The 46,518-nt window shown below is 72.0% G+C and carries 40 protein-coding genes, 1 rRNA gene and 1 pseudogene; 33 read left to right on the top strand and 9 right to left on the bottom strand.

All coding sequences use genetic code 11. The annotated features are described in order from the left end of the window. Positions 1 to 210: 210 nt before the first annotated feature. From rrf to ACZ6KY_RS39060, 3 genes and pseudogenes are all read left to right on the top strand, one after another. Positions 211 to 327: ribosomal RNA gene (gene rrf, locus ACZ6KY_RS39070) — 5S ribosomal RNA — on the top strand. Between the two features lie 124 nt (positions 328 to 451). Then, positions 452 to 1,882: pseudogene (locus tag ACZ6KY_RS39065) on the top strand (hypothetical protein); the annotation flags it as partial. 141 nt (positions 1,883 to 2,023) lie between these two features. Continuing rightward, positions 2,024 to 2,968 (top strand): tetratricopeptide repeat protein, encoded by a 945-nt coding sequence (locus ACZ6KY_RS39060; protein ID WP_469315015.1) that lies wholly within the window; start codon positions 2,024 to 2,026, stop codon positions 2,966 to 2,968. An 88-nt stretch (positions 2,969 to 3,056) separates the two neighbouring features. Here the strand turns inward: ACZ6KY_RS39060 and ACZ6KY_RS39055 are convergent, their stop codons facing one another. After that, a complete protein-coding gene (locus ACZ6KY_RS39055) occupies positions 3,057 to 4,349 on the bottom strand; it encodes a DUF1015 domain-containing protein (RefSeq protein WP_469315009.1) in 1,293 nt (430 codons plus the stop codon). Positions 4,350 to 4,421: 72 nt separating this feature from the next. On the opposite strand from ACZ6KY_RS39055, the gene ACZ6KY_RS39050 reads away from it, so the two are divergent. The 4 genes from ACZ6KY_RS39050 to ACZ6KY_RS39035 all read left to right on the top strand — a co-directional run bounded on the left by ACZ6KY_RS39050 (position 4,422) and on the right by ACZ6KY_RS39035 (position 8,599). Further along, positions 4,422 to 5,450 (top strand): HAD hydrolase-like protein, encoded by a 1,029-nt coding sequence (locus tag ACZ6KY_RS39050; protein ID WP_469315008.1) that lies wholly within the window; start codon positions 4,422 to 4,424, stop codon positions 5,448 to 5,450. A gap of 61 nt (positions 5,451 to 5,511) precedes the next feature. Beyond that, entirely contained in the window at positions 5,512 to 6,555 is a 1,044-nt protein-coding gene (locus ACZ6KY_RS39045) for a FecCD family ABC transporter permease (protein WP_469315007.1), read from the top strand. 11 nt (positions 6,556 to 6,566) lie between these two features. Further along, positions 6,567 to 7,643: a FecCD family ABC transporter permease gene (locus tag ACZ6KY_RS39040; protein ID WP_469315014.1), complete on the top strand. Its 1,077-nt coding sequence runs from the start codon at positions 6,567 to 6,569 to the stop codon at positions 7,641 to 7,643. Beyond that, the gene (locus ACZ6KY_RS39035; protein WP_469315006.1) at positions 7,640 to 8,599 is read left to right on the top strand and encodes an ABC transporter ATP-binding protein; all 960 of its coding nucleotides are present in this window, start codon (positions 7,640 to 7,642) and stop codon (positions 8,597 to 8,599) included. Before ACZ6KY_RS39040 ends, ACZ6KY_RS39035 begins: the two co-directional genes overlap by 4 nt. On the opposite strand, the gene ACZ6KY_RS39030 is transcribed toward ACZ6KY_RS39035, so the two are convergent. After that, complete coding sequence (locus ACZ6KY_RS39030) at positions 8,583 to 8,930, bottom strand: SCP2 sterol-binding domain-containing protein (RefSeq protein WP_469315005.1); 348 nt, start codon at positions 8,928 to 8,930, stop codon at positions 8,583 to 8,585. The genes ACZ6KY_RS39035 and ACZ6KY_RS39030 overlap by 17 nt on opposite strands. A gap of 42 nt (positions 8,931 to 8,972) precedes the next feature. On the opposite strand from ACZ6KY_RS39030, the gene ACZ6KY_RS39025 reads away from it, so the two are divergent. The 6 genes from ACZ6KY_RS39025 to ACZ6KY_RS39000 all read left to right on the top strand — a co-directional run bounded on the left by ACZ6KY_RS39025 (position 8,973) and on the right by ACZ6KY_RS39000 (position 15,702). After that, positions 8,973 to 9,290 carry a hypothetical protein gene (locus tag ACZ6KY_RS39025; protein ID WP_469315004.1) on the top strand — a complete coding sequence of 106 codons (318 nt, stop codon included), beginning with the start codon at positions 8,973 to 8,975 and terminating at the stop codon, positions 9,288 to 9,290. Positions 9,291 to 9,345: 55 nt separating this feature from the next. Next, positions 9,346 to 10,161, top strand: a complete 816-nt coding sequence (locus ACZ6KY_RS39020) for a TlyA family RNA methyltransferase (protein ID WP_469315003.1) — start codon at positions 9,346 to 9,348, stop codon at positions 10,159 to 10,161. Then, positions 10,158 to 11,063, top strand: a complete 906-nt coding sequence (locus ACZ6KY_RS39015) for an NAD kinase (RefSeq protein WP_469315002.1) — start codon at positions 10,158 to 10,160, stop codon at positions 11,061 to 11,063. Before ACZ6KY_RS39020 ends, ACZ6KY_RS39015 begins: the two co-directional genes overlap by 4 nt. A gap of 139 nt (positions 11,064 to 11,202) precedes the next feature. Then, the gene (recN, locus tag ACZ6KY_RS39010; RefSeq protein WP_469315001.1) at positions 11,203 to 12,945 is read left to right on the top strand and encodes a DNA repair protein RecN; all 1,743 of its coding nucleotides are present in this window, start codon (positions 11,203 to 11,205) and stop codon (positions 12,943 to 12,945) included. A 287-nt stretch (positions 12,946 to 13,232) separates the two neighbouring features. Next, positions 13,233 to 14,003 carry a hypothetical protein gene (locus tag ACZ6KY_RS39005; RefSeq protein WP_469315000.1) on the top strand — a complete coding sequence of 257 codons (771 nt, stop codon included), beginning with the start codon at positions 13,233 to 13,235 and terminating at the stop codon, positions 14,001 to 14,003. 562 nt (positions 14,004 to 14,565) lie between these two features. Then, positions 14,566 to 15,702, top strand: a complete 1,137-nt coding sequence (locus tag ACZ6KY_RS39000) for a glycosyltransferase family 4 protein (RefSeq protein ID WP_469314999.1) — start codon at positions 14,566 to 14,568, stop codon at positions 15,700 to 15,702. Between the two features lie 10 nt (positions 15,703 to 15,712). Here ACZ6KY_RS39000 and ACZ6KY_RS38995 read toward each other — a convergent pair whose 3' ends face one another. From ACZ6KY_RS38995 to ACZ6KY_RS38985, 3 genes are all read right to left on the bottom strand, one after another. Continuing rightward, positions 15,713 to 17,341 (bottom strand): PucR family transcriptional regulator, encoded by a 1,629-nt coding sequence (locus ACZ6KY_RS38995; RefSeq protein ID WP_469314998.1) that lies wholly within the window; start codon positions 17,339 to 17,341, stop codon positions 15,713 to 15,715. Between the two features lie 86 nt (positions 17,342 to 17,427). Next, positions 17,428 to 18,822 carry an FAD-binding oxidoreductase gene (locus ACZ6KY_RS38990; RefSeq protein WP_469314997.1) on the bottom strand — a complete coding sequence of 465 codons (1,395 nt, stop codon included), beginning with the start codon at positions 18,820 to 18,822 and terminating at the stop codon, positions 17,428 to 17,430. Between the two features lie 108 nt (positions 18,823 to 18,930). Then, positions 18,931 to 20,733: a glycoside hydrolase family 15 protein gene (locus ACZ6KY_RS38985; protein WP_469315013.1), complete on the bottom strand. Its 1,803-nt coding sequence runs from the start codon at positions 20,731 to 20,733 to the stop codon at positions 18,931 to 18,933. Positions 20,734 to 21,273: 540 nt separating this feature from the next. On the opposite strand from ACZ6KY_RS38985, the gene ACZ6KY_RS38980 reads away from it, so the two are divergent. The 15 genes from ACZ6KY_RS38980 (at position 21,274) to ACZ6KY_RS38910 (ending at position 38,869) form a co-directional block, all read left to right on the top strand. Then, positions 21,274 to 22,941 (top strand): CTP synthase, encoded by a 1,668-nt coding sequence (locus ACZ6KY_RS38980; RefSeq protein ID WP_469315012.1) that lies wholly within the window; start codon positions 21,274 to 21,276, stop codon positions 22,939 to 22,941. Positions 22,942 to 23,059: 118 nt separating this feature from the next. Continuing rightward, positions 23,060 to 23,686, top strand: coding sequence for an NUDIX domain-containing protein (locus ACZ6KY_RS38975; protein ID WP_469314996.1), 627 nt, complete (start codon positions 23,060 to 23,062; stop codon positions 23,684 to 23,686). A gap of 250 nt (positions 23,687 to 23,936) precedes the next feature. Continuing rightward, entirely contained in the window at positions 23,937 to 26,018 is a 2,082-nt protein-coding gene (locus ACZ6KY_RS38970; RefSeq protein WP_469314995.1) for a tetratricopeptide repeat protein, read from the top strand. 162 nt (positions 26,019 to 26,180) lie between these two features. Continuing rightward, on the top strand, positions 26,181 to 27,305 hold the full coding sequence (ald, locus tag ACZ6KY_RS38965; protein ID WP_469314994.1) for an alanine dehydrogenase: 1,125 nt from the start codon (positions 26,181 to 26,183) through the stop codon (positions 27,303 to 27,305). Between the two features lie 424 nt (positions 27,306 to 27,729). Beyond that, positions 27,730 to 28,857 carry a ParA family protein gene (locus tag ACZ6KY_RS38960; protein ID WP_365876908.1) on the top strand — a complete coding sequence of 376 codons (1,128 nt, stop codon included), beginning with the start codon at positions 27,730 to 27,732 and terminating at the stop codon, positions 28,855 to 28,857. Continuing rightward, positions 28,842 to 29,417 carry a hypothetical protein gene (locus ACZ6KY_RS38955; RefSeq protein WP_469314993.1) on the top strand — a complete coding sequence of 192 codons (576 nt, stop codon included), beginning with the start codon at positions 28,842 to 28,844 and terminating at the stop codon, positions 29,415 to 29,417. Before ACZ6KY_RS38960 ends, ACZ6KY_RS38955 begins: the two co-directional genes overlap by 16 nt. 585 nt (positions 29,418 to 30,002) lie before the next feature. Then, positions 30,003 to 31,025, top strand: a complete 1,023-nt coding sequence (locus ACZ6KY_RS38950) for a segregation and condensation protein A (RefSeq protein ID WP_469315011.1) — start codon at positions 30,003 to 30,005, stop codon at positions 31,023 to 31,025. Then, the gene (scpB, locus tag ACZ6KY_RS38945) at positions 31,022 to 31,678 is read left to right on the top strand and encodes an SMC-Scp complex subunit ScpB (protein WP_469314992.1); all 657 of its coding nucleotides are present in this window, start codon (positions 31,022 to 31,024) and stop codon (positions 31,676 to 31,678) included. The genes ACZ6KY_RS38950 and scpB overlap by 4 nt, the downstream gene beginning before the upstream one ends. Next, positions 31,678 to 32,871, top strand: a complete 1,194-nt coding sequence (locus ACZ6KY_RS38940; RefSeq protein ID WP_469314991.1) for a pseudouridine synthase — start codon at positions 31,678 to 31,680, stop codon at positions 32,869 to 32,871. Before scpB ends, ACZ6KY_RS38940 begins: the two co-directional genes overlap by 1 nt. A gap of 179 nt (positions 32,872 to 33,050) precedes the next feature. Beyond that, positions 33,051 to 34,019 carry a sigma-70 family RNA polymerase sigma factor gene (locus tag ACZ6KY_RS38935; protein WP_469314990.1) on the top strand — a complete coding sequence of 323 codons (969 nt, stop codon included), beginning with the start codon at positions 33,051 to 33,053 and terminating at the stop codon, positions 34,017 to 34,019. After that, positions 34,016 to 34,606, top strand: a complete 591-nt coding sequence (locus ACZ6KY_RS38930; RefSeq protein WP_469314989.1) for a TIGR03086 family metal-binding protein — start codon at positions 34,016 to 34,018, stop codon at positions 34,604 to 34,606. The genes ACZ6KY_RS38935 and ACZ6KY_RS38930 overlap by 4 nt, the downstream gene beginning before the upstream one ends. A gap of 24 nt (positions 34,607 to 34,630) precedes the next feature. Beyond that, the gene (locus tag ACZ6KY_RS38925; protein ID WP_469314988.1) at positions 34,631 to 36,103 is read left to right on the top strand and encodes an MFS transporter; all 1,473 of its coding nucleotides are present in this window, start codon (positions 34,631 to 34,633) and stop codon (positions 36,101 to 36,103) included. A 166-nt stretch (positions 36,104 to 36,269) separates the two neighbouring features. Then, on the top strand, positions 36,270 to 37,013 hold the full coding sequence (locus ACZ6KY_RS38920; RefSeq protein ID WP_469314987.1) for an NUDIX hydrolase: 744 nt from the start codon (positions 36,270 to 36,272) through the stop codon (positions 37,011 to 37,013). 11 nt (positions 37,014 to 37,024) lie between these two features. Continuing rightward, positions 37,025 to 38,047 carry an ADP-ribosylglycohydrolase family protein gene (locus ACZ6KY_RS38915; protein WP_469314986.1) on the top strand — a complete coding sequence of 341 codons (1,023 nt, stop codon included), beginning with the start codon at positions 37,025 to 37,027 and terminating at the stop codon, positions 38,045 to 38,047. 3 nt (positions 38,048 to 38,050) lie between these two features. Beyond that, entirely contained in the window at positions 38,051 to 38,869 is an 819-nt protein-coding gene (locus ACZ6KY_RS38910) for a nucleotidyltransferase domain-containing protein (RefSeq protein WP_469314985.1), read from the top strand. Here the strand turns inward: ACZ6KY_RS38910 and ACZ6KY_RS38905 are convergent. From ACZ6KY_RS38905 to ACZ6KY_RS38890, 4 genes are all read right to left on the bottom strand, one after another. Next, a complete protein-coding gene (locus ACZ6KY_RS38905; RefSeq protein WP_469315010.1) occupies positions 38,837 to 39,490 on the bottom strand; it encodes a nucleotidyltransferase domain-containing protein in 654 nt (217 codons plus the stop codon). The two genes, ACZ6KY_RS38910 and ACZ6KY_RS38905, sit on opposite strands and share 33 nt — an antisense overlap. 189 nt (positions 39,491 to 39,679) lie before the next feature. Then, positions 39,680 to 40,090 (bottom strand): QcrA and Rieske domain-containing protein, encoded by a 411-nt coding sequence (locus ACZ6KY_RS38900; protein ID WP_469314984.1) that lies wholly within the window; start codon positions 40,088 to 40,090, stop codon positions 39,680 to 39,682. Further along, positions 40,087 to 40,671 (bottom strand): DUF6529 family protein, encoded by a 585-nt coding sequence (locus tag ACZ6KY_RS38895; protein ID WP_469314983.1) that lies wholly within the window; start codon positions 40,669 to 40,671, stop codon positions 40,087 to 40,089. Before ACZ6KY_RS38895 ends, ACZ6KY_RS38900 begins: the two co-directional genes overlap by 4 nt. Before the next feature lie 28 nt (positions 40,672 to 40,699). Then, positions 40,700 to 41,389 carry a hypothetical protein gene (locus ACZ6KY_RS38890; protein ID WP_469314982.1) on the bottom strand — a complete coding sequence of 230 codons (690 nt, stop codon included), beginning with the start codon at positions 41,387 to 41,389 and terminating at the stop codon, positions 40,700 to 40,702. 311 nt (positions 41,390 to 41,700) lie between these two features. On the opposite strand from ACZ6KY_RS38890, the gene aroH reads away from it, so the two are divergent. The 5 genes from aroH to der all read left to right on the top strand — a co-directional run bounded on the left by aroH (position 41,701) and on the right by der (position 46,377). Continuing rightward, positions 41,701 to 42,063 carry a chorismate mutase gene (gene aroH / locus ACZ6KY_RS38885; protein WP_355853575.1) on the top strand — a complete coding sequence of 121 codons (363 nt, stop codon included), beginning with the start codon at positions 41,701 to 41,703 and terminating at the stop codon, positions 42,061 to 42,063. Continuing rightward, positions 42,060 to 43,145 carry a prephenate dehydrogenase gene (locus ACZ6KY_RS38880; protein ID WP_469314981.1) on the top strand — a complete coding sequence of 362 codons (1,086 nt, stop codon included), beginning with the start codon at positions 42,060 to 42,062 and terminating at the stop codon, positions 43,143 to 43,145. Before aroH ends, ACZ6KY_RS38880 begins: the two co-directional genes overlap by 4 nt. Before the next feature lie 309 nt (positions 43,146 to 43,454). Then, the gene (cmk, locus tag ACZ6KY_RS38875; RefSeq protein WP_469314980.1) at positions 43,455 to 44,150 is read left to right on the top strand and encodes a (d)CMP kinase; all 696 of its coding nucleotides are present in this window, start codon (positions 43,455 to 43,457) and stop codon (positions 44,148 to 44,150) included. Then, positions 44,108 to 44,821, top strand: coding sequence for a lysophospholipid acyltransferase family protein (locus tag ACZ6KY_RS38870; protein WP_469314979.1), 714 nt, complete (start codon positions 44,108 to 44,110; stop codon positions 44,819 to 44,821). Before cmk ends, ACZ6KY_RS38870 begins: the two co-directional genes overlap by 43 nt. 77 nt (positions 44,822 to 44,898) lie before the next feature. Continuing rightward, positions 44,899 to 46,377: a ribosome biogenesis GTPase Der gene (gene der, locus ACZ6KY_RS38865; protein WP_469314978.1), complete on the top strand. Its 1,479-nt coding sequence runs from the start codon at positions 44,899 to 44,901 to the stop codon at positions 46,375 to 46,377. The last annotated feature ends 141 nt before the right edge of the window (positions 46,378 to 46,518 follow it).

Genomic DNA, 46,518 nt, shown 5'->3' with positions numbered 1-46,518 from the left:
GGTTGATAGGCCAGATCTGGAAGGCGGGCAACCGCTGGAGGTGACTGGTACTAATAGGCCGAGGGCTTGTCCTCAGTTGCTCGCGTCCACTGTGTAGTTCCCAGACAACGAACGGTTGTGCTGGCTGAACAGTTCCACTTACTTAATTGAAAAGTGTGCTTGTTCGCTGCCCGTTCGAGACCTCGTTCATGACGGGGTGTCTGACAGGGTTTCGGTGGTCATAGCGTGAGGGAAACGCCCGGTTACATTCCGAACCCGGAAGCTAAGCCTCGCAGCGCCGATGGTACTGCAGGGGGGACCCTGTGGGAGAGTAGGACGCCGCCGAACAATCTTTGGAGGACCCCTGGTCCCAGCGACTCGCTGGAACCAGGGGTCCTTTTGTTTTTTCCGAAGCGCGCCGAGTACCCGGCTGCGCGAGAATGACTTGCGGTACCGATGACAGGAGTCACCCATGTCCACCAACTCTCCCGACGAGCGACCGGAGCGCGACCAGCGCCGTCGTGACAGTGGTGACCGCGGTGACTACCGCGGGGGCCCGCGCCGGGACAACGACCGCGGCGGCTTCCGCCGCGACGACAACCGTGGCGGCAGCGGCAGCGGCAGCGCCGGCGCAGGCGCAGGCAGCGGTGGCTACCGTGGCCGTGACGACCGCCGTGAGGGCGATCGGGGCGGCAGGCCCCCGTTCCGTCGTGACGACCGTCCGACCAGTGGTCCGCGCCGCGATGACCGTGCGAGCGGTCCGCGTCGCGAGGGTGACCGCCCTGCCTTCAACCGCGACGACCGGCCCAGCAGCCCGCGCCGCGATGACGACCGCGGCGGTTTCCGCCGTGACGACAACCGTGGTGGCGGCAGTGGCGGTGGCTTCCGTCGCGATGACCGTGGTGGCAGCGGCAGTGGTGGCGGTGGCGGTTTCCGTCGCGACGACAACCGTGGTGGCGGCAGCGGTGGCGGCTTCCGTCGCGATGACCGTGGTGGCAGTGGCAGTGGCAGTGGCAGTGGTGGTGGTGGTGGCTTCCGTCGGGACGACCGTGGCGGCAGCGGTGGCGGCTTCCGCCGTGACGACAACCGTGGTGGCGGCAGCGGTGGCGGCTTCCGTCGCGATGACCGTGGTGGCAGTGGCAGTGGCAGTGGCAGTGGCAGTGGTGGTGGTGGTGGCTTCCGTCGGGACGACCGTGGCGGCAGCGGTGGCGGCTTCCGCCGCGATGACCGTGGTGGCAGCGGTGGCGGTGGCGGTTTCCGTCGCGACGACAACCGTGGTGGCGGCAGCGGTGGCGGCTTCCGTCGCGATGACCGTGGCGGCACGGGCACCGGCAGTGGTGGTGGCTTCCGTCGGGACGACCGTGGTGACTTCCGCCGTGATGACCGGCGTGATGACCGCCGTGACGACCGTGGCCCCCGTCGCGACGCGGACCGTCCGCCCTTCCGTCGGGACGAGCGGCCCAGCAGCCCGCGCCGCGACGATGACCGCGGCGGATTCCGCCGCGACGACCGTCGTGACGAGCGCCCGAGCAGCCCGCGTCGTGATGACAACCGCGGTGGCGGCGACTTCCGCCGCGACGAGCGGCCCAGCACCCCGCGCCGCGACGATGACCGCGGCGGATTCCGTCGCGACGACCGTCGTGACGAGCGCCCGAGCAGCCCGCGTCGTGATGACGACCGCGGTGGTTTCCGTCGCGACGACAACCGCGCCGGTGGCGACTTCCGTCGCGACGAGCGCAGGGACAGCGACCGTCCGCCCTTCCGCCGGGACGACCGGCCCAGCACCCCGCGCCGCGATGACGACCGCGGCGGATTCCGTCGGGACGACCGGCGTGATGACCGCCGTGACGACAGCCGGGGCGGCGGCTTCCGTGGCCGTGACGACCGGGGACGCGACGACCGTGGTCGTGGTGGACCGCGCGGCGACGACCGGGGCGGCCGTCCCGGTGGCTTCCGCGGCCGCGACGACCGTGGGGGCGACGACCGGCGCGGTGGCGGCCGTTTCCGCGACGAGCGGGAGCGGGACCGTGAGCCGATCAAGCGGCTGCCGATCCCGGACGACGTCACGGGCGAGGAGATCGACAAGGACGTACGGCAGGAGCTCCAGAGCCTGCCCAAGGGCCTCGCCGAGGATGTCTCCCGCAACCTGGTGATGGTTGCCCGGCTCATCGACGAGGATCCCGAGGGCGCCTACGCCTACTCGAGGATCGCCCTGCGGCTGGCGTCGCGTGTCGCCGCCGTGCGCGAGGCGGCCGGGTTCGCCGCGTACGCGAACCAGAAGTACAGCGAGGCGCTCGCCGAGTTCCGCGCCGCGCGCCGGATGACCGGCAGCGTCGAGCTGTGGCCCGTGATGGCGGACTGCGAGCGCGGTCTCGGTCGGCCCGAGAAGGCGCTGGAGATGGCCGGGGCGCCCGAGGTGCAGAAGCTGGACAAGGCGAGCCAGGTCGAGATGCGGCTCGTGGCGGCCGGTGCCCGGCGCGACATGGATCAGCTGGAAGCCGCCATCGTCACGCTTCAGAGCCCGGAGCTCGCCTCGAACTCCGTCCAGCCCTGGACCGCGCGACTGCGGTACGCCTACGCCGACGCGCTTCTCGCCGCCGGGCGTGAGGGCGAGGCACGCGAGTGGTTCGCCAAGACCGTCGAGTCCGACAAGGACGGCAGCACGGACGCCTCCGACCGGCTCGCCGAGCTGGACGGCGTCGAGTTCGTCGACGCGCTCGTCGAGGACGACGACGAGGCCGAGAGCGGCCAGGTGACCGCGTCCAACGCCGGGACAGAGGTCCGCGTCGAGGACGAGCACCAGGACGACGACGAGGATGAGGACGACGAGGACGACGACGAGATCGAGTCCGTGACCACGGACGGGATCTCGGACGACGTCGACGACCTCGACGACGACGAGGACGACGACGAGGACGACCGCGAGGACGACGACCTCGACGACGAGGACGACCGCGAGGACGACGCTCCTCACCGTCCTCAGAGCTGACGCCGGGTACTGCGGCGTAAACACGTGGGCGGCGGGACACCGGAAGGTGTACCGCCGCCCACGTGGCGTTTCCGGGGCCCGCGGCCTTTCAGGGAGCCAGCGCCCGCAGGACCAGTCCCGACGCCGGCTTCGGGCCGAAGGACGTCGACTTGCGCGGCATCGTGACCCCCTGGCGGGCGAGATCGCGTACGACCTCCTCGTGGACCGGGTGCATCAGGACGGCCGTGCCTCCGTCGTGTTCCGCCTTCTCGACCGTGGCACTCGCGTCGTGGATGTACGCGATGTGCGCGGGGGAGTCCTCCGGGATGCCCCACACGTGGTCGAGGAGCACGGCGTGCAGGACCGTGGCGTCCAGCGTGCGCCAGGCCTCCGGGCGGTCGGCCGGGACCGTACGGGCGAGGAGGTCCGGCGACGGGCGGTCGACGAGGTGGAAGGTGCCGTCGCCCGCGAGGAGGAAGGCGTTTCCCCCGGCGGCCGCCGAGGAGAGGGCCTCCAGGGCCTCGCCGAGGGACACGTCGAGGTGGCGTACGCGGAAGGAGTCCCCGAGGGCGGCCAGCGCCTCGGCGACCGGCAGGCGGTGCAGCAGGCGGTGGATGGCCCGGACGCGCAGCGGGTAGCGGGCGGTGTCCACCAGGAGGACCAGACCGTAGTCCCAGGGGCTCGGCGAGGGATGCTCCGCGCGTAGACGCAGATACGTCGCCCAGCGGTGATGGCCGTCGGCGATCAGGGCCTGGTGCCGGCCGAGATCTGTCCGGATCTCGGAGAGCCCCGCCGGATCCGTGACCGCCCACAGACGGTGGCTGATGCCGTCCTCCGTGGTGGTGGACAGCAGCGGCGGCCGGGTGGCGGTCCGCTCGATCACGGCGGCCGTGCCGTATCCGGATCCGTTGCCGCGATACGTCAGCAGCAGGGGTTCGAGGTTGGCGGACGTGGCGCGCATCAGCGCAGCGCGGTCCGCGATGACGTGCGGCATCACGTCCTCGTGCGGGAGGACGACGCCGTCGGCCGGCTCGGACAGCCGCAGGCTGCCGATCACGCCCCGTTGCAGCAGGTCGCCGTCGCGCTGCTCGTACACGTACAGGCCCGGCACGGGATCGGCGGCCAGAACGCCCTCCGACAGCCAGTCGCGCAGCGTGTCGGCGGCCTGCCTGTTGCGGGCGGCGGGGGTGCCGTCCTGCGGGAGGATCAGCCGGACGATGTTGTACGGGTCGGCCGATTCGAGTTCGAGCAGTCCGTCGGGCCGGACGATCACGTCGTACGGCGGGGATGTCACGGCGGCCAGGCTGCCGACCCGGTCGGGGTCGTAGCGCAGGCCTCGGAACGGGATGAGTTCGAGGCCGCTCCCTGCCGGTGTTTCCTCCTCGGGACCTGCATAGTTCATTGGGGCATCGTAAGTGTGTCAGTGGCATGCGCGATGATCGGGGCAAAGGGATCGAACGAGGAGCGATGCGCAATGAGCCAGACCGTCAGGACGCGGCCCGAAGGCAGTGGCCAGGCCCTGAGCGAGGCCTATGACACGGCGCTGCTGGATCTGGACGGGGTGGTGTACGCGGGCGGTCACGCCATCGCGTACGCCGTCGAGTCCCTCGGGACGGCGCGCGCGGGCGGAATGCACCTCGCGTATGTCACCAACAACGCGCTGCGCACTCCGGACGCGGTCGCCGAGCACCTCACGGAGCTGGGCATACCGACGGTGGCCTCGGACGTCATCACCTCGGCGCAGGCCGTGGCCCGGCTCATCAGCGAGCAGGTGCCCGCGGGCGCGCGCGTGCTGGTCATCGGCGGTGACGGGCTGCGGGTCGCGCTCCGCGAGCGCGGGCTGGAACCGGTCGACTCGGCGGAGGACGAGCCTGTCGCGGTCGTCCAGGGGTACGGCGGCCCCGATCTGACCTGGTCGCGCTTCGCGGAGGCGTGTTACGCCATCGCGCGCGGGGTTCCCTGGTTCGCCTCCAACACGGATCTGACGATTCCGGGCGCGCGCGGGATCGCGCCGGGGAACGGCGCGGCGGTGGAGGTCGTCCGCATCGCCACGGGTGCCGAGCCGCAGGTGGCGGGCAAGCCGTTGCCCCCGATGCACCGCGAGACGATTCTGCGGACCGGGGCGAAGCGGCCGCTGGTGGTCGGAGACCGGCTGGACACGGACATCGAGGGCGCGTTCAACGGAGAGGTGGACTCGCTGCTCGTCCTCACCGGCGTGACGGACGGCGCGCAGCTCCTCGCCGCGCCGCCGCAGCACCGGCCCACGTATGTCGACGCCGATCTGCGCGGGATGCTCACCGGTCAGCCCGAGGTCGTCGAAGCGGGCGAGGGGTTCCGCTGCGGCGGCTGGACGGCGACGGCGGGCAGCGAGGAACTCGAGCTGACGGGCGAGGGCGAGGCCCTCGACGGCCTGCGGGCCCTGTGCGCGGCGGCGTGGACGGCCGCGGGAGAGGGCAGCAGCGAGCTGGATGGGGGGAAGGCTCTGGCGAGACTGGGGCTCTAGGCGTCGGGGGTGGGGTGCAGGCGGATCCATGAGCAATGCGAGGGTAGGCTAACCTAACCTCGTGTTGGTCGACAGTCCTCCCGAACAGTGCGCGGAATCCGCCCCCGCGCCCCCAACCCGCCGGGCGATACGGACACTTGGGCTCCTCGTCTCCGTGGGTGTCCTGCTGCTGGTCGCGCTGGCGAGCGTCGCGATCGGGGCGAAAGCGCTGCCGCTGGACCAGGTGTGGCACGGCCTGTTCCACGACTCGGGGACGTACTCCGACGTCGTGGTCGGTGACCGGATCTCCCGGACCGTGCTCGGGCTGCTGGTCGGCGCCGCGCTCGGGCTGTCCGGTGCCGTCCTCCAGGCGCTCACCCGCAATCCGCTGGCCGACCCCGGTCTGCTCGGCATCAACGCGGGCGCGTCCGCCGCGGTCGTCACCGCGATCACCTACTTCGGTGTCACCTCGCTGAGCGGCTATGTCTGGTTCGCCTTCGTCGGGGCGGCCGCCGTCGGAGCCCTCGTCTGGTTCCTGGGCGGCAGCCGGGGCGCGACCCCGGTGCGGCTCGCACTGGCCGGAACCGCCATCAGCGCCGCCCTCTACGGCTATCTGCAGGCCGTGATGATCATGGATGACGCGGCGCTCGGCAAGATGCGCTTCTGGACGGTCGGTTCACTCGCCTCGGCGACCGACTCGACGATCGAGCAGGTGGCCCCCTTCCTGGCCGTCGGCACGCTCCTCGCGCTGGGCCTCGCCCGACCGCTGAACGCGGTGGCCATGGGCGACGACACCGCCCGCGCGCTCGGCGCCCACCTGAACCGCACCCGCGCTCTCTCCATGGCGGCCGCGACCGTGCTGTGCGGCGCCGCGACCGCCGCCTGCGGGCCGATCGTGTTCGTCGGGCTGATGGTCCCGCACGCCGTCCGCTCCTTCACCGGGCCCGACCTGCGCTGGATCCTGCCGTACGCCACCGTCCTGTCGCCCGTGCTGCTGCTCGGCGCCGATGTCCTGGGCCGGATGGTCGCCAGGCCGGCGGAGCTTCAGGTCGGCATCGTCACCGCGGTGCTCGGCGGTCCGGTCTTCATCTTTCTCGTACGGCGACGGAGGACGGCGCAGCTGTGACGACCCCACGTATCCGAACCGCCCGCGCCCGACGCGTTCCGGCGTCTCCCGCGCGCCGCGTCCGGGCCGTCCGCACGGCCGGCGGGCTGTCCCTGCGTCTCGACGTCCGCACGTTCACCGTGGTCGTGCTGCTGCTGTTGGCCGCCTTCGCCGCGAGCGTGGTGCTGATCGGCACCGGTGACTTCCCGATCTCCGCCGGTGATGTGCTCAAGACCCTGGCAGGCGACGGCAGCGCGAGCCAGGAGTTCATCGTCGACGACCTGCGGCTGCCGCGCGTTCTCGTCGGACTGCTGGTGGGGGCCTCGCTCGGGATGGGCGGCGCGCTCTTCCAGTCCGTCTCCCGCAATCCGCTGGGCAGCCCGGACGTGCTCGGGCTCGGGCAGGGTTCCACGGCCGGCGCGCTCATCATGATCGTGCTGTACTCGGGCAGCGCGACCGAGGTCGCCCTCGGGGCGCTCGTCGGCGGACTCGTGACCGGGCTCGCCATCTACCTGCTCGCGTGGAAGCGGGGAGTGCACGGCTACCGGCTGGTCCTCGTCGGCATCGGTGTCTCCGCGATCGTCACGGCGGTCAACGGCTATCTCCTCACCAAGGCAGACCTCGTCGACGCGGCCCGTGCCGTCGTCTGGATGACCGGCTCCCTCAACGGCCGTGACTGGGCGCAGGTATGGCCGCTGCTCATCATGTGTGCCGTCCTCGTCCCTCTCGTCCTCGGCAACGCGCGCGGGCTGCGGATGATGGAGATGGGCGACGACGTGTCGTACGCCCTCGGAGTGAACGTCGAGCGGACGCGGCTGCTGCTGATGGTGGCCGCCGTCCTGCTCACCGCGGGCGCCACGGCCGCCGCGGGACCGGTCGGTTTCGTGGCGCTCACCGCGCCGCAGCTGGCCCGGCGGCTCACCCGGTCGCCCGGACCGAACCTGGTGCCGTCGATGTGCATGGGCGCGACCCTGCTCATCGTCGCGGACTGGGCCTCGCAGCGGGCCTTCGGCGCCGACCAGCTGCCCGTGGGCGTCGTGACCGGCGTCCTCGGCGGCCTCTATCTGCTGTGGCTGCTGGTCACCGAACGCAAGGCGGGCCGGATATGAGCGGCCGGGCGAAGCCGACGGTGGGCGGATCGGCCGACCCTGCCGCGAGGAGCACGGCGAACCCCGCCGCGAGCGGACCGGACAACGCGGCGCGTGCGAACGACCAGGCGCACGAGAACACCCCAAGGAGCACTGTGAACCGCCTGTCCGCCGACAACGTCACCCTCGGCTACGACCAGCGCGTCATCGCGGAGAAGCTGTCGGTGGAGATCCCCGACCACTCCTTCACGGTGATCGTCGGCCCCAACGCCTGCGGCAAGTCCACGCTGCTGCGCGCCCTTTCGCGCATGCTGAAGCCCTCGGCGGGGCGGGTGCTGCTCGACGGGCAGGCGATCCAGTCGATGCCCGCTAAGAAGGTGGCCCGCACCCTCGGGCTGCTGCCGCAGTCGTCGATCGCGCCGGACGGGATCACGGTCGGCGACCTGGTCGGCCGGGGCCGTTACCCGCACCAGGGCCTGCTGCGCCAGTGGTCGGCCGAGGACGAGCGGGTGGTCCAGGAGTCGATGGCCTCGACCGGTGTCGCCGAGCTCGCCGATCGCTATGTCGACGAACTGTCCGGCGGCCAGCGCCAGCGCGTGTGGATCGCGATGGCGCTCGCCCAGCAGACCCCGCTGCTCCTCCTCGACGAGCCGACGACCTACCTCGACATCCAGCACCAGATCGACGTCCTCGACCTGTGCGCCGAGCTCCACGAGACGCGGGGCCGCACGCTGGTCGCCGTCCTGCACGATCTCAACCACGCCGCCCGGTACGCCACCCACCTGATCGCCCTGCGCGGCGGCGAGGTCGTCGCCGAGGGCGCGCCGAACGACATCGTCACGGCCGGCCTGGTCGAGGAGGTCTTCGGGCTGCGCTGCCAGGTCATCGACGACCCGGAGACCGGGACCCCGCTCGTGGTGCCCGCGGCACGACGGTCAAGGGCCGGCGTCGCCCCGGCCGCTACAGAAGCGTCCTGAGCCGGAACAGGTCGCGCAGACCCGCCTCCAGCTTCACCCGCCCCGAGCCCCAGGCCTTCGCGAAGTTCAGCTCGCCGTTCACCATCGACACCAGGTCGTCGCCGTTCATGGTCAGACGGATCTGGGCCCGCTCGGGAGGCGGGCCCTGGAGCGTGTCGAGCACCTCGATCCGGCCGCCCCTGAGCCGGCCGACGAAGGTGATGTCCAGGTCGGTGATACGGCAGCTCAGCGAGCGGTCAAGGGCCGCAGCGGTGCGTACGTCCCCTTCGGCGCTCGCCATGTTGTCCGAAAGCTTGTCGAGTGCGGTGCGGCACTCCTCAATCGTCGCCATCGTGATCGACGGTACCGCAGCCCTTCGCGGTAGCGTCGGGGCATGAACGACTCAGTTCCCGGGGCCGAGCCCCCCGAGGCCGTGACCGCGGGGGAGCCAGGCCCGCCCGCCGGAGCGGCGCCGGAGCCCGCGTACGACCCCGCCGCACCGGCCCCGCTGAACGTCCCGCGCGTCCCCTCGGGCAACGCCGACGTCGACGCGCGGCTCGACCGGCTGGCCGACGCCGACCACCTCGCCACGGACGGACACGTCGAGGTGTACGAGGATGTGCACCGGGGGCTGCGCGACGCGCTCACCGCGCTCGACGTCCGCCCGGGAGTTCCGGCTCCCGCCGGGCGCCCGGCGGGAGCCCCGCAATGAGACCCTTCGGGGCACACCCGTCCATGGCCGTACGACCGCAGGAGCTGAACCGAACGTGGCAGGAGTGGCACGCCGCCGCCTCGACGCCGAGCTGGTCCGCAGGAAGCTCGCCCGCTCACGCGAGCACGCCGGACAGCTGATCGCAGCGGGCAGGGTCAGCGTGGGCAAGACCCTCGCGACCAAGCCCGCCACGCAGGTCGAGACCGCCGCGGCGATCGTGGTCAGCGAGGACGACAACGACCCCGACTACGTCTCGCGCGGCGGACACAAGCTCGCCGGCGCGCTCGCCGTCTTCGGGCCCGAGGGCCTGAAGGTCGAGGGACGGCGGGCGCTGGACGCCGGCGCGTCCACCGGAGGCTTCACCGACGTACTGCTGCGCGCGGGCGCCGCCCATGTCGTCGCCGTGGACGTCGGTTACGGACAACTCGCCTGGTCTCTCCAAAGCGATGAACGCGTCACCGTCAAGGACCGTACGAACGTACGCGAGTTGACGTTGGAGGCGATCGATGGGGAGCCCGTGGACCTTGTTGTCGGGGATCTGTCCTTCATCCCGCTCGGACTGGTGCTGCCCGCCCTCGCGCGGTGCACGGCGCCTGATGCCGACCTGGTGATGATGGTCAAGCCGCAGTTCGAGGTGGGGAAGGACCGGCTGGGCAGCGGCGGTGTCGTGCGCAGCCCGGAGCTGCGCGCCGAGACCGTGCGCGGTGTGGCGGGGCGAGCCCACGAGCTGGGGCTCGGAGTGAAGGGTGTGACCGCAAGCCCGTTGCCCGGACCGTCGGGCAACGTCGAGTACTTTCTGTGGCTGCGTGCCGGGGCACCCGAACTCGACCCGGCCGACGTTGACCGTGCCGTGGCGGAGGGGCCCCGTTGACCCAGACCCGAGATCGTACTGTTTTCCTGCTGGCCCACACCGGGCGGCCGGCAGCCATCCGCAGCGCCGAACTGGTCGTCCAGGGGCTGCTGCGCTCCGGGATCGGCGTCCGGGTGCTGGCGGCCGAGGCGGCCGATCTGCCGCTGCCGGACGAGGTGGAACTGGTCCAGGAGGCGACTCCGCAGTGCCTCGACGGCTGCGAGCTGCTCATCGTCCTCGGCGGTGACGGAACGCTGCTGCGCGGCGCCGAGTTCGCCCGCGCCTCCGGGGTGCCGATGCTCGGCGTCAACCTCGGACGGGTCGGCTTCCTCGCCGAGGCCGAGCGCGACGACCTGGACAAGGTCGTCGACCGGGTCGTGACCCGGGCGTACGAGGTCGAGGAGCGCATGACCGTCGATGTCGTCGTGCACCGCAACGGCGACATCGTGCACACCGACTGGGCGCTGAACGAGGCGGCCGTGCAGAAGGTGTCCGCCGAGAAGCTCCTCGAAGTGGTGCTGGAGATCGACGGGCGGCCCGTCACCGGGTTCGGCTGCGACGGGATCGTCTGCGCGACCCCGACCGGGTCGACGGCGTACGCCTTCTCCGCGGGCGGGCCCGTGGTGTGGCCCGAGGTCGAGGCGCTGCTGATGGTGCCGATCAGCGCGCACGCCCTGTTCGCCAAGCCGCTGGTCACCTCACCGGACTCGGTGCTCGCCGTGGAGGTGCTGCCGCACGTTCCGCCGGGTGTGCTGTGGTGCGACGGGCGGCGGACGGTGGAGCTGCCGCCCGGCGCGCGCGTCGAGGTGCGGCGCGGGGCCGTGCCCGTGCGGCTGGCCCGGCTGCACCACGCGTCCTTCACCGACCGGCTCGTCGCCAAGTTCGCGCTGCCGGTCTCCGGATGGCGCGGGGCGCCGCACTAGAAACGTGCGCGGCACCCGGGTTCCGCCCGGGTGCCGGGCCGCCTCCGCGCGGGCCGACGACGAACGAGATCACCCCCGGAAGGTAACGCCCGGTTCTCTTTGCGGGGGGCGGCGTCGCACGGGGCCGGCAAAACCTCGTATGGTCGGGGACGTGTTGGAGGAGATGCGGATACGGTCGCTCGGAGTCATCGACGACGCGGTCGTCGAGCTGTCACCAGGCTTCACCGCCGTGACCGGTGAGACCGGTGCGGGCAAGACGATGGTGGTCACCAGCCTCGGGCTGCTGCTGGGCGGGCGCGCGGACCCGGCCCTCGTGAGGATCGGCGCCAAGAGCGCGGTCGTGGAGGGGCGGATCAGCGTACCCGCGGGCGGGACGGCCGTCGTACGGGCCGAGGAAGCGGGCGCCGAGCTCGACGACGGTGTTCTGCTGATCAGCCGTACCGTTTCCGCCGAGGGGCGCTCACGCGCGCACCTGGGCGGGCGCTCGGTGCCGGTGGGCGTGCTCGCCGAACTCGCCGACGAACTCGTCGCGGTGCACGGCCAGACCGACCAGCAGGGGCTGCTCAAACTGTCCCGGCAGCGGCAGGCCCTCGACCGGTACGCGGGGGACGCGGTCGCCGTGCCGCTCGCCAAGTACGCGGGCGCCTACCGCCGGCTGCGGGCGATCTCGGCCGAGCTGGACGAGATCACGACGCGCGCCCGGGAACGGGCCCAGGAAGCCGACCTGCTGCGCTTCGGACTCGACGAGGTCGCGGCCGTGGAGCCGCGCGCGGGCGAGGACGTGGAGCTGTCGGCGGAGGCGGAGCGGCTCGGTCACGCGGAGGCGCTGGCATCGGCCGCCACGGCCGCGCACGCCGCGCTGGCCGGCAATCCCGAGGACCCGGAGGGCATCGACGCGGCCACACTGGTCGCGGGCGCCCACCGTGCCCTGGAGGCCGTACGGTCGCACGACTCGGAGCTCGCCACGCTGTCCGGGCGGATCGGCGAGATCGCCATCCTGCTCGGCGACGTGGCGGGCGAACTCGCGGGCTACGCCGACGACCTCGACGCCGACCCGCTGCGGCTGTCCGCGGTCGAGGAGCGCCGGGCCGCCCTCACCCAGCTCACCCGGAAGTACGGCGAGGACATCGACGCCGTGCTCGCCTGGGCCGAGCGGAGCGCCGAGCGGCTCACCGAACTCGACGGCGACGACGACCGGCTCGGCGACCTGACCGCCGAGCGGGACGCGCTGCGCGGCGAACTGGGCGGACTCGCCCAGGCCCTGACGGACGCCCGTACGGAGGCGGCCGAGCGGTTCGCCGCCGCCGTCACCGCCGAACTGGCCTCGCTCGCCATGCCGCACGCGCGCGTGTCCTTCGAACTCCGGCAGACCGACGACCCGGAGGGGGTGGAGGTCGGCGGACGCCCGGTGGCCTACGGCCCGGCCGGTGTCGACGAGGTGGAACTGCTGCTCGCCCCGCACCCCGGGGCGCCGCCGCGGCCCATCGCCAAGGGCGCGTCGGGCGGTGAGCTCTCGCGCGTGATGCTCGCCGTGGAGGTCGTGTTCGCGGGGACGGACCCGGTGCCGACGTATCTCTTCGACGAGGTCGACGCGGGGGTCGGCGGCAAGGCCGCGGTCGAGATCGGGCGTCGGCTGGCGCGGCTCGCCCGGACCGCGCAGGTCGTCGTCGTGACCCATCTGCCGCAGGTGGCCGCCTTCGCCGACCGGCAGCTGCTGGTCGAGAAGACGAACGACGGATCGGTGACCCGGTCCGGCGTGAAGGTCCTGGAGGGCGAGGAGCGGATCCGCGAACTGTCCCGGATGCTCGCCGGCCAGGAGGACTCCGAGACGGCTCGGGCCCACGCGGAGGAACTCCTGGCCACGGCCCGGGCCGACGGCTGACCGGCGGCCCGCCCCTGCGGGGGCAGGGCCGCTCGCCAGTACGTGAGCCCGTACCGGGCCGCTCCCTGTGCCCCCGCGTCGCGGCGCCGCTGCGCCGCTGCGTCGCCGGGCCGCCTGCTCCATGGTGTCGGTCGTGCCCGCCGTACGGCATTCGACGTCCTCGTCCCGCGGCGACGGCGTTGGCCGTGCTCGTCCCGCGGTGCTGGGCCTGCCTGCCGCGCGGGGTTCGCCGTGTTCGTTCCGTGGTCCCGTCCGGACCGTTTCGCGCGCCCCTTTAGGGTGATCGCATGGTCATGCGCATGGGGCGGATTGTCGGATTCGGTACCGCTGCCGCGGTCACACGCGTGTGCTTCGCCGCCCTGCGTTCCAACCCGCCCGGCGGCCCTGCCCGTTGGACCCGGGACAACTACGCCGGGCGGACCGTCGAGCTCTACGCGGGCCCCGCGACCGCCGTGGGCTCGGCGTTCGCGGCGGCACGGGTCCACCCCGCCGCCGCGGGAGCGGTCGCCGTCGCCGGCGCGTGCGGCGCGTACGACGACGTCGCCGGAGAGGGTGACCCCCGGCGGGGGTTCCGGGCCCATCTGGGGGCGCTGCGCGACGGCGAGGTGACCAGCGGGGCGGTCAAGTTGTTCGGGATCGCGGCGGCGGGGCTGGCGGCCGGGGCGGTGCTCAAGGAGCGGCCCGTCGACAAACTGCTCGCGGGAGTCGTGATCGCCGGTACGGCGCATTTCGTCAACCTGGTCGATGTGCGGCCGGGGCGGGCCGCCGGTGCCGTCCTCGCGCTGGGCGTGCCCGGACTGCTGCGCGGCGGGGACGCGGGGCGGCTGTCCGCGGTGGCGCTGGGTGCCGTCGCCGCCGTACTCGCCGACGACCTCGGCGAGCGCGCCATGATCGGTGACGCGGGCGCTCACGCGCTGGGCGCGACCCTGGGGACCGCCATCGCCCTGGGCAACGGCCGGGCGGGTCTCGCCGCCCACGCGGCGGCCCTGGTGGCCGCGACGGCCTTCGGGGAGAAGGTCAGCGAGGCGGCGAGGACGCTGGGGCGCACCGGGGAGTGAGCGGCCCGGGACGCGCCGTGCACCGCGCGGCGCGCCCCGCGGTGCACGGGCGCGCCCTCGACGCGGAAGGCGCTCGCGATCTGTCAGGGCACGCCCCGAAGTCGGGGTGGCGTGCGGTGCGCTGGAGGGGTTCTCCCGTCCCGGGGGCGGCGCGCGGGGGTACTTCCGATGCCGGGGTGGCCCAGGATGTCGGGGTGGTTCTTCGGCGCAGGGGTGGCTCGTGATGCAGTGGGGTTCCCCCGAGACCAGGGTGACGCGCGAGACGAGGTGGGTGTTCGCGGGGTCGGGGTGGCCTGCGATCCGTGGGTGGCTGAGGGTGCCGGGTGGGTCCGGTTGTGGCTCGGCCTCCCCGGAATGGGCTATTCATCACTCGTGCGGGTGATCGTCGTCGCCGGGTTGCCCCGTCTGACGTGCCCTCGTCGTGATGGCGGTGCCGGAACGCCCGTGCGGCCTGGCATCCTTGGCCTAGTACGAGGTGCACGACGTGCGGTGACCCCCTCTGCGCGACCCTTCTGTACGTATCCTCGTGCCCGTCCGACGCCGAACCAGGAGCCCCGGCCACGTGAGCCACGTGAGCAGCCACTCACCGCACGGCCAGTCGCCGCTGCGCACCGTGCAGGTGCTCGGCGGCGGCAGCGCGGGCAGCAGTGCGCATGTGCGGTCGCTGGCCGCGGGCCTGGTCGCCCGGGGGGTACGGGTCACGGTCTGCGCCCCCGCCGAGGCGGACCGCGTGTACGGGTTCACCGGGGCCGGCGCGCACCACGTTCCCGTGCCCCGCAGCAGCGACCCGGCCTCCGTGTCCGCGCTGCGGGCCGCCTGCGCGGACGCCGATCTCGTGCACGCGCACGGGCTGCACGCGGCACTGCGGGCGGCGCTGGCCCTCAGCGGGCGGCGCGTTCCCCTCGTCGTCACCTGGCACACCCGCTCCGAGGCCGACGGCGCGCGGGCCCACGTCCTGCGGCTTCTTGAGCGGCGGGTCGCCAGGGCCGCCGCGGTGGTGCTCGGGACCTCGTCCGACCTGGTGGACCGGGCGCGCAGCAGGGGAGCGCGTGACGCGCGGCTCGCCGCCGTCGCGCTTCCCGCTCCGCGCCCGCCCGTCGAGGCAGCCGAACCCGACCGGTTCCGGCACAAGGCGCGGGCCGAACTCGGCTCGACCGACCGCCCGTTGCTCATGGCCGTCGGTTCGCTCGACCGGCACCGCGGCTATCACACGCTTCTGGACGCCTCGCGCGCGTGGTGCCGCCTCGATCCCGTGCCGCTGCTGGTGATCGCGGGGGAGGGGCCGCTGCGCGCCGTTCTCCAGCGCCGGATCGAGGACGAGGAACTGCCGGTCCGGCTCATCGGGCGGCGCGACGACATCACGGAACTGCTCGCCGCCGCCGACCTCGCGCTGCTGCCCAGCAGATGGGAGTCGCGCTCGGTGCTGGCGCAGGAGGCCCTGTACGCGCGCGTGCCGCTGGTCGCCACAGCGGTCGGGGGCATCCCCGAGATGGTCGGCGACGCGGCCGAACTCGTCCCGTACGGGAACGCGAAGGCGCTCGCCGACGCGGTCGTGAGGCTGCTCACCGATCCCGCGCGCCAGGAGGTCCTGCGCGAGAAGGGCGCCCGGCAGGCTGCCACTTGGCCGACCGAGGACGAGACGGTCGCCCAAGTGCTCAGCGTCTACGACGAGTTCACGCAGCCCCGGCCGCTGGGCTGACCCGGCCCTGCTAGGGAACGTGTCGGCGTGCCCGCAGGGCCAGGCTCAACGCCAGTACCGTCTGCGGGTCGTCCAGGTCCGTTCCCAGCAACTCGCCGATCCTGGCGAGGCGGTTGTAGAGGGTCTGCCGGTTGAGATGCAGCTCGCGGGCGGTCTCCGCCTTGCGGCCCGCGTGCGCCAAATAGGTCTGCAGGGTGGGCAGCAGGGGCGGCTTGGAGCGGACGTCGTGGTCGCGGAGCGGGCCGATCGCGCGTTCCACGAAGGCGGCCAGGTCAGGGTGTTCGCGCAGCCGCCACAGCAGCAGGTCGATGTCCAGGCGGCGGGCGTCGTACCAGGGACGGTCCGACAGACCCTGCGCGGCCGTCGCCGTCTCCGCCGCGTGCCGCAGGCCCGCCGACGCGGCCGCCCAGCCGCCCGCGACCCCGACCACCACCACCGGTGGCTGCGCCCCGGGCCGCTGCATGCCCGCGCGCTCCACGCCGGCGCGCAGGGCCGCCGCGACCCGGTCCGCGACGGCCGCCCGCTCCGACTCCGAGCGCAGGCCGAGCAGCAGCGGGACCCGGCCCTCGACGGGACGTACGCCCAGCAGGACCGGGACACCCACCGACGCCAGTTCCTCGGCGACCGCGCGGGCCAGGACCGCCCAGCCGCCGCCGGGGGCGAGTCCGTCGGCGAGCCGCATCACGACCGGCAGGAGCGGGCTGCCGCCTGGCTTGAAGCCGAGCACCCGGGCCTGCGCGGGCGCGTCCTCGGCCTCGATACGGCCCTCGGCGAGGTCGGTCAGGAAGTCGCCGCGTCCCCGCGCGGCCAGTTCCTCCTCCTGGCGGGCCTGCATCAGCACGACGGCCAGGATGCCGGCGGCCCGTTCGGCGGCGATCCGGTGCACCGGGGCGACCGGCGTGCCGACCGGCAGCAGCACCAGGCGGGCGCGTACGGAACCGGTGCCGGGGCCGCCGCCGGGCACGTCCACCAGGGTGGTCCCCGCGGGCGGCTCGTCCTTGTGCTGGCCGCGCAGTCCTTCCCAGACCTGGAGCGGGTCGGCGCCCGTGGAGCCGGCCCCGGCGGCGTACAGGAGCTGTCCGTCGGCCGTCTCCAGGAAGACCGGGTTGCCGCTGAAGTCGGCGAGAATGCGCAGGACTTGGGGAACTCCGCCGCCGCCGAGCAGGGCCTCGGTGCAACGCCGGTGCACTTCCTCGGCCTGCTGGAGCAGCGCGTAGTGGCCGTTGACGATCTCGGTGTGGATCTCCTCCGTGACCGTCACGAAGGGCACCTCGCGGTGCAGTTGGACGAGCGGCAGACCGGTGGACCGTGCCGTGTCCACGAGCGCGGCGGGCAGCCGGGTGAAGCGCGGGCCGAGCTCCACGACGAGCGCCGCGATCCCGCGCTCGGCGAGGGTGCGGACGAACGCGCGCTGGTCGGCCGGGCGGGTGCCGAGACCGTATCCCGTGGTCAGCAGCAGCTCGCCGCCCTTGAGCAGCGAGGCGATGTTCGGGACCTCGCCCGCGTGCACCCAGCGCACGGTCCGTTGCAGCCGGTCGGCCCCCGCGATGATCTCCGGCAGCCCGCTGCGCAGTCCGGGCAGCTCAAGCGCCCGCTGCACGGTGATTCCGGCGCCCTGGGTGTCGTAACGGCTGTCCATGCAGCGGACGCTACCCGCGGACGGGTTACCGGGGCATCTCCGGCCCCCGACGAGCGACGACGCCGGAGCGCTGGGGATCGGCGGGGTCAGGCGGCCGCCGGTACCGGGGTGATGTTGTGGTTGAAGCGGAAGACGTTGTCCGGGTCGTACTCGGCCTTCACCGCGGCCAGCCGCCGGAGGTTGTCCGCGCCGAGGCCGGCCGTCACGCGGTCCGTGCCCTCGTCCCCGATGAAGTTCAGATAGACCGCGCCGGTGCTCCACGGCCGGACGTCCTCGCGGACCTTCCTGACCCACGCGACGCACCGTTCGTCGTCGGCGGGGCTCTCCCAGATCCCGAAGGGGTGCACGGCCCAGGGCGCGTCGCGGTAGGGGACAGGGAACCGGGACGGTCCTGCGGCGATGGCGCCGCCCTGCGGCAACAGCGCGTGCTGGTTGCCGGTGGGGACGGGCATGGCGTCGCCGAGGGCGCAGTAGACGTCCACGAAGTCGTCGGGCGCGCCGGTCAGGTACTCCGCCGACCAGTAGTTCCGCATACCGGGCGGGTCGTCGAGCATGCACTGGAAGTCGGGGTAGGGCAGGGCGGTGACGATCTCGACCTCGTGCGGCAGCGCCAGCAGCGGCTGCGCGACCTTGCGCATGTCGTCCTCGCCGCCCGCGTACGCGACCAGCGCGCCGCACAGCCGCTTGCCGACCAGGTGCTCGGGCATGAACTCCTCGGGCGGGCCGGTCAGGTAGATGACGCCGCCGCTCGCCTCCCGGGGACCGTTCTCGATGATCTCGCGGTAGACGCGGACCACGCCGGGCCCGGCGTCCGGCTGGAACATCACCATCGCGATGGAGAACTCGGGCAGCGGGTGCAGCTTGAGGGTGAGCGCGGTGGCGACGCCGAAGTTCCCGCCGCCGCCGTGCAGGGCCCAGAACAGCTCCGGGTTCTCCTGGTCGGTGGCGCGCACCGCCGAGCCGTCGGCGGTCACCAGTTCGACCCCGAGCAGATTGTCGACGGCGAGACCGAAGGACCGGTCCAGCCAGCCGTTGCCGCCGCCGAGGACGAAACCGCCGACGCCGGTCGTCGAGACACGGCCGCCGGTGGTCGCGAGGCCGTAGGGCTGGGCGGCCCGGTCGAGATGGCTCATCAGGGCTCCGCCCTCGACCCGTACCGTCTCGGAACCGGGGTGGACGGTGACCGCGTGCATCCGGCTGAGGTCGATGACCAGACCGCCGTCGTTGAGCGCCATGCCGGAGACGCTGTGGCCGCCGCCGCGCACCGCGACCGGCAGATCCAGCTCACGCGCGAAGCGCACCGCGCGCGTCACATCGGCCTCGCCCTCGCACAGCGCGATCACGGCGGGCCGCCGGTCGATCATCGCGTTGAAGATCGTCCGGGCTTCGTCGTACCCCGGATCGTCCGGGGTGACCACGTCACCGGAGAGATCGGCGCGGAGCGCGGCCAGTGCCGCGCCCGCCTTCGAAAGGGGAGCCATGTCAGCCGCCCCCTTCCATGAGGGGACAGGACTGCTTCCAGGCTAGGCGGGTACGGCGGATCGGGCGCGCCGGGGCGTAACTCCCCGGTTCGCCCGATCCGGACGGGCTCAGCCGCCGTACGCGCCGCTCGCGGTCAGCCGCAGGGCCGTGTCGATCAGCGGAACGTGGCTGAAGGCCTGCGGGAAGTTCCCGACCTGGCGCTGCAGGCGCGGGTCCCACTCCTCGGCCAGCAGCCCGAGGTCGTTGCGCAGGGCCAGCAGGCGCTCGAAGAGCTTGCGGGCCTCGTCGACCCGGCCGATCATCGCGAGGTCGTCCGCCATCCAGAACGAGCAGGCGAGGAAGGCGCCCTCGTCGCCCTCGAGGCCGTCCACGCCCGCGTCCTCGCCGGAGGTCGGATAGCGCAGGATGAAGCCGTCCGAGGTGGACAGCTCGCGCTGGATCGCCTCGATGGTGCCGATCACCCGCTTGTCGTCCGGCGGCAGGAAGCCCATCTGCGGGATGAGCAGCAGCGAGGCGTCGAGTTCCTTCGAGCCGTACGACTGCGTGAACGTGTTCCGGTCCTTGTCGTAGCCCTTCTCGCACACGTCCCGGTGGATGTCGTCGCGCAGTTCGCGCCACTTCTCCAGCGGCCCGTCCGCGTCCCCGGACTCGATGAGCTTGATGGTGCGGTCGACCGCGACCCAGGCCATCACCTTGGAGTGCACGAAGTGCCGCCGCGGGCCCCGGACTTCCCAGATTCCCTCGTCCGGCTGGTCCCAGTGGTCCTCCAGATAGCGGATCAGCTTCAACTGGAGCAGCGAGGCGTAGTCGTTGCGGGACAGGCCCGTCATATGGGCCAGGTGCAGGGCCTCGGTGACCTCGCCGTAGACGTCGAGCTGGAGCTGGTGCGCGGCGCCGTTCCCGACCCGTACGGGCGCCGAACCCTCGTACCCGGGAAGCCAGTCGAGCTCGGCCTCGCCCAACTCCCGTTCCCCCGCGATGCCGTACATGATCTGGAGGTTCTCCGGGTCGCCCGCGACCGCGCGCAGGAGCCATTCGCGCCAGGCCCGGGCCTCCTCGCGGTAGCCGGTGCGCAGCAGCGAGGAGAGGGTGATGGCCGCGTCGCGCAGCCAGGTGTAGCGGTAGTCCCAGTTGCGTACGCCGCCGATCTCCTCCGGGAGGGAGGTGGTGGGCGCGGCGACGATGCCGCCCGTGGGCGCGTACGTCAGGGCCTTCAGCGTGATCAGGGAGCGGACCACGGCCTCGCGGTAGGGGCCGTGGTACGTACATTGGTCGACCCAGTCGCGCCAGAACTCCTCGGTCGCCTCCAGGGACTGCTCGGGCTCGGGCAGCGCGGGCGGCTGCTTGTGCGAGGGCTCCCACGAGATCGTGAAGGCGATCCGGTCGCCCGGCGCCACCGTGAAGTCGGCGTACGTCGTCAGCGCCTTGCCGTACGTCTCGCAGGCCGTGTCGAACCAGACCGAGTCCGGTCCGGCGACCGCGACCGTGCGGCCCTCGTGCCGGTGCACCCAGGGCACCACACGGCCGTACGAGAAACGCATCCGCAGCGCGGAGCGCATCGGCACCCGGCCCGTGACGCCCTCGACGATCCGGATCAGCTGCGGCGCGCCGTCACGCGGGGGCATGAAATCGGTCACGCGGACCGTGCCGCGCGGTGTGTCCCACTCGGATTCGAGGATCAGCGAGTCGCCGCGGTACCGGCGGCGCGCCGCGGTGGGTGGCTGGGCGTCGGCCGCGTGCGCCGGCCCCAGCCGCCAGAATCCGTGTTCCTCCGTGCCGAGCAGTCCCGCGAAGATGGCATGGGAGTCGAAGCGGGGCAGGCACAGCCAGTCGACTGTGCCGTCCCGGCAGACCAGCGCTGCTGTCTGCATGTCTCCGATGAGTGCGTAGTCCTCGATGCGCCCGGCCACGTGCATCTCCAGTCGAACGGCCACGTCGCCCCTGCGCGGGGCGGTCGCTCTTGCGGTCAAAGGGAACGTAGGTAGTGCGGAACAGTAGGCAATGGGATGGTCGATACCTGCGGAACGTCGATGATGGAGGACGTCCGTCGTGCGTCGCTGCGAAACGTCAGTTGTCGGTGCGAAAGGCGATGCGTTTGTCGTCTCGAAACGAACTGACAGGCCCTCTTTGTTCCGGATACGTGCGGGGATGGTGCCGTGTGCCGGACAGGCTCGGCAGCGAGTGTCCGAGCAGGATACGACGCACGTGGAAGATCCGCGTGCCGCTCCGGGCAACCCGGCTGAGCCGATCGAGTGAGCGGTGTGTGAGGTGTGTGCCCAGGTGCGCACGGAGCGTGGCCGGAAGCGGCCTCGTCCTGTCGCTGATACCCTGGTAGCCCGTGGACCGGTGGGCAAGAAACCCCCGAACCGCAGCGACGGCACCCCCGGAAATCTCCGGGCCCCACGCCGGCACGCACCCCAGACCGCGACCACGGGAGCCCCCTCTTGGCCATGCCGCCCAGTGCTTTTCGAAACAGCACAGCCACGACGACCAAGCACATCTTCGTCACCGGGGGTGTCGCCTCCTCCCTCGGCAAGGGACTGACCGCCTCCAGCCTGGGCGCGCTGCTCAAGGCGCGGGGTCTGCGGGTCACGATGCAGAAGCTCGACCCGTACCTGAACGTCGACCCGGGCACCATGAACCCGTTCCAGCACGGCGAGGTGTTCGTCACCAACGACGGCGCCGAGACGGACCTGGACATCGGTCACTACGAGCGCTTCCTCGACGTGGACCTGGACGGCTCGGCCAACGTGACCACCGGCCAGGTGTACTCCACCGTCATCGCCAAGGAGCGGCGCGGCGAGTACCTCGGTGACACCGTGCAGGTCATCCCGCACATCACCAACGAGATCAAGCACCGCATCCGCCGCATGGCGACCGACGACGTGGACGTCGTCATCACCGAGGTCGGCGGCACGGTCGGCGACATCGAGTCGCTGCCCTTCCTGGAGACGGTCCGCCAGGTCCGTCACGAGGTCGGCCGCGACAACGTGTTCGTCGTGCACATCTCGCTCCTCCCGTACATCGGCCCGTCCGGCGAGCTGAAGACCAAGCCGACGCAGCACTCGGTCGCGGCCCTGCGCAACATCGGTATTCAGCCGGACGCGATCGTGCTGCGGGCCGACCGCGAGGTCCCCATCGCCATCAAGCGCAAGATCTCGCTGATGTGCGACGTGGACGAGGCCGCCGTCGTCGCCGCGATCGACGCCAAGTCGATCTACGACATCCCGAAGGTCCTGCACACCGAGGGCCTGGACGCCTACGTCGTGCGCAAGCTGGACCTGCCGTTCCGCGACGTGGACTGGACGACCTGGGACGACCTGCTGGACCGCGTCCACAACCCGGTCCACGAGATCACCATGGCCCTCGTCGGCAAGTACATCGACCTGCCCGACGCGTACCTCTCGGTCACCGAGGCGCTGCGCGCCGGCGGTTTCGCCAACAAGGCCCGCGTCAAGATCAAGTGGGTCACCTCGGACGACTGCAAGACCCCCGCGGGCGCTGCCAAGCAGCTCGGTGACGTCGACGCGATCTGCATCCCCGGCGGCTTCGGCGACCGCGGTGTGTCCGGCAAGGTCGGCGCGATCCAGTACGCCCGCGAGAACAAGATCCCGCTGCTCGGCCTGTGCCTCGGCCTCCAGTGCATCGTGATCGAGGCCGCGCGGAACCTGGCCGACATCCCCGACGCCAACTCCACCGAGTTCGACTCCGGCACCGGCCACCCGGTCATCTCCACGATGGCCGAGCAGCTCGACATCGTGGCGGGCGAGGGCGACATGGGCGGCACCATGCGCCTGGGAATGTATCCGGCCAAGCTCGCCGAGGGCTCGATCGTGCGCGAGGTGTACGACGGCAAGGAGTACGTCGAGGAGCGCCACCGGCACCGCTACGAGGTGAACAACGCCTACCGCGCCGAGCTGGAGAAGAAGGCCGGTCTGCAGTTCTCCGGCACCTCCCCGGACGGCAAGCTCGTGGAGTACGTCGAGTACCCGCGTGATGTCCATCCGTACCTGGTCGCGACCCAGGCGCACCCCGAGCTGCGCTCCCGTCCGACCCGGCCGCACCCGCTCTTCGCGGGTCTGGTCAAGGCCGCGGTGGCACGCAAGACGGGCAAGTAAGACCAGGTAGGACCAGGTTGTACGGTGACCGGGGTGCGGGTCCGCGGGTTCTCCCGCCGGGCGCGCGCCCCGGTTCCGTCACCGGACCGGACTCTTTTTGCGCGTGGGAGGACAGGCCATGACGATCAAGGACACCCCCGAGGAGTGGGAGGTCCGGGCGACCGAGACCCCCTTCAAGGGCAACAAGACCTCGGTGCGCACCGACGACGTGGTCATGCCCGACGGATCGGTGGCCCGCCGCGACTACCAGGTCCACCCGGGCTCCGTGGCCGTGCTCGCCCTGGACGACGAGGACCGTGTCCTGGTCCTGCGCCAGTACCGCCACCCCGTGCGCCAGAAGCTGTGGGAGATCCCGGCCGGCCTGCTCGACATCCCCGGCGAGAACCCGCTGCACGCCGCCCAGCGCGAGCTGTACGAGGAGGCGCACGTCAAGGCGGAGAGCTGGCGCGTGCTGACCGACGTCTACACCACGCCCGGCGGCTGCGACGAAGCCATCCGGATCTTCCTGGCCCGCGATCTCTCCGAGGCGGAGGGCGACCGGTTCGACGTCGAGGACGAGGAGGCCGACATGGAACTGGCCCGCGTCCCCCTCGGTGAACTCGTCCACGGTGTGCTCGCCGGTGACCTGCACAACAACTGCCTGGTCGTGGGCGTCCTCTCGCTGGTGGCCGCGCGGCAGGGCGACGGACTCGACGCGCTGCGCGCGGCCGGGGCGCCGTGGCCCGCACGCCCCTTCGAGGCCTGACTCCCGTCCCCGAAGCGCTCCTTCGGCGGTCGCGTTCCGTTCCCGGAGCGCCTCCGCCGTTCCGCCGCCCCGCCTCGGAGGGGCCGTGTACACCCATCCGGGGATGCCGGTCCTACGATCGGCTGATCCGATCGGGGGACGTCTCCGCCGCGCTCCGCACGGATCGTCGCAGAGCGTGAACTAGGCTCTGGAAACGCCCGAACCGGAGTCCCGGCGGGCTTGCGCGCGCAGTGGAACGGGAGCGTGGCCCGTGGCGGATCAGGCGGTGGACGGCGGCGGCACCAAGGTGTCGGCCAAGGGGCAGCGCCCGGCTGCCGGGTCCGCTCCTACGAAGAGTCAGTTCCTGGGCCGTACAAGAGAGTTGAAGGAACTCCGGGCCGACATCGAGCGTGCGGGCCTCGACACCATCGCCGGCCGCAAGGCCCCGCGGGCGCGGGTGCTGCTCATCGCGGGCAAGCCCGGATCCGGCCGCAGCGCGCTCGCCGCTCAGCTCGCCGCGCAGGTCGCCGAGAGTTACCCCGACGGCATACTGCGCGCCCGGCTCACCGAACCCGACGGCACACCGGTGCCCACGGAGACCACCGCGCGGGAACTGCTCACCGCCCTCGGACTGCCCACGCCCCCCGGAGCCGACGCCGACGACCTCGGCGAGCGGTTGCGCGAGGCCCTCGCGATCCGCCGGGCGGTGCTCCTGCTCGACGACGCGGCCGACGCCGAACAGGTCGACGCGCTGCTGCCCGACTCCCCGGACTGCCTGGTCATCGCCGTATCCGGCGGACCGCTGACCGGAATCGCGGACGTCCGCCCCTGCACCCTCGGCGGCCTCGACACCAAATCCGCCCTCGAACTCCTCGACCACTTCACCGGCTCGGTGCGCATCACCGTCGACCCGCTCGCCGCCGAAGGGCTGGTCGAACTGTGCGCGGGCCAGCCCACCGCGCTGGTGCTGGCCGGCGGCTGGCTCGCCGCGCGTCCCGCCTCCGCCGTCGCCGACCTCGCCAAGCACCTGCGCACCGAGGGCGAGGACGGCACACCGATGGCCCGCGTCTTCCGGCTCTCGTACGCCTCCCTGCCGAGCACCGCCGCGCGGATACTGCGACTGCTCTCGCTGGCCCCCGCGGGCCTGGTCGACCCGCACACCGCCTCCGCGCTGGCCGGCTGCTCGGTCCAGGCGGCGCACACCACGCTGGACGAATTCGTCGCCCTCGGCCTGTTGCGGGCGATTCCCTCACCGCTGCCGCAGTACGAGGTCCCCGGCTGCTTCCAGCCATTGCTCCGGGCACTCGTCGACACCCAGGACCGGCCCGCCGAGGTGCAGCTCGCCCGTGCCCGGATGCTGGAACGGACCGTACGGCTCCTGGTGTCCTGCCGCGCCATCACCGAGACCGACAGCTCACCCGCCCGCGAGAAGCTCGCCGGAATGCCGCGTGCCCTGCGCTTCGCCGGCCCCCGGGCGGCCGAGGACTGGCTGCGCGTCCGGCAGCCCGCGCTGCTCGCCGCCGCCCGGCTGGCGGTCGCCGACGGGGAGCTGGACACCCTCGCCCGACGCCTGATGGCCGCCCTGGTGCGGGCGATGGTCGTCCATTTCGGCACCCAGGCCGCGGCGTCCGAGCTGTACGGCATCCACCGGCTCGTCCTGGATGTCGCCGACCGCCGGAACCTGCCCCGCGAGAAGGCCGCGGCCCTGCTCAATCTCGCCGACCTGGACGCGCAGACCGGCCGCGGGGCCGACGCCCTCGCCCGCTACCGGGCCGCGCTCGACGCCGGACGCGAGGCGAACGACCCGTACGCGACCGGCCGCGCGATGGAATCCGTAGGCGGTGCCCACCAGGAGCTCGGGGACCACGACCGGGCCGCCGACTGGTACGGCAGGGCGCTCGCCCAGCGGCTCGCGCGGGACGAGCGCGTGGACGCCGCCCGGCTGTACGGGCGCATCGCCACCGCGCACACCTACGCGGGCCGCTACGGCGAGGCGCAGGTCAACTGGCGCGCCGCGGTCGCCGGGCACCGCAAGAACGGTGATGTCGCCTCCCAGGCAAGGGCGTTGAGCGAGATGGCGCGCGTCCAGGAGTACGCGGGACGGTCCGAGGAGTCGCTGCGCACCTGCCAGGAGGCCGTCGAGTGGGCGCGCCGCGCGGACGACGCACGCCTGCAGGCGGCGTTGCAGCTCAGGCTGGCCGACACGCTGGACCGGCTCGGCGACCCGGCGGCCGCCCGGCTGCACCGCGCGGCGGCCGAGCGCATGCTGGGAGATGAGTTCCCGGAGAGCGCATCCGGCATGGAACACGACGCTAACGCCTACGAAATCCGCAGTGCATCCGCTGAAGATTGATGCATTGAAAGGCTAGACAGAGAGAACCCCTTCATTAGACTGGCTCCGCCGCGTTCTTCCGTGGTGTTTCCCGGTGTGCTCCCGTGCGTCGGGTATGACATGCATTGCCTGGCTTGCATCGCCTCGGCATGCATAGCCCCAGAGCCCTCTGAGTCAAGGACCGTGATCGACGTGAAGGTCGGCATCCCCCGCGAGGTCAAGAACAACGAGTTCCGGGTGGCCATCACCCCCGCCGGCGTGCACGAGCTCGTGCGCCACGGCCACCAGGTCTTCGTCGAGCAGAACGCCGGTGTCGGCTCCTCGATCACGGACGAGGAGTACGTCTTCGCCGGTGCGCAGATCCTGCCCACCGCCGACGAGGTCTGGGCCACCGCCGACCTGCTGCTGAAGGTCAAGGAACCCATCGCCGAGGAGTACCACCGCCTCCGCAAGGACCAGACGCTCTTCACCTACCTGCACCTGGCCGCGTCCAAGGAGTGCACGGACGCCCTCCTGGAGTCCGGCACCACGGCGATCGCGTACGAGACCGTCGAGCTGCCGAGCCGCGCGCTGCCGCTGCTCGCCCCGATGTCCGAGGTCGCGGGCCGCCTCGCCCCGCAGGTCGGCGCCTACCACCTGATGCGCGCCAACGGCGGCCGCGGTGTCCTGCCCGGCGGTGTCCCGGGCGTGCTGGCGGCCAAGGCCGTCGTCATCGGCGGCGGAGTCTCCGGCTGGAACGCCGCGCAGATCGCCATCGGCATGGGCTTCCACGTGACCCTGCTCGACCGCGACATCAACAAGCTCAAGGAGGCGGACAAGGTCTTCGGCACGAAGATCCAGACCGTCGTCTCCAACTCCTTCGAGCTGGAGAAGGCCTGCCTCGAGGCCGATCTCGTCATCGGTGCCGTGCTGATCCCCGGCGCCAAGGCTCCGAAGCTGGTCACCAACGAGCTCGTCTCGCGGATGAAGGCGGGAAGTGTTCTTGTCGACATCGCGATCGACCAGGGCGGCTGCTTCGAGGACTCGCGTCCCACGACGCACGCCGAGCCGACCTTCCCGGTCCACAACTCGGTCTTCTACTGCGTCGCCAACATGCCCGGCGCGGTGCCCAACACCTCGACGTACGCGCTGACCAATGCCACGCTGCCGTACATCGTCGAGCTCGCCAACCGCGGCTGGGTCGAGGCCCTGCGCCGCGACAACGCGCTGGCCAAGGGTCTCAACACTCATGACGGCAAGGTTGTTTACCGCGAGGTCGCCGAGTCGCACGGACTGGAGCACGTCTCGCTGGAGAGCCTGCTCGGCTGAGCTTCCCGGCGGCTCCACGAGTCGACATTGCGGCCGACTGCTGGCCGACAAAAGGCGATACGTCAACACGGGTCGTCAACACCGCGCGCCCGGCCGGACCTTGCCCGACAAGGTCCGGCCGGGTGTGTGTCGGGTCACTTTGCGACACTCGTTCAACTCGCCACGAACGTAACTCTTCAACCGATTCGCACACCGGTGAAACCTGCCGTGCGACGGCCTTACGCCCTTGACAGAGGGGTGTTCGGTTGCCGACACATCGGGTCGGGTCCGGCGGATTGTGTTGCTGCGGACCGGTGACACGCCATAGAGTCGCCAACCGTCGGCATGGTGCCACGCTGACCTATCGAGAAGTTTCCTGGTCACCAAGGAGGTAAGACGACTTGTGAATGAGTCGACATTTACTCCCGGGGGTGGTCAACCAGGAATGCCGGCGCGGGGCCAGAGCCCCACGGGGCTCGAGGCTGTCGGCTCCGTCGCTGTCCGCACCTTCGCAGCCCATCAGAGTCCCCGGATGACTCAGACAGCACACCCGAGCATGGATGGCCATCACGTGAACGCCATGGCCGGCAACGGAAGTGGCGAGAACCACACCCACTTCGCCGACTACGACGAACTGCCCGAGGGGCACTTCTACGACCCCGACGCCGAGTACGAGCCCGATCCGGAGTACGCGGCCACGCTCGCGCCCGACGCGGCCCGTCAGCGCCGTGAGCGCATCGGCCCGACGGGGCGCCCGCTGCCCTACTTCCCGATCCCGGGTCCGCTGACCAGTCACGGCCCCGCGACGATCATCGCGATGTGCAACCAGAAGGGCGGCGTGGGCAAGACCACGTCGACCATCAACCTGGGGGCCGCGCTCGCGGAGTACGGACGCCGGGTGCTGCTCGTCGACTTCGACCCGCAGGGCGCGCTGTCCGTGGGTCTCGGCGTCAACCCGATGGAGCTCGACCTCACCGTCTACAACCTGCTCATGGAGCGGGGCATGGCGGCCGACGAGGTGCTCCTGAAGACGGCGGTCCCGAACATGGACCTGCTGCCCAGCAACATCGACCTGTCCGCCGCCGAGGTGCAACTGGTGAGCGAGGTCGCCCGCGAGTCCACGCTCCAGCGCGCCCTGAAGCCGCTGCTGGCCGACTACGACTACATCGTGATCGACTGTCAGCCCTCCCTCGGCCTGCTCACCGTGAACGCGCTGACCGCGGCCCACAAGGTGATCGTGCCGCTGGAGTGCGAGTTCTTCGCGCTGCGCGGTGTCGCGCTGCTCACCGAGACCATCGAGAAGGTCCAGGAGCGGCTCAACCCCGAGCTGGAGCTCGACGGCATCCTCGCCACGATGTACGACTCCCGCACGGTGCACAGCCGTGAGGTGCTCGCGCGCGTCGTCGAGGCCTTCGACGATCACGTCTACCACACCGTGATCGGCCGGACCGTCCGCTTCCCGGAGACCACGGTCGCCGGTGAGCCGATCACCACGTACGCCTCCAACTCCGTCGGTGCCGCCGCCTATCGCCAGCTCGCCAGGGAGGTGCTCGCCCGGTGTCACGCCGAGTGAGTCTGCCGGGGGCCGACGAACTGTTCCGTACCACCGGGGGTATGGCGCTCCAGTCATCCACCCCCACTCGCCGGACCAACGGCGAGGCCCGGGTGCCGGCTCCGGCCGGCGAGAGCGACGCGGCGGCGGGGGAGGACGCGCCCCAGTCGGTGCCCGTCCGGGGCGGTGACGGGGAGGGCGACGAACATGTCGCCTCCGGCGCAGAGTCGTCCGACGCGGGCGAGTCCCGCAGCCGGGGCGGTGCCCCGGACCGCTCGGGGCGGCGTCCGGCGCAGGAAGGTTCTGCCGCCCCTTCCACGTCCGTGCAGTCGTCCCGCAAGCGGGGCCGCGGCGCGAACCGCCGGCCCAGCGGGCGGGAGCGGCACGACGAGAAGATCACGGTGTACGTGTCCGCCGAGGAGCTGATGGACCTCGAACACGCGCGCCTGGTGCTCCGCGGTGAACACGGGCTCGCCGTCGACCGCGGGCGGATCGTCCGAGAGGCGGTCGCCGTGGTCCTCGCCGATCTGGAATCCCGCGGGGACGCGAGCATTCTCGTACGACGGCTGCGCGGGCGGTAGCGGTAGCCTTCGACGGCTATGACCTCGAACGTCCCGCCCCCGTCCGCCGCCTCCGGCGGTCGTCGGCGTGCGCTGGGGCGTGGTCCGGGGACCGCACCGGCACCGGTCGAGACGCCGTCCGGGCCGTCCGGCCCGTCCACCGAACCGCCGAAGGCCCCCACCGAGACGCCTGACAGGCCCCGAGAGGGCGCCGAGAGGCCCGGAGGTTCCCGGGCGCCGGCCGATCCGGCCTGGGCGCCTGAAGGCGGCACTGAGCCGCCCGCGGGGCCGGTCGAGCGATCCGTGTCGGCCGGCGAGGTCGCCGAGGCACCCCCGCCGGCCGACGGGGTGACCGAGGTCGCCGAGGCGCCCCCGGCACCCCCGAGGACCACCGAGCCGCGAGAGAAGCCCGCCGAGCCGCCAGGGAAACCCCAGGAGGACGCCGGGGGGCCCGCGGAGCCCAAGACCCCGTCCGAGCCCTCCGAGACGCCCGGAGGGGGCTCTGAGCCGTACGCGGCGCCCTGGACGCCGGAGTGGCTGCCGGACGCGCTCACAGAGCGCCCTGAGCCGGGCGCGGGATCCGATACGGCGGTCGAGGCGTCCGGGGTGCCCGGGGCTGGCGCCGGACCGTCCGCCGTGTTCGTGGGGCCTGTCGAAGTGGCCGAGGACCGGTCCGCGCCGTCCGCCTCGACCGAGACGCCCGTCGAGCGGTCGGCGGCGCCCGGAAAGGCGTCCGGACCGGCTCCGGGGTCCGAGGCGTCCCCGGAGGGCTCCGAAGCCGCTCCCGCCGACTCCGCGCACGGTGTCTTCAAGGTGCGGCTCTCGAATTTCGAGGGGCCCTTCGACCTGCTGCTCCAGCTGATCTCCAAGCACAAGCTCGACGTCACGGAAGTGGCGCTCTCCAAGGTCACCGACGAGTTCATGGCGCACATCCGGGCGATGGGCCCGGACTGGGACCTCGACCAGACGACCGAGTTCCTGGTCGTCGCGGCGACGCTGCTCGACCTGAAGGCGGCCCGGCTGCTGCCGACCGCCGAGGTCGAGGACGAGGCCGATCTCGCCCTCCTGGAGGCGCGGGACCTGCTGTTCGCGCGGCTGCTCCAGTACCGCGCGTACAAACAGATCGCGGACATCTTCAACGCGCGTCTTGAGGAGGAGGCCCGCCGCTACCCCCGTACCGTCGGCCTGGAGGCGCAGTACGCCGAGCTGCTGCCCGAGGTCGTCATCAGCATCGGGGCGGAGGGGTTCGCGAAGCTCGCCGTGAAGGCGATGCAGCCGAAACCCAAGCCCCAGGTCTACGTCGACCACATCCACGCGCCGCTCGTCAGCGTGCAGGAACAGGCCCAGATCGTGGTGGCGCGGCTCCGGGAACTCGGCGAGGCCAGTTTCCGCTCGCTCGTCGAGGACACCGACGACACCCTCACCGTGGTCGCCCGCTTCCTGGCCCTGCTGGAGCTCTACAGGGAGAAGGTCGTCGCCCTGGACCAGGAGGAGGCCCTCGGGGACCTCATGGTGCGCTGGACGGGCGGGGAGGGCGACGACCGCCCGCGGGTGACCGACGAGTTCGACCGGCCCCCGGAAGCGGTGAAGGACGAGAGCGGGCGCGGGACCAAGGAGGAGAAGGCATGAGCGAGGAGACCACCGACACCCCCGCGGGGCCGCGCACCGTCGCCGGCCTCGATCTCCGGCCCGCCCTGGAGGCCGTCCTGATGGTGGTGGACGAGCCGGCCACCGAGGAACACCTCTCCAAGATCCTTGAGCGGCCCAGGCGGCAGATCGCGGACGCGCTGCGCGCACTGGCCGACGAGTACACCGTCCAGGGCCGCGGTTTCGAGCTCAGGCTGATCGCGGGCGGCTGGCGCTTCTACTCGCGCCCCGCGTACGCGGGTGCCGTCGAACGCTTCGTTCTGGACGGTCAGCAGGCCCGTCTCACCCAGGCGGCCCTGGAGACGCTCGCCGTCGTCGCGTACCGCCGGCCGGTCAGCCGATCAAGGGTCTCGGCGGTCCGCGGAGTCAACTGTGACGGTGTGATGCGCACCCTCCTTCAGCGCGGTCTGGTCGAGGAGGCGGGCACGGAACCCGAAACAGGTGCGATCCTGTACACGACGACGAACTACTTCCTGGAGCGAATGGGCCTGCGCGGTCTGGACGAGCTCCCGGAGCTCGCGCCCTTCCTCCCCGAGGCGGACGCGATCGAGGCCGAGACGCTGGAAGGGGTCCCGTCGTTCGATCCGGATGCACCGGATGCAGATGCAGACGACACGACGACGACGGAACTTTGATGCGAAGCAGTGGCAGCGACAGTGGCAGGAACAGCGGGCGCGGCAACCCGCGGGGAACCGGCGGGAGCAGTGGTTCGCGAGGAAGCGGCGGCTCGCGGGGGACCGGCGGAGGCGGCGGCCCGCGTGGAACCGGTGGGAGCGGCAGCTCGCGTGGAACCGGCGGGAGCGGCTCCCAGCCGAGGAGCGCGGCGGCGGGGCGCGACGACCAGCCGAAGCGTCCCAGCAAGCCCCGTCCCGAGGAGCGTCGCTACGACGTAGGTCCCGGGGGCACGCACGAAGGCCCGAAGTCCGGGCGCGGCGCCTCGGCGCGCGGTGGCGCCAAGGGCGGCCCCAAGCAGGGCCAGCAGCGCGGCGGCCGTACGGAGCCCGCGCGCTCCCGTGAGTACGAGACCCGGACCGAGGAGCGCAACCGCGACCGGTACGCGGGCAAGCCGGACATCAAGCTGCCCAAGACCTTCCCGGGTGCCGAGGAGGAGGGCGAGCGCCTGCAGAAGATCCTCGCCCGTGCGGGCTACGGTTCCCGGCGCGCCTGCGAGGAACTGGTCGACCAGGCGAGGGTCGAGGTCAACGGCGAGATCGTCCTGGAGCAGGGGATGCGCGTCGACACGGAGAAGGACGAGATCAAGGTCGACGGCCTGACGGTCGCGACGCAGTCGTACCAGTTCTTCTCGCTGAACAAGCCGGCCGGTGTCGTCTCCACGATGGAGGACAACGAGGGCCGCCAGTGCCTCGGCGACTACGTGACGAACCGCGAGACGCGGCTCTTCCACGTGGGCCGTCTCGACACCGAGACCGAAGGCGTCATCCTGCTCACCAACCACGGTGAGCTGGCGCACCGGCTGACCCACCCGAAGTACGGCGTGAAGAAGGTCTACCTCGCGCACGTCGTGGGCCCGATCCCGCGTGACCTGGGCAAGCGGCTCAAGGACGGCATCCAGCTGGAGGACGGGTACGCCAAGGCGGACCACTTCCGTGTCGTCGAGCAGACCGGCAAGAACTACCTCGTCGAGGTGACCCTGCACGAGGGCCGCAAGCACATCGTGCGCCGCATGCTCGCCGAGGCCGGCTTCCCGGTCGACAAGCTGGTGCGCGTCTCCTTCGGCCCGATCACCCTGGGCGACCAGAAGTCGGGCTGGCTGCGCCGCCTGTCGAACACCGAGGTCGGCATGCTCATGGCCGAGGTCGGTCTCTAGCCCCGGAAGCTCGGAGGCCACGCGGTTTTCGCGGCTCGCTGACGCTCCACCCGTACGACGGCCGGTCCCGGAACTTCTCCGGGGCCGGCCGATTCGTTTTCGCCTCCCCGCCGGTCTGTACCGGTGAACGGACCACCGGTGTGCCCCGGTGCGCCCCCGTGCGAACGAAGGGAACGGCGATGACCGCGACGACGGACCGCGACGAGTTCGTCCGGCTGACCGATCCGTACCGGCGGGAGCTGCTCGCCCACTGCTACCGCATGCTCGGCTCGGTCGACGACGCCGAGGACCTCGTCCAGGAGACGTATCTGCGGGCCTGGCGGTCCTACGAGGGGTACGAGGGCCGCGCTTCCTTGCGCACCTGGCTCTACCGGATCGCCACCAACACGTGTCTGACGGCCCTGGAGGGGCGCGGGCGCCGTCCGCTGCCCACCGGGCTCGGCGGGCCGGGAGACGCGCCCGAGGAGCCCCTGCGGGCCCCCGCGACGGACATCCCCTGGCTCCAGCCGCTGCCCGACAGGCTCGTCGACCCGGCGACGGTCGTCGCGGCGCGTGGCAGCCTGCGGCTCGCCCTGGTCGCCGCGCTGCAGAACCTGCCCGCGCGGCAGCGGGCCGTACTCATCCTGCGCGACGTGCTGGCCTGGCGGGCCTCCGAGGTGGCCGCCCTGCTCGACACGTCGACCGCGGCGGTCAAGAGCACCCTCCAGCGCGCGCGTGCCCGGCTCGACGAGGTCGCGCCGGAGGAGGACCTGGTGGTCGAGCCCGGCGGGGCCGACGACCGCGAACTCCTCGACCGCTACGTGAAGGCCTTCGAGAACGCCGACATGGAGTCGCTGCTGGGGCTGCTGCGGGACGGGATCGAGCTGGAGATGCCGCCGCACCTGGAGTGGTTCAGCGGCAAGAAGGACGTCCTGCGGTTCCTGCGCGTACGGGTCCTCTCCGGGCGCGGGACGGGATGGATCCGCATGGTGGAGGTCCGGGCCAACGGGCAGCCCGCGGTGGCGGCCTACGAGCGCGGGGTCGACGGGGTGCTGCGGGCGCACTCCGTGCATGTGCTCACCGTCGAGGAGCGCGGTGTCGCACGGCTCACGGTCTTCCTGGAGCCGGGGCTGTTCGCCGTCTTCGGCCTGCCCCGGGTCCTCCCGTGAATCCCGGGGAGCTCCTGGAGCGGTCGCTCGCGTACACGCTGGGCAGCGTCGCCGCCGTGCCGCGCGAGGGCCTGCGGTGGCCGACGCCGTGTGCCGAGTGGGACCTCGGGGATCTGCTCCACCACCTCGACGACTCGGTGGAAGCACTCTACGAAGGCGTCGCGGACGGGCGGGTCGGGCTGTGCCCGGCACGGCCGTCCGCAGATCCGGTGTGCGCCTTCCGCGCGCGGGCGGGCGCCCTCCTCGGTGCCTGGGCAGCGGTCTCAGGGGCGCCGCCCGCCCCGGCCGTGGGGGACCGGTCGCTGGACGCGGGGCTGCTGGTGGCCGTCGGCGCCCTGGAGATCGCGGTGCACGGCTGGGACGTCGCGCGTGCCTGCGGCCGGGCGCGGCCGATCCCGTCCGCGCTCGCCGTGGAACTGCTGCCTCTCGCGCACCTCGTGGTCGCGGACGCCGACCGCGGTGTGCGCTTCGCCGACCCCGTCGACGTATCGCCGCGGACCCTGCCGGGCGGCCTGCTCCTCGCGTTCCTCGGCCGGCGCCCGCAGCCGCGATTCCTTTTCGGCACCGGTCCGGTCCGTCTTCCGTGATTGATCCTCACGGAAGGAAATGTCATGACCGACACCACCGCACGCGCCCCCGTCCAGCAGCCGTCCGCCGCGCCCGCACTCCGGGTGTGGACGGTGATCCTGGCCGGACTCGGGGCGCTGCTGTGTTCTCTCGACGTGGTCGTCGTGGCCACCGCGCTGCCCGCCCTGCGGGCCGACTTCGGGGCGAGCCTGTCCGACCTGGAGTGGACGATCAACGCGTACAACCTCGTCTTCGCCTGCCTCACCCTGACCGGTGCGGCGCTCGGCGACCGCTTCGGGCGGCGGCGCATGTACGTCGTCGGGCTCGCCGTCTTCACGCTGGCCTCGGCCCTCGCGGCACTGGCCCCGGGACCGGGCCAGCTCATCGCCGCACGGGTGCTCCAGGGCGCCGGCGCCGCCGTCCTGCTGCCGCTCACCCTGACCCTGATCAGCGAGGCGTTCCCGGCCGAGAAGCGGGGCGTCGCCATCGGGGTCTGGGGCGGGGTGACCGGCCTCGGGGTCGCGGCCGGACCCGTGCTCGGCGGGGCCGTCACCGAGGGCCTGTCCTGGCAGTGGATCTTCTGGATCAACGTGCCGACGGGGCTCGCGATGCTGCCGCTGGCCGCGCTGAAACTGCGCGAGAGCCGCGGTCCGCGTCCGCAACTCGACGTCGTGGGGCTGCTGTTGGCGGCCGTCGGGCTGACCGGCCTCGCCTGGGCGGCGGTTCGGGCCCCGCAGGCGGGCTGGGGGAGCGCCGAGGTGCTGGGCGCGCTGGCTGCCGGAGTCGTCTTCCTGGCCGCCTTCCTCGGCTGGGAGCGGTCGGGCGCGCGCTATCCGATGCTGCCCCTCGGGTACTTCCGCAGGCGCGACTTCTCCACCGCCAACGGTGTCGCCTTCCTGGCGTTCATGTCGCTGCTCGGCTCTCTGTTCATGATCACGCAGCTGTTCCAACTCGGCCTCGGGAACTCGCCGTTGCAGGCCGGTGTCCGCATCCTGGTGTGGACCGGCATGCCCCTGCTCGTGGCACCGCTCGCGGGCGCGCTCGCCGACCGGTTCGGGAACCGGCCCTTCATGTTCGGCGGACTCGTTCTCCAGGCGATCGGCCTCGGACTGCTGGCCTGGCAGGTGCAGCCCGGTGTCGGCTACGGACGGCTGGTGCTGCCGCTGGTCGTCGCGGGCATCGGCATCTCCATGGTCTTCCCCACCGTCGCGAACGCCGTGACCTCCGCGGTGCCGCCCGCCGACGCGGGTGTCGCCGCCGGGGTCAACAACGCGCTGCGCGAGCTGGGCGGAGTCTTCGGGATCGCCGTCGCCGCGGCCGTGTTCACGCGCTACGGGGGCTACGGCTCGGCGGACAGCTTCGTCAACGGCTGCGGTCCGGCGCTGTGGGTCTCGGCGGGAGTCGCGGCCGCCGGAGCGCTCGTGGCCGCCCTCGCTCCGGCGCGCGCCCGGGCGCAGGGGCCGGACGCGCACCGTACCGAGGCCCGGCGGCCGGAGGCTTCACGCGCCCGGGTCTAGCGATCGGCCCACCCGCCGCCGCCCCCGTCCGCAAGGACGGCATGCCGTCCGTACCGGCGTAGGCAAACCCGCAACTTCCCTGGCCGAGAACCTTGTTGACACCCTCCCGCTCCCTTTATGGTCGTACTGACCATGGTCAGGCTGACCATAAAGAGGGGGCGTGGGGGTGGCGACAGGGGAAAGCCGTTCGCCGGGGGGCGCGGCACCCGAGGGCTACGACAAGTACGCCTTCGAGCCCTTCGCCGTCACCGTCGACCTGGCCGTCCTGACGGTGCGCGCGGGCGCGCTCCAGGTGCTGCTGGTCGAGCGGGGCCGGGAACCGTACGCGGGCCGCTGGGCCCTGCCCGGCGGCTTCGTGCTGCCCCGCGAGTCGGCGGAGGCGGCGGCCCGGCGTGAACTCGCCGAGGAGACCGGCCTGTCGGACATCACGGGACTCCACCTGGAACAGCTGCGCACCTACAGCGAACCCGACCGCGACCCCCGTATGCGGATCGTCTCCGTCGCGTTCGCCGCGCTGCTGCCCGACCCTCCCGAACCCCACGGCGGCGGTGACGCGGCGCAGGCCCAGTGGCTGCGCTTCAACGCGCTCGGCCCGCTCGCCTTCGACCACGACCGGATCCTCGCCGACGCCCACGAACGCGTGGGCGCCAAACTGGAGTACTCCTGTCTCGCCACGGCCTTCTGCTCGCCCGAGTTCACCCTCGGAGAGCTGCAACAGGTCTACGAGACGGTGTGGGGCACCGCGCTCGACCGGCCCAACTTCCGGCGCAAGGTCCTCGCCACGCCCGGATTCGTCGAACAGGTCCCCGGCGCTGCGCGCCTCACCGGCGGCCGTGGCAAGCCCGCCGCCCTCTACCGCGCGGGCGGCGCGAAAGTCCTGCACCCACCTCTGCTGCGTCCCACCTCGTAAGGACGGCCCCGATGACCAGCACGACCCTAGCGAAGCGCGCCGCCACCGGTTCCCTCATCGGCCTGGCCCTCGGCGACGCGCTCGGGTTCCCCACGGAGTTCGACTCCGTGCCCGACATCCTCGCGAAGTGCGGCCCCTGGCGGCAGATGGCGCTGCCCAGGCCCGCGTTCGTCACCGACGACACCCAGATGACACTGGCGCTGGCGAAGGGGATGCGCACCGCCATGGACCGCGGTCTGCTCGACCCGCTGCGGATGGAACGGCCGGTGCGCGAGGAGTTCGTGGACTGGTACCAGTCACCCGAGAACAACCGCGCCCCCGGCGGCACCTGCCTCCGCGCCTGCAATCTGCTCAAGAACGACAGTCTCCGCTGGCAGGAGGCCAGCCAGACCGGCTCCAAGGGCTGCGGCGCCAACATGCGCGTGGCGCCCGTCGGACTCGTCGGCGGGCTCAGCGACGAACAGCGCGCGGGCGCCGCGCAGTTCCAGGCCGCGCTCACCCACGGCCACCCCACCGCCCTCGCCGCCTCGGATCTCACCGCGCACGCCGTCCGGCTGCTCGGCCAGGGCGTCGAGCCGTCGGCACTGATCGGCCTGCTGCTCTCGTACGCGCACGAGAACCGGCACCGCTACCACTCCCGCTGGCTCGGCGACCTGTGGACCTTCTGCCAGGACGGCAGCCCGGAGCAGTACATCTCGCGTGGCTGGGACGAGTGCATCGCCGTCATGGACAACCTGCGGCAGGCCGTACGCACCGCCTCGCCCGAGGACGACCCCTGTCTGGCCACCGGTGCGGGCTGGGTCGCCGAGGAGGCACTCGCCACCGGCCTGCTCTGCTTCCTGATGTTCGTCGACGAACCCGTCACCGCGCTGCGCCGGGCCGCCTGCACCTCGGGCGACTCCGACTCCATCGCCTGCCTGACCGGGGCGTTCGCGGGCGCCTACCACGGCTCGGAGGCCTGGCCGACGGCCTGGGCCGACCGCATCGAGTACCAGAGCGACCTCATGTCGCTGGGGGCGCTCTGGGATGCTTGAGGGATGACAGACGTCCTCGGTATCGGTAACGACCTCGCGAGCGTGGTGGGCGAACAGCCCGACCCCGTGCTCTTCGCCACCGTCTCCGGGGCGCACCTGTACGGCTTCCCCTCGCACGACTCCGACGTCGACCTGCGCGGCGTCCACCTGCTGCCGACGGCCGACCTGGTCGGACTGCGCGAGCCGGAGGAGACCCGGTCCCGCATCTGGTGGGAGAACGGCGTCGAGATGGACCTCGTCACCCACGACCTGCGCAAGTTCGTACGGCTGATGCTGCGGCGCAACGGCTATGTGCTGGAGCAGCTGCTCTCGCCGCTGGTCGTGCGCACCGGCGACGAACACCGTGAACTGATCTCGCTCGTCCCGGGAGTCCTCACCCGCCATCACGCCCACCACTACCGGGGGTTCGCGACCACGCAGTGGCGGCTCTTCGAGAAGAGCGGCGAACTCAAGCCGCTGCTCTACACGTTCCGTGTGCTGCTCACCGGCATCCACCTCATGCGCAGCGGCGAGGTGCGGGCCGATCTGCCCACGCTGGCCGGGCAGATAGCGTCTCCCGCGTATCTGCCGGACCTGATCGCCGTGAAGGCGGAGCGGGAGCACGGGGCCGCGGACGTCCCGCGCGCACGGGTGGCGGAGGACGTGGAGCGGCTGCACACGCTCCTCGACGAGGCACAGGTCGCCTCGGCGCTGCCGGACGCCCCCTCCGCGTACGACGCCCTGCACGCCTTCGTCGTCAGGGTCCGCACGGACGGCGTCGACGGAGAGCGGAACGACGGCCGGGGAGGTCTAGGGACTTCCGTCGGGGTCCTGGAGCGCTGAGGCGCGGCGGACCCGGACCAGGAAGTCCTCCACGCGCGCGTGGTCCGGCCCGGACGGGAGCGGGCTGCGGAGGACCGCCTCGTCGGCCTCCGTCGCCAGCCGGGACATCCAGCGCTCGAACCCGCTCCAGGACACCTCGCCCCGCTTCACCGCGAGCAGCGGTTCGCGCTGCTCCAGGACGTCGATCGTCAGGGTCCCGGTGCGCAGCAGATCGCGCGAGCTCATCAGCAGGCGCAGCAGATGCATGGCGTGCTTCCAGCGCGGGGCGCCGTACTTGCGGACGTCGGCCTCCAGCTTCTTGTGCTGGCCCAGCGCGTAGCGGGCGAACGTCTCGTGCACCTGACGGGACAGGAACGCCCGCCGGAGGGCGAGGAGTTCACGCCCGGTGTCGTCCACGTACTCGACGAGCGGGGAGTGCAGACACTCCAGGATGTTCGGGTTGGCGCGCAGCGCGAGCGCGCAGAACCGCTCCAGCTCCCAGCTGAACTGCTCCTCCGCCGGGCCCTCGACATGCGTCGGCGGCTTCTCGAAGCGCCAGAAGAGCGCGGTCGGGGCGAGGAAGACGCCCCGGCGGTCCGTGTCACTGCCGTCCGTGGCCAGCCCGAAGGCACGAGACCCCATCACGCAGGAGTAGACCGTGTGGTCCCGCACCAGTGAGACCGCGGAGGCCGAGATCCCGGACGCCGAAACCGCCGGCGCGGGTGACACGGGGGACACCTCCGGTGCCGGGGACGCCGGGGGTGCCTCGGCTGCCGGGGATGTCTGGGGTACGGGACGCTCGGAACGCATGCCCGGAGCGTACGGGCACTCTCACGCCAGGCGGATCGAGTTTCCCTCCACGGTGATCTTCTCCGCGGGCAGCGGACGCGGCGCCGGACCGGCCTTCACCGCGCCGTCCTCGACGCTGAACCTGCTCCCGTGGCACGGGCAGTCGATGGTGCCGTTCGCGACCTTGTTCACCGTGCAGCCCAGGTGCGTGCAGATCGCCGAGAAGGCCTTGAAGTCGCCCTTCGACGGCTGGGTGACCACGACCTTCTGGTCCGTGAAGATCGTGCCCCCGCCGACCGGGATGTCGCTCGTCGTGGCGAGTTCCTGGCCGCTGGACGCCTTCGGGGACGAGTCCGAGGAACTGTTGCCGCTTCCGTACTGGCTGCACCCGGCGAGCAGCGCGGACGCCCCCGTGGCGAGGATCACCGTGCGCCGTGTCGAGCGGTCGGTCATGTCGTCACTCCGAACGTACGGAAGAACCAGAAGGCGGACGTCAGCCAGATGGCCGTGAGCACGGCGAAGACGAGGCCGCCGATGATGGGCAGCAGCCAGCCGGGCAGGCGCTCCCAGCGGAGCAGCAGCATTTTGGCACTGAAGACACCGAAGAAGAAGCAACCGAGGAGCGAGTGCGCCAGGACGCGTGTGCTGTACGTCTGATAGCCCAACGCGTACAGGCAGTGCACCGCGACCGGCACCGCCACCAGGAACGCGATCCGTCCCGACCACCGGTGCAGCGCCGGTGCCCAACCCGGGCCCGGCAGCTTCCCGTACATCATGAGCGCCGAGACGAGCTGGACGAGCGCGAAGAAGAACGCCGTCGTCGCCAGCCAGGACTTCACGGCGCCCGTGCTGCTGAATCCGGCGAGATTGAAGGCCGTTCCCGCCGGGTCGTGGACCTTGCCGTAGACGCCGAGACCGACCGCGACCGCCGCGGCGACCAGGGCCGGGACCAGGTAGCGGGCCGGGTTCGGGCGGCCGTGGCCGGGTGGCGGAGAGGGGAAGCCCCGGGTGGCGGCGTTCGGGTCCACGGTCATGAACGGCTCCCTGTGGAAGAAGAGGCGGTCAGGGGGTGACAGGACGCGCGATGATCTTCTGTCCGTCGATCGTCACGGCACCGGTCTCCGGGTCGATCGCCGGTGCCGCCGAAGGTGTGCCGTCGCGCTCCACGACGCCGACCTGCTTGCCGCCCGGCAGCACGATCCAGCCGCCGTCGACCTTCGCGCCGCGCACGGTGGCCGTCGCCCGGTACAGGCCGGAGGGCTTGACGGTCCGGTCGGCCGTGAAGCCGTAGCGCTGCCCGCCGACGTCGGCGGTGCCGTGGATCCGCTTGCCGTCCTGGAGGGTTCCGTTCAGCTCGTCGCCGTTGCCGCCCGTGAGCTTCATGGTGCCGTCGTCCTTGACGTCACCCTTCAGCCAGGACTCCTTGTCGTGCCCGTCGCAGAAGTACGCGATCGCCTTGCCGCCCCGCAGGGAGACCGCGACCGCCGAGGAGTTGTCGTCGGTGCGGCCCGCGTAGTCGGCGTTGGGCACGGCGCCGCGGGACGGCGAGGGGCTGGGCGAGGCGCTCGGTGAGGTGCTGGGTGACGGCGAGGAGGAGGCCGGTGACGCGCCGGCCGACACCGAGACGCCCGGCGACGCCTGCCGGTACGGGTTCGAGGCGTTCTTCGTCCCCGTCATCGCGTTGAGCGACAACATGAACACGCCGAACACGAGCCCCGCGAGAAGGGTGAGAAGGGGTCCTGGACGCTTCATTCGGGCCTCCCCCGAGGCGAGTCTCCTGCTATGAGAGCGGACTCGCGGGCCCGCGTCCAGAGGCGCACGGGCGCGTTCTCACCACAAGTAGCGGAATGGGGCGATTCGGGTGACATCGGCGGAGTCCGGGGCCGGGCGGTCACCTGCGTCTGAATCCAGCGGCCGTCGATCCGGGACGGTGGCACGGCCCGCCGCCGGCCGGATCCGGTGCGTGGCCCCGTCTCGTCAGGCGGGCGCCGCGCACCCGCGCGCGGGGGGCTGACTACGCTGGTGCGACACGACGTGTACACAGATCAGCGAGGAGCATCACCGTGGCGGTACGAGCGGTCCGGGGCGCCGTCCAACTGGAACGGGACGAGGCCGGCCACATGGACGAGCAGGTCAGCGAGCTGCTCACCGCCATCCTGGAGCGCAACGCGCTCACAACGGACGACCTGATCAGCATCTGGTTCACGGCGACGCCCGATCTGCACAGCGACTTCCCGGCGGCCGCGGCGCGCAAGCTCGGCATCGTCGACGTCCCGCTGATCTGCGCGCAGGAGCTGGACATCGAGGGCGCGATGCCCCGGGTCGTCCGTGTTCTCGCCCACATCGAATCCGACCGGCCGCGCGCCGACGTCGTGCACGTCTACCTCGGCGCCGCGGGCGCACTCCGCAGGGACATCGCCCAGTGAGGACCGCGCTCGTCATCGGAACCGGGCTGATCGGCACGTCCGCGGCCCTCGCGCTCACCGCGCGCGGTGTCGTCGTCCACCTCACCGACCACGACCCGGAGCAGGCCCGTACGGCGGCCGCGCTGGGCGCCGGCACGGACGGGGCCCCCGAGGGTCCTGTCGACCTCGCGATCGTCGCCGCACCGCCCGCGCACGTCGCCGCGACCCTCGCGGACGCCATGCGGCGCGGTCTCGCCCGTGGTTACCTGGACGTCGCCAGCGTCAAGGGCGGTCCCCGCCGCGAGCTGGAGGCGCTCGGCCTCGACCTCACCCCGTACATCGGTACGCACCCCATGTCGGGCCGTGAGAAGTCCGGTCCGCTGGCCGCCAGCGGCGACCTCTTCGAGGGCCGGCCCTGGGTGCTCACGCCGACCCGCGACACGGACACCGAGGTTCTGAACCTCGCCCTGGAACTGGTGTCGCACTGTCGTGCGGTGCCCGTCGTGATGGACGCGGACGCCCACGACCGCGCGGTGGCGCTCGTCTCGCACATGCCGCACCTGGTGTCCAGCATGGTCGCCGCGCGCCTGGAGCACGCGGAGGAGACGGCGGTACGGCTCTGCGGGCAGGGCATCCGTGATGTGACCCGGATCGCGGCCTCCGATCCCCGGATGTGGATCGACATCCTCTCCGCGAACCCGGGCCCGGTCGCGGACCTCCTCTCCGACGTCTCCGCCGACCTCGACGAGACGGTCCAGGCGCTGCGCGCCCTGCAGTCCTCCGACGAGGCCAAACGCCGCGAGGGCGCCACCGGCATCGAGGACGTCCTGCGCCGCGGCAACGCGGGCCAGGTCCGCGTCCCCGGCAAGCACGGCTCCGCGCCGCGCGCCTACGAGGTCGTGGCCGTCCTCATCGACGACCAGCCCGGTCAGCTCGCCCGCATCTTCGCCGACGCGGGGATGGCCGGGGTCAACATCGAGGACGTACGCATCGAGCACGCGACCGGTCAGCAGGCCGGTCTGGTCCAACTGATGGTGGAGCCGAAGGCGGTGCCGGTACTCGGCGCGGCCCTGCGGGAGCGGGGCTGGGCGCTGCGCCAGTAGGACCGATGACGCAGGGCCCGTAGGACCGGGGCCCTGGACAGCCTCGCGGCGGGCCGCGGCGCCGACTCGTGGACGGCCACCGAGCGCGGGGGCCTGGGCCGCTGTGTGAGGCCCCGGAGGCGCCCTGGCCTCCGGCGGTGTCGGCGCGGCGGCGGGCGATCGGCGTGGCGCCGGGCCCGCGCCGGCAGGGCTCCGTGACCGGCCCCGGGGCGGGCCAGTAATACGGGGTCCCTGGAGCCAGTAACCTTGTGCGGGGCGCGATCGCGTCCCGCAGAGACCTCCACCCCGCACCAGGAAGGTGTTCCCACCGTGGACAACGGCGCCGCCCGTACCGCTCCGGCTGTGATTGTCGCCATCGACGGCCCCTCCGGCACGGGCAAGTCGAGCACCTCGAAGGCCGTGGCCGCGAAGCTCGGTCTGAGCTACCTGGACACGGGGGCGCAGTACCGCGCCATCACGTGGTGGATGGTCAGCAACGGCGTCGACATCACGGACTCCTCCGCGATCGCCGCCGTGGCCGAGAAGCCGGAGATCATCTCCGGTACCGACCCGGCCGAGCCGACCATCACGGTCGACGGGACCGACGTCGCCGGCCCGATCCGTACGCAGGAGGTCACCTCCAAGGTGAGCGCGGTCAGCGCCGTGCCCGAGGTGCGTGCCCGGATCACCGAGCTGCAGCGCACCCTCGCCGGGTCCGCGCCGGCCGGCATAGTCGTCGAGGGCCGGGACATCGGCACCACCGTGCTGCCCGACGCCGACCTGAAGATCTTCCTCACCGCCTCCCCGGAGGCGCGTGCCGCCCGGCGCAGCGGCGAGCTGAAGGGCGCGGACATCGACGCGACCCGCGAGGCGCTGATCAAGCGGGACGCCGCCGACTCCAGCCGTAAGACCTCCCCCCTCGCCAAGGCGGACGACGCGGTCGAGGTGGACACCTCCGACCTCACGCTCCAGCAGGTCATCGAGTGCGTCGTCACCCTCGTCGAGGAGAAGCGGGCCGCCAAGTGACCGCACCCTCCGCGAGACGCGCCGACGTCGGGCGCCGGATCGGCGTCGGCCTGATGTACGGGCTGTGGAAGCCGCGCGTGCTCGGCGCCTGGAAGGTCCCCGCGAGCGGCCCGGCGATCCTGGCCGTGAACCACTCGCACAACATCGACGGGCCGATGGTCATGGGCGTCGCGCCCAGGCCCACGCACTTCCTGATCAAGAAGGAAGCGTTCATCGGCCCGCTCGACCCGTTCCTGCTGGGCATCGGCCAGCTGAAGGTGGACCGCGAGATCGCCGACCGCACGGCCATCACCGACGCCCTCGGCGTCCTGGCGTCCGGCGGCGTCCTCGGGATCTTCCCGGAGGGCACCCGGGGCGAGGGCGACTTCGCCTCGCTGCGGGCCGGGCTCGCGTACTTCGCGGTGCGCAGCGGCGCCCCGATCGTCCCGGTGGCGGTACTGGGAAGTTCCGACAGGACCAGTCGGCTGACCAAGGCGCTGCCCCCGCTGCGCAGCAGGGTCGACGTCGTCTTCGGCGACCCCTTCGAAGCGGGCGACGGCAGCGGCCGGCGTACGCGCCAGGCGCTGGACGAGGCCACCGGCCGCATCCAGAAACAGCTCAGCGCCCACCTGGACCACGCCAGGCGTCTGACCGGACGCCCGGAAAACGCCGGGCGCCCTGTCGGGCGTTAGGCGACACTTAGTAGTGGATCACCCGGTTTACGGGCGTTCCACCGATCACCACGAATGAACGACGAGGTACGGACTTCATGAACGACCACATCCAGCCCGACGGCTCGGCGGAACACGAGCACGGGGCGCTTGGCGATGCCGAGTACGCGGAGTTCATGGAGCTCGCCGCGGAAGAGGGCTTCGACCTCGAGGACGTCGAGGGCGCGATCGGGGAGGCGGGCCACGGCCCGCTGCCCATTCTCGCCGTCGTCGGCCGCCCGAACGTCGGCAAGTCGACCCTGGTGAACCGCATCATCGGCCGCCGCGAGGCCGTCGTCGAGGACAAGCCCGGCGTCACCCGCGACCGCGTCACCTACGAGGCCGAGTGGGCGGGCCGCCGCTTCAAGCTCGTCGACACCGGCGGCTGGGAGCAGGACGTCCTCGGCATCGACGCGTCCGTCGCCGCCCAGGCCGAGTACGCGATCGAGGCCGCCGACGCGGTCGTCTTCGTCGTCGACGCCAAGGTCGGCGCGACCGACACCGACGAGGCGGTCGTACGCCTTCTCCGCAAGGCCGGCAAGCCCGTCGTCCTGTGCGCCAACAAGGTCGACGGCATGAGCGGCGAGTCCGACGCCTCGCACCTCTGGGCCCTCGGTCTCGGCGAGCCGCACCCGGTCTCCGCGCTGCACGGCCGCGGCACCGGCGACATGCTCGACGCCGTCCTGGAGGCGCTGCCCGAGGCCCCGGCGCAGACCTTCGGCACCGCGGTGGGCGGCCCCCGCCGTATCGCCCTCATCGGCCGCCCGAACGTCGGCAAGTCCTCCCTGCTGAACAAGGTGGCCAACGAGGACCGCGTGGTCGTCAACGAGGTCGCGGGCACCACCCGTGACCCGGTCGACGAGCTCATCGAACTCGGCGGCATCACCTGGAAGTTCGTCGACACGGCGGGCATCCGCAAGCGCGTCCACCTCCAGCAGGGCGCGGACTACTACGCCTCGCTGCGCACCGCCGCCGCCGTCGAGAAGGCCGAGGTCGCGGTCATCCTGATCGACGCGTCCGAGACCATCTCCGTGCAGGACCAGCGCATCGTCACCATGGCCGTCGACGCGGGCCGCGCCATCGTCCTCGCCTTCAACAAGTGGGACACCCTCGACGAGGAGCGCCGCTACTACCTGGAGCGGGAGATCGAGACCGAGCTCGCCCAGGTGGCCTGGGCGCCCCGGGTGAACGTCTCGGCCCGCACCGGCCGTCACATGGAGAAGCTCGTCCCGGCGATCGAGACGGCCCTGGACGGCTGGGAGACCCGCGTCCCGACCGGCCGCCTGAACGCCTTCCTCGGCGAGCTGGTCGCCGCCCACCCGCACCCGGTCCGCGGCGGCAAGCAGCCCCGCATCCTGTTCGGTACGCAGGCGGGCACCAAGCCCCCGCGGTTCGTGCTCTTCGCCTCCGGCTTCATCGAGCACGGCTACCGGCGCTTCATCGAGCGCCGGCTGCGCGAGGAGTTCGCCTTCGAGGGCACACCGATCCACATCTCGGTGCGGGTGCGCGAGAAGCGCGGCGCCAACAAGAAGAAGTAGCACCAGCGGACAACGCGTGAGGGGCGGCTCCCCGGGGAGCCGCCCCCCCCTCATTGTCCTCTCGAGGAACTTGCCGCTCCAAAACCCCCTCGCGGTGCGGGGGGCAGCGCGGCGGGGGAGGGGTGTCTCCCAGTGCCGTGC

It is taken from the genome of Streptomyces sp. NPDC042002 (genome assembly GCF_055588305.1).
Note: the sequence above shows the minus strand (reverse complement) of the source record. Positions and strands in the feature narration are given on the sequence as shown.

Coding starts and splice junctions, on each gene's coding strand:
- ACZ6KY_RS39055 (WP_469315009.1), bottom strand. CDS start 4,349: ATGAACTATGCAGGTCCCGAGGAGGAAACACCGGCAGGGAGCGGCCTC.
- recN (WP_469315001.1), top strand. CDS start 11,203: ATGGTCGGGGACGTGTTGGAGGAGATGCGGATACGGTCGCTCGGAGTC.
- ACZ6KY_RS38995 (WP_469314998.1), bottom strand. CDS start 17,341: ATGGACAGCCGTTACGACACCCAGGGCGCCGGAATCACCGTGCAGCGG.
- der (WP_469314978.1), top strand. CDS start 44,899: ATGAACGACCACATCCAGCCCGACGGCTCGGCGGAACACGAGCACGGG.
- ACZ6KY_RS39025 (WP_469315004.1), top strand. CDS start 8,973: ATGAACGACTCAGTTCCCGGGGCCGAGCCCCCCGAGGCCGTGACCGCG.
- ACZ6KY_RS39050 (WP_469315008.1), top strand. CDS start 4,422: ATGAGCCAGACCGTCAGGACGCGGCCCGAAGGCAGTGGCCAGGCCCTG.
- ACZ6KY_RS38940 (WP_469314991.1), top strand. CDS start 31,678: ATGCGAAGCAGTGGCAGCGACAGTGGCAGGAACAGCGGGCGCGGCAAC.
- ACZ6KY_RS39005 (WP_469315000.1), top strand. CDS start 13,233: ATGGTCATGCGCATGGGGCGGATTGTCGGATTCGGTACCGCTGCCGCG.
- ACZ6KY_RS38990 (WP_469314997.1), bottom strand. CDS start 18,822: ATGGCTCCCCTTTCGAAGGCGGGCGCGGCACTGGCCGCGCTCCGCGCC.
- ACZ6KY_RS38890 (WP_469314982.1), bottom strand. CDS start 41,389: ATGAAGCGTCCAGGACCCCTTCTCACCCTTCTCGCGGGGCTCGTGTTC.
- ACZ6KY_RS38900 (WP_469314984.1), bottom strand. CDS start 40,090: ATGACCGACCGCTCGACACGGCGCACGGTGATCCTCGCCACGGGGGCG.
- ACZ6KY_RS38905 (WP_469315010.1), bottom strand. CDS start 39,490: ATGGGGTCTCGTGCCTTCGGGCTGGCCACGGACGGCAGTGACACGGAC.
- ACZ6KY_RS38960 (WP_365876908.1), top strand. CDS start 27,730: ATGCCGGCGCGGGGCCAGAGCCCCACGGGGCTCGAGGCTGTCGGCTCC.
- ACZ6KY_RS39030 (WP_469315005.1), bottom strand. CDS start 8,930: ATGGCGACGATTGAGGAGTGCCGCACCGCACTCGACAAGCTTTCGGAC.
- ACZ6KY_RS38925 (WP_469314988.1), top strand. CDS start 34,631: ATGACCGACACCACCGCACGCGCCCCCGTCCAGCAGCCGTCCGCCGCG.
- ACZ6KY_RS38980 (WP_469315012.1), top strand. CDS start 21,274: ATGCCGCCCAGTGCTTTTCGAAACAGCACAGCCACGACGACCAAGCAC.
- scpB (WP_469314992.1), top strand. CDS start 31,022: ATGAGCGAGGAGACCACCGACACCCCCGCGGGGCCGCGCACCGTCGCC.
- ACZ6KY_RS38910 (WP_469314985.1), top strand. CDS start 38,051: ATGACAGACGTCCTCGGTATCGGTAACGACCTCGCGAGCGTGGTGGGC.
- ACZ6KY_RS38915 (WP_469314986.1), top strand. CDS start 37,025: ATGACCAGCACGACCCTAGCGAAGCGCGCCGCCACCGGTTCCCTCATC.
- ACZ6KY_RS39035 (WP_469315006.1), top strand. CDS start 7,640: ATGAGCGGCCGGGCGAAGCCGACGGTGGGCGGATCGGCCGACCCTGCC.
- ACZ6KY_RS38895 (WP_469314983.1), bottom strand. CDS start 40,671: ATGACCGTGGACCCGAACGCCGCCACCCGGGGCTTCCCCTCTCCGCCA.
- ACZ6KY_RS38975 (WP_469314996.1), top strand. CDS start 23,060: ATGACGATCAAGGACACCCCCGAGGAGTGGGAGGTCCGGGCGACCGAG.
- ACZ6KY_RS38935 (WP_469314990.1), top strand. CDS start 33,051: ATGACCGCGACGACGGACCGCGACGAGTTCGTCCGGCTGACCGATCCG.